The following is a 56,855-nucleotide window of genomic DNA, read 5'->3' as shown; positions in this document are numbered from 1 at the left end:
ATCAGTACCAGGTCGTAGCGAGTGCGTTGCATCGCCTGCAAGGCTTCGGCCCCATTGCTGGCGGTGTCAGGCTCCAGGTTGAGCTTGCCGAGCATGCCACGGATCACCTTGGTCGAGATGCTGTTGTCCTCGGCCACCAGGATACGGAAGTCCGCCGGCAGGTCCTGCACGGGAGGGAGGGCGCCAGCAGGCACTGGCAGCAGCGGATCCTTGCTGCGCCGGGCCAGCTCCTCGGCAAGGGTGGTCTTGAGCGTGTAGCCGGCTACCGGCTTGGCCAGGATCCGCTTGATCCCGGCATTGCGGGCGATGATCTTGCTCGGCGCGTTGCTGATGCCGGTGAGCATGATCACCAGGATGTCATGGTTCAGGCTCGGGTCTTCCTTGATCCGGGTGGCCAGTTGCATGCCGGTCATGCCCGGCATGTTCTGGTCGAGCAACACCACATCGAAGTAGTCGCGCAAGTGCGCCTTGGTGCGCAGCAAGGCCAGCGCCTCCTTGCCCGACGGCACGGCACTGACGCTCATGCCCCAGGCGCTGCACTGTTGGACCAGCACCTTGCGACAGGTGTCGTTGTCGTCGACGACCAGGGCGCGAGCCTCGCGCAGCGGCCCTTCCAGGTCGGCCGGCGGCTGCTCCAGCCGCTGTGGATCGAGCGGTAGGGTCAGCCACAAGGTATTGCCGGTGCCGACGCTGCTCTTGATACCGAACTCGCCCTGCATCAGGCCGATCAGCTGCTTGGCGATCACCAGGCCAAGGTGGCCGCCGAGCTTGTCGCTCGAGAGAAAGTGTCGGCTGTGCAGTTCGGTCTGCAACAGGGCGTCGCGCTCGGCATCGGCCAGCGACTCGCCGCTGTCCTGCACGGCGATGCGCAGCCGCGGCATGTCGCTGCGCTGGTCGAGGGCAACCACCAGCAGGATCTCGCCTTCGCTGGTATTCTTCATCGCGTTGTCCAGCAAGCTCGACAGCGCCTGGCGCAGTCGCGTCGGGTCGCCGCTGATGACTCTCGGCACCTGTGGCTGGGTGAAGCTGATCAGCTCGATGTTCTGCTGCTCGGCCTTGGCGCGGAAGATGCTCAGGCAATCCTCGATCAAGGCATTGAGGTCGAACTGCACATCGTCCAGTTCGATCTGGCGGGATTCGAGCTTGGCGATGTCGAGGATCTCGTTGATCAGGGTCAGCAGCTCGTTGCCCGCGCTATGGATGGTCTGCACGTAATCGCGCTGCTTGACCGACAGCGGGGTGCCCAGCAGCAGTTCGGTCATTCCCAGCACGCCATTCATCGGCGTGCGGATCTCATGGCTGATCTTGGCCAGGAACTCGGCCTTGGCGTTGATTTCCGCATCGCTGGCGGCCAGGGCCCGGTTGGCGCGGATGCGCTCTTCGCTGATCTTGCGCAGGCGTTCGCCGACCGCCAAGTTCAGCAGCAGGCCGCTGAGTACCGTCAGCCCCATCAGGATGCACAGCAGCCAGGGGGTGGACGTACGGGTGAACGCCAGCAGGGCGGGGAGCAGCACCAGGCCGCCGAGGTTGAACACCAGCAGCGCGGCGGTGAACATCCGGGCCGGTCTATAGCCGTTGTACTGCTGGTAGCCCGACACCAACAGCATGCTCAGGCTACCGGTGGCCAGCAAGGCGTAGGTCATCAGGTTCAGTGGCAAGGTGTCGACGAACAGCAGGATCAGCCCGCTGGTGCCTGCCATCAGGATCTCGGCCTGCAGCAGGCGATTGAGTCGGGTCGATCGACACGGGGCGAAGAAGTGTTGGGTGAAGTACAGCCCGGCCATTCCCGCCAGGACCAGTGTCAGGTAGGCGGCAGGCGTCTGCGCGGTATGCCACAGATGCCACCATGGGCCACTGAGATTGAGCAGGATCAGGGCGCTGAGCAGCATCAGCCCGTGGTACAGCGCCAGGGCCAGGCAGACACCGGCGCGCGAATAGAAAAAGCGGATCAGGTTGTGCGCGATCAGCATCAGCAACCCGCCGAACAGCAGGCCGAAGAGCAGCGGCTGGCGCTGGTCGGCTGCCGCCGCCGTGGCGGTTTCCAGGGAAATCGCCGGGCGCAGCTGATGTTCGGAAACCAGGCGCAGGTAGATATCCAGGACCCGGGTGCTGTTCGGCAAGGCCAGGACATGGTCGCTGCTGCGCAAGGCCGAGCTGTCGGCTTCGCTCGTGCGACCATGGTGCAGCTGCCGTACCACCCTGTCACCATCGAGCGCATACAGGTCCAGGTGGGACAGGTCGGGCGCGAAGATGCGTAACAGACGTTCCTGCTGCCCAGGTTGCATCCGATAATGCAGCCAGAGCGCCTGGTCGGGCAGCCCGGCATCGAGGTTTTCCAGGCGCAGCGGGCTGAACTGGTTGCGGTAGCGATCGGAGCGTATGTCGCTGAGCTGCAGGTTGGCCTGCTCGTCGAGCAGGACCGACCAGCCCGCGCCCTGGCTGGCTGCGGCAGGCTGCAGGCAGAGCAGGGTCAGTGCACTGAAGATCAGGACAATGGCAATCCGAAGCCGACGCACGACGAGTTCCTTTCCTTGCTCGATGCCAGGCCCATCACTATGCGCGGCGCGCCAAGGCCAAGGCAAGGCCGCCGAGGGCCTGGGCGACGAGGCGAAAGGTCGGCTGCCGGCGGCGCGCCGATCTTCCACCCGGCGGTTATCGCAGGCTCTCACCACGCTCGCGGGCAATGGCCCGATAGCCGATGTCGGTGCGATGGAAGCTGCCGTCCCAGCTGACCTGCTCGGCCAGGCGATAGGCCTGCTGCTGGGCCTGGGCCACGGTATCGCCCAAGGCCGTGGCGCACAGTACGCGACCGCCGCTGGTGACCACCTGGCCATCCTTGAGGCTAGTGCCTGCATGGAAGACCTTGCCCTCGAGCTTGGCGGCCGCTTCCAGGCCGCCGATCACGGCGCCTTTGGCGTAGTCGCCGGGATAGCCGCCAGCGGCCATTACCACGCCCAGGCTCGGGCGCGGGTTCCACTGCGCCTCGACCTTGTCCAGGGCCTGGGCGAACGCGGCTTCGACCAGCAGGACCAGGCTCGACTCGAGGCGCAGCATGACCGGCTGGGTTTCAGGGTCGCCGAAGCGGCAGTTGAACTCGATGACCTTGGGGTTGCCGGCCTTGTCGATCATCAGCCCGGCATACAGGAAGCCGGTGTAGACGTTGCCTTCCTCGGCCATGCCACGCACGGTGGGCCAGATCACCTGGTCCATGACGCGCTGGTGGACATCGGGAGTGACCACCGGTGCCGGTGAGTAGGCGCCCATGCCGCCGGTGTTCGGGCCGCTGTCGCCGTCGCCGACGCGCTTGTGGTCCTGGCTGGTGGCCATCGGCAGGACGTTGTGCCCGTCGACCATGACGATGAAGCTGGCTTCCTCGCCATCGAGGAACTCCTCGATCACCACCCGCGAGCCGGCATCGCCGAAAGCATTGCCGGCCAGCATGTCGCGCACGGCCGCCTCGGCTTCTTCCAGGCTCATGGCGACGATCACGCCCTTGCCTGCGGCCAGGCCGTCGGCCTTGATCACGATCGGTGCGCCTTTTTCCTTCAGGTAGGCCAGGGCCGGCTCGATCTCGGTGAAGTTCCGGTAGTCGGCGGTCGGGATCTGGTGACGGGCCAGGAAATCCTTGGTGAAGGCTTTCGAGCCTTCCAGCTGGGCCGCGCCCCTGGTTGGGCCGAAGCAGGCCAGGCCGCGACTGCGGAACAGGTCGACGACACCCGCGACCAGTGGCGCTTCAGGGCCGACGATGGTCATCTGGACGTTCTGCTCGGCGAAGTCGGCCAACTGCTCGAGGGCGGTCACGTCGATGGCGACGTTCTCGCACTTGGCTTCGGTGGCGGTGCCAGCGTTGCCCGGGGCGACGAAGACCTTCTCGACGCGCGGATCCTGGGCGACCTTCCAGGCCAAGGCGTGCTCGCGCCCACCACTGCCGATGATCAAGACTTTCATTGAAGACTCCTTGGCGTGGGGGCGGGGCCAAAGCTTCGAGTTGCAAGCTAAAGCCGCGTTGCCGCTCCCACTTCTTTATCGTTCAGAAATGTTGTTCGCTGCAAGCAAGCGTCATGCGCAATGCCTGCAGCTTGCAGCCGATCAGTGGCGGAAGTGACGCATGCCGGTGAACACCATCGCGATGCCGGCTTCGTCGGCCGCGGCGATCACTTCGGCGTCGCGCATCGAGCCGCCTGGCTGGATCACCGCGCTGATGCCGACCTTGGCGGCATTGTCGATGCCGTCGCGGAACGGGAAGAACGCATCCGAGGCCATGACCGCGCCCTGCACCTGCAAGCCGGCGTGCTCGGCCTTGATCGCGGCGATGCGCGCGGAGTTGACCCGGCTCATCTGGCCGGCGCCGACGCCGATGGTCTGGCGGTTCTTGGCGTACACGATGGCGTTGGACTTGACGAACTTGGCGACTTTCCAGGCGAACACCAGGTCATGGATCTCCTGCTCGGTCGGGGCGCGCCTGGTGACGATCTTCAGGTCATCGGCAGTGATCATGGCGATATCGCGGCTCTGTACCAGCAGGCCGCCGTTGACGCGCTTGAAGTCCCAGCCGGTGGCGCGCTCGGCTGGCCACTGGCCGCATTCGAGCAGACGCACGTTCTGCTTGGCGGCCACTACGTCGCGGGCAGCCTGGGAGATCTTCGGCGCGATGATCACTTCGACGAACTGGCGCTCGACGATGGCCTTGGCGGTTTCGCCATCGAGCTCGCGGTTGAAGGCGATGATGCCGCCGAAAGCCGACTCGGTATCGGTGGCGTAGGCCAGGTCATAGGCCTTGCGGATGCCACCTTCGTCTTCAGGCACGACCGCCACGCCGCAGGGGTTGGCATGCTTGACGATCACGCAGGCGGGCTTGACGAAGCTCTTGACGCATTCCAGCGCGGCGTCGGTATCGGCCACGTTGTTGAACGACAGCTCCTTGCCTTGCAGTTGCACGGCGGTGGAAATGCTGGCCTCGCCCTTGCCGGCCTCGACATAGAACGCCGCGCTCTGGTGCGGGTTCTCGCCGTAGCGCATTTCCTGGGCCTTGACGAACTGGGTGTTGAAGGTGCGCGGGAACTCACCGCGCGCTTCGGTACCCAGAGTGTCGCGGCTCTGGTCGATGGTGCCCATGTAGTTGGCGATCATGCCGTCGTAGGCGGCGGTGTGCTCGAATGCCTTGAGCATCAGGTCGAAGCGTTGGGCATAGGTCAGGCCGCCAGCCTTGAGGCCTTCGAGCACGCCGGCGTAGTCGCTGGCGTTGACCACGATGGCCACGTCCTTGTGGTTCTTGGCCGCCGAGCGGACCATGGTCGGGCCACCGATGTCGATGTTCTCGATCGCGGTAGGCAGGTCGCAGCCTGGCTTGGCGATGGTGGCTTCGAACGGGTACAGGTTGACCGCGACCAGGTCGATCGGCTTGATGCCGTGCTCGGCCATGATGGCGTCATCGAGGCCGCGACGGCCGAGAATGCCGCCGTGGATCTTCGGGTGCAGGGTCTTGACCCGGCCATCCATCATTTCGGCAAAGCCGGTGTAATCGGCCACTTCCACCGCGTCCACACCATTGTCCTTGAGCAGCTTGTAGGTACCGCCGGTGGACAGGATCTCGACGCCGAGCTGTTGCAGCTCACGGGCGAACTCGAGGATACCGGTCTTGTCGGAGACGCTGATCAGGGCGCGGCGGATCGGCAGGCGGGTAGTCTGGTCGGTCATTTCGGATTCCATAACGCGGTGGAGTCAGCAAAAAAGGCGAGCTCGTCGAGGAGTCGCCTTTTCTGGTTGGGATTGTGGCTTACAGCAGATCGTACTGTTTCAGCTTCTTGCGCAGAGTGCCTCGATTCAGCCCGAGCATCTCGCTGGCCTTGGTCTGGTTGCCCTTGACGTAGTTCATCACGCTTTCGAGCAAGGGCGCCTCCACTTCGGAAAGCACCAGGTTGTATACGTCCGTGACGGTCGCGCCTTCGAGATGGGCGAAGTAGTTGTGCAGCGCCTTCTCGACACTGCCACGAAGGGTCTGACCCTCTTCGCTCGGCGTGTTGAGGTGCTGTTTGAGGTTGACGTTGTCGCTCACGGGCGTTGTTCCACTCACTAAAGTCTCGGTCATCATCGTCATGCGGCCACCCCTTGTCCGTCCCCTGTCTCAAGGCTCTGTCGACGTTCGCGGAAGAACTGGCGAACGTTGGCGCACTGCGCTTGCGTATCTTCCAAAGCGTTGAATTGCTGGCGGAACTCCTTCCCGCCCGGTCGTGTTGCCAGGTACCAGCCCACATGCTTGCGGGCGATGCGCACGCCCATCACCTCGCCGTAGAAGGCGTGCAGCGCGGCAAGGTGTTCCAGCAGAATGCGCTCCACTTCGTCCAGGCCAGGCTCCGGCAGGCATTGACCGGTGCGCAGGTAGTGCTCGACCTCGCGAAAGATCCACGGTCGACCTTGCGCCGCGCGCCCGATCAACAGCCCGTCGGCGCCAGTCGCCTCGAGCACGGCGCGAGCCTTGTCTGGCGAAGTGATATCGCCATTGGCGAACACCGGGATCGACACGGCCTGCTTGATCGCGGCGATGGTGTCGTACTCGGCTTCGCCGGTATACAGGTCGGCGCGCGTCCGGCCATGCACCGCCAGTGCCTGTATGCCCGCCTGTTCGGCGATTTTCGCCACCGTCAGGCCATTCTTGTTCGCCCGGTCCCAGCCGGTGCGGATCTTCAGGGTCACCGGGACCTCGACCGCGTCGACCACCGCCCGCAGGATCTGCTCGACCAGTGCCTCATCTCTCAATAAAGCAGAGCCTGCCGCCTTGTTGCAGACTTTTTTCGCCGGACAGCCCATGTTGATATCGATGATCTGCGCACCGGCTTGCACGTTGGCCCGGGCGGCAGCGGCCAGCATCTGCGCGTCGCCTCCGGCGATCTGCACCGAGCGGGGCTCCGGATCATCCTCATGGATGCGTCGCAGGCGCGACTTGCGGCTGTCCCACAGGCTCAGGTCGCTGGTGACCATTTCCGACACCACCATGCCCGCGCCAAGGCGCTGGCAAAGCGTACGGAAAGGCTGGTCCGTGACCCCGGCCATGGGCGCGAGGATCAGGTTGTTGCGTAGTGTATAAGGGCCGATGCGTACCGCCGACATAGGTGTTCCCTGTTGTGGGGCCGAATCATTGGAGTTCGAAAAAGGGTTGGCATGATACCCGCTCTCGATGACTGGATAAAGATGGGGCTGGATAAAAACTGAACAGCGGTAGGTCGTGAACGGCAACCCGCAAGCGGCAAGCAGTTGCGTAGCGATATCGCTGGAGCGCAAGCGTTCCTGCTTGGCAGGAAAGTGACAGGCGTCAGGGCGCTCGCTTGTGGCTTGTGTTCCCTACTCCGGGGAGCGGAAGCTCAGGCTGTAGTTCACGGCCTTGGGGCCGGGGTCGAGGATGTCCAGGGCGATGTGGATCGGCGTCTGGCTCGGCATGTCCCCGCGTCCGGCCAGCTCGCCGCTGAGGTACTCGCTGGGCTTGAAGCGGCGACTGGCGATCAGCTGGCCGTTGAGATCGGCGAAGCGCAGCTCGAGCAGGGGGAACGGCTGGGGGAACGAGGCGCGGTTGTAGATGATCGCATCGACGATCAGCGCGCCTTTGAAGTCGGGGTGGCTACGAACCACCAGATTGCTGCTTCGGATGCGCGAGATATCGACCCGGGTCGGTACCTCGCAGCCCAGACTCGGGCAGAGGCTCTGGAACCAGGGGCGGTACTGGTCCTGGCGCGCCAGCTCGTCGAAGTGATACCAGACGTACTGCAGCAGCAACGTGGCGGTCGCCAGCAGGACCAGCAGGCCCCACAGCAGGCGCTTGCGCCAGTTGGGCGCGGGCTTTTGCCAATCGAGTTGCAGCGGGTCGTCGACCACGCCGATCAGCGGCTCCTTGCGCGGCCTGGCGGCGGGCGCGCCTAGCCCCGGCTCGATCCGGTCGTGCCCGATCTGCTCCGGTCGGTCGAGTGGCGCGTGCTGGTCCGGCATGGCCGTGGCCATGGAGTCACTGGACGAGGAACGGCTGGCATGTTCGTCGAGCGCCATGTCGAGGCTCAGGGTCGGCTCGGTCCGTTCGGCCGGCGGCAGGTGTGGCGCATCGGGGCTGGCCGGATCGGCGAACAACAGCGAAGGCGGTTGCACCTCGCTGTCTTCGATGGCCGTGCCGAACGGGCGTCCATCGTGATCATCCGTGGTATCGTCGCGCCGGGCATGCAGGCTGGCGTGGTTAGGGTGACTGTCTCCCGGCGCGGGGACGCCGCGTCGCTCGAGGCGCGCCAGCTCCTGGTCGAGATCCACTTCGTCCAGCGGGTTGCCCGCCATTGCCCAGTCCTCCGCACTCGCAGCAGGCGCATTGCCAGCTGACATCGGTGCCGCGGATACCATCGTCGCCGGCACGCCAGCCTGCTCCCCGAGCGATGGCCCGTCGACTCGCTCGGTCGGGCGGGTTGCAGGCGTCGTGTCCGGTTGCGCCCCGGCGGTTTCTTCCGCAGATGGCTGGCCGGTTTCGGCGCGGTGCCGCTCCAGCAGCTGCCGGGCGGCATTGAATACCTGCAGGCAGGAACCGCAGCGCACCACGCCCCGAGCCAGACTCAACTGGTGATGGGTGACGCGGAAGCGGGTCTGGCAATGTGGGCACTGGGTGACGAAACTGTCGCTCATGCGCTGGGTCCGTGGGGGCTGCTGGGGTTTATGCCTGGGCTGCCGGGCGGCGGCGACCGCTGATGCGCACCCAGCCGTCGCGCTCGGCGATCGGATCCAGTTCGAAGTCCGCGGCGTAGGCAGCTGCCACTTCGGCGCCCTGTTCGGCGAGGATGCCCGACAGGGCCAGCAAGCCGCCCGGGCGGACCAGGCCCGACAGTTGTGCCGCCAGGGACACCAATGGCCCGGCGAGAATGTTGGCGACCAGCACGTCGGCCTGCATCGGCGGCATCTGCTCGGGCAGGTACAGCGCCAGGCGCTCTGCGGCCAGACCATTGCGCCCGGCATTGTCGCGTGAGGCTTCGAGGGCCTGGACGTCGATGTCGGTACCTACCGCCTCACGTGCGCCAAGCAGCAGGGCGGCAATGGCGAGGATTCCCGAGCCGCAGCCGAAATCCAGCACTTGGGTACCTTCGAGCTGCTGGCCGTCGAGCCACTCCAGGCACAGGGCCGTGGTCGGATGGGTGCCGGTGCCGAACGCCAGTCCCGGGTCGAGCAGCAGGTTGACCGCCTGGGCATCCGGTGCCTGGTGCCAGCTCGGCACGATCCACAGACGCTGGCCGAAGCGCATGGGCTGGAAGTTGTCCATCCAGCTGCGCTCCCAGTCCTGGTCCTCGATCAATTCGGCCTGGTGCTCGGGCAGCTCGGCATCGGTAAGCAGACGCAGATGGGCGAAGATCGCCTCGGCCTGGGCATCGGCCTCGAACAGCGCGAGCAGGTGGGTATGGCTCCACAGCGGCGTGGTATTGAGGTCCGGTTCGAAAATCGGCTGGTCTTCGGCATCCATGAAGGTCACCGAGACAGCGCCCACTTCGAGCAGGGCATCTTCGTAGGTTTCGGCTTGTTCCGGGCTGATGGCCAGGCGTACTTGCAGCCAGGGCATGGCGGGTACCTATGATAAATCGACAGGGGCAGCCCGAGGCTGCCGGAGGGTGGCAGTTTACTTGAGTGCGCGAGGTTTGTGCAGGACGCTTGGCGGGACAGGCCGCTGCGCCGCGATCGGGCCCGCAGGGGCCGTAAACCAGGCCACGCCATGGAACTGCCAGGTCACGATACCGAACCTACGGTCTCCGCGGGTCCGGTCGCGGCACCAGGGCCGCACAACCTGCACCACCTGGAAACAGGCTCCATGAAAAACCCCGACACGAGGTCGGGGTTCTCTGTTTCACGCCAGGATCACTCCTGGTTGGCCAGCTTGTGCTCGAGGTAGTGAATGTTGACACCGCCCTTGCAGAAACCATCATCGCGCACCAGTTCGCGGTGCAGCGGGATGTTGGTCTTGATCCCGTCGACGACGATCTCGTCCAGGGCATTGCGCATGCGCGCCATGGCCTCGTCGCGATCCTTGCCATAGGTGATCAGCTTGCCGATCAGCGAGTCGTAGTTCGGCGGAACCGCATAACCGCTGTACAGGTGCGAGTCGACGCGCACGCCATTGCCGCCAGGGGCATGGAAATGCTTCACGGTACCTGGACTCGGGATGAACTTCTTCGGGTCTTCGGCGTTGATCCGGCATTCCAGGGAATGGCCGCGGATCACCACGTCCTCCTGGCGGAACGACAGCTTGTTGCCCGCGGCGATGCTCAGCATCTCCTTGACGATGTCGATGCCGGTGACCATTTCGGAAACCGGGTGCTCCACCTGCACGCGGGTGTTCATCTCGATGAAGTAGAAGCTGCCATTCTCGTACAGGAACTCGAAGGTGCCGGCACCGCGGTAGCCGATTTCGATACAGGCCTGAACGCAGCGAGCGAAGACTTCCTGGCGGGCCTTCTCGTCGATCCCCGGTGCCGGGGCTTCCTCCAGGACCTTCTGGTGACGACGCTGCAGCGAGCAGTCACGGTCGCCCAGATGCACGGCATTGCCCTGGCCATCGGACAGGACCTGGACCTCCACGTGGCGTGGGTTGGTCAGGAACTTCTCCAGATAGACCATCGGATTGCCGAAGGCAGCGCCAGCTTCGTTACGGGTCAGCTTGGCCGAGGCGATCAGGTCTTCTTCCTTGTGCACCACGCGCATGCCGCGACCACCGCCGCCGCCGGCGGCCTTGATGATCACCGGATAGCCGACTTCGCGGGCGATCGCCAGCGCGGTCGCTTCGTCTTCCGGCAGCGGGCCGTCCGAGCCTGGCACGGTCGGTACGCCGGCCTTGATCATCGCTTCCTTGGCCGAGACCTTGTCGCCCATCAGGCGAATGGTGTCGGCCTTGGGCCCGATGAAGGCGAAACCGGATTTCTCGACCTGCTCGGCGAAATCGGCGTTCTCGGCAAGGAAGCCATAACCTGGGTGGATGGCGGTGGCGCCGGTCACTTCGGCAGCGGCGATGATCGCTGGAATGTGCAGGTAGGAATCCTTGGAGGCCGCGGGTCCGATGCACACCGCCTCGTCAGCCAGGCCCAGGTGCATCAGTTCACGGTCAGCCGTGGAGTGTACGGCGACGGTCTTGATCCCCAGTTCCTTGCAGGCACGCAGGATACGCAGGGCAATTTCGCCACGGTTGGCAATCAGAACTTTTTCCAGCATCGCAGGCTCTCCGCAGTTCAAACGATGGTGAACAGCGGCTGGTCGAACTCAACCGGCTGACCGTCTTCCACCAGGATCGCGTCGATGACGCCACCGATATCGGCTTCGATGTGGTTCATCATCTTCATGGCTTCGACGATGCACAGCGTGTCGCCCTTCTTCACCGTCTGGCCGACTTCGGCGAAGTTGGACGAGGTCGGCGACGGCTTGCGGTAGAAGGTGCCGACCATCGGCGAGCGGATCACCGTGCCTTTGAGCACCGGGGCTGCGGCTTCGGCGGCTGGCGCGGCGGCTGCAGGGGCAGAGGCCGGGGCTGCGGTCGGAGCGGGCGCGGCCACCGGGGCGGCGAAGTACTGCTGGCCGACCGGGGACTTGCTGTGGCGGCTGATACGAACCGACTCTTCGCCTTCCTTGATCTCCAGCTCGTCGATGCCAGACTCTTCCAGCAGTTCGATCAGTTTCTTGACTTTACGGATATCCATTAAGCATCAACTCCCAAGGTTCGGTCAGGGATGTAATTTGAAAACGTGTCGAGGACGTTTCTGTAAAACCCGTGCCCATCGGGCCGGGCCTTGTCATCAGGGCTGTGCGTGTGCAGCCAGGTATTCCAGCGCGGACTCCAGGGCCAACCGGTAGCCAGTGGCGCCAAGGCCGCAGATCACTCCCACGGCGACGTCGGAGAAGTAGGAGTGATGACGGAAAGGTTCGCGTTTGTGCACGTTGGAAAGGTGCACTTCGATGAATGGGATGCTCACCGCCAGCAATGCGTCACGTAATGCGACGCTGGTATGGGTGAAGGCGGCCGGGTTGATCAGGATGAAGTCCACGCCTTCGTTGCGCGCCGCGTGGATGCGGTCGATCAGTTCATACTCGGCATTGCTTTGCAGGTACTGCAGGTGATGGCCGCCAGCGCGGGCACGCTGTTCCAGATCCTGGTTGATCTGCGACAGGGTCACGGCGCCATACAGGCCTGGCTCGCGAGTACCGAGCAGGTTGAGGTTCGGGCCGTGCAGCACCAGTAGGGTCGCCATCTGCGGTTTCCTTGTTGTTCGGCAAGTCGATATAGCGCGGCGACTATGCCGCAAGCGATGGCAAGTGTCCAGTTCCCTGCAATAGCCGGCACGATGCCCGAGATTCGCGCAAAGTATGTGACCAAAAGCGGTTCTTTGGTCACTCTTGCCGGAAACTTCCCGCCAGTTGGGAAGTTAAAGCCCCAGGTCCTGGCGCATGCGTGACAGATGGCGGGCGAATTCTTCGACAGTGGTTTCGCCGACTACCCGATCGGCGGTCATTTCGCTGCCGTTCGCGGCAAAGAACAGCAAGGCGGGTGGGCCGAACAGCTGGTAGCGGTCGAGCAGGGCACGCTGGGCGGCGTTGCTTTCGGTGATGTCGAAGCGCAGGCGCACGAAGCCATCGAGCTGCTTGTGTATCGAGGCGGCCCCGAGCACTTCGCGCTCGATCACCTTGCAACTGATGCACCAGTCGGCATACCAGTCGAGCACGACCGGTTGCCCGTCCGCCTTGGCCTGGGCCAGTGCCGCATCCAGTTCGGCTGGCGTGGTGAGGGTGCGCCAGGCATCGACCTGCGCCGGCTGCGCTGCAGTGCCGGAGCTACCGACCGGCGTGCCCAGCGGACGCAGCGGATCTCCTTGGCCGCTCAGGGCGCCGTGCCAGCAGGCAAAGGCATAGCACAGCAGCAGCAGGCCCAGCAGTTGCGCCAGACGCTGGCCCGGTGTCTTGTGCGTGAACTCGAGCGTGCCGAGGAACAGAGCCACGCCGGCGGCCAGCAGCCCGACCAGCAGGAGTGTCAGCGGCGCCGGCAGGACACGGGCGAGCAGACCGATCGCCAGGCCTAGCAGCAGCACGCCGATGGCGTTCTTCACCGTCACCAGCCATGCACCGCTCCTGGGCAGCCAGGCGGCGCCGCCGGTAGCCATCAGCAGCAAGGGCGCGCCCATGCCCAGGCCCAGGGCGAACAGCTTCAAGGCGCCGCCGAAGGCATCGCCGCTGGCGCTGATGTACAGCAACGCGCCAGCCAAAGGCGCCGATACGCAGGGCGACACCAGCAGGCTGGACAGCACTCCAAGCACGGCCGCCCCGAGCAGCGAGCCGCCCTTGGTCCGGCTGGCGGCCTTGTCCAGGCGGCTGCTCAGGGCCTGGGGCAGCTTGAGTTCGAACAGGCCGAACATGGCCAGGGCGAACAGCACGAAGAACAGCGCGAAGGGTATCAGGACCCAAGGCGATTGCAGGCGCGCCTGCAGATTGAGCCCCGCGCCGAACAGGCCCATCAGCGCCCCGAGCACGGCGAAGCAGGCCGCCATCGGCAACACGTAGGCCAGCGACAGGCTCAGGCCGCGCAGGCCACCTACCTGGCCACGCAATACCACGCCGGAAAGGATCGGCAGCATCGGCAGCACGCACGGGGTGAAGGTCAGCCCGACGCCCGCCAGGAAGAACAGCAGCAGTGAGCGCCAGCTCCAGCCTTCCGGGGCGACGGCAGGTATCGACGCGGCGGGGGCCCCGGCGGCGCCAGGGATTTCCAGGCGTTCGGTTTGCGGCGGATAGCACAAGCCCTTGTCGGCGCAGCCCTGGTAGGTGACCTGCAAGGTGACGGGCCGCTGCCCGGAGGCTTGGCGAGGCAGTTCGATGTCGACGATGCCGTGGTACACCTCGACGTCGCCGAAGAACTCGTCGTGCTTGGCCTCGCCAGGCGGGATGCGAGCCTGGCCCAGGCCTGCGTCGGTCGGCTCGGTACGGAACTGGAAGCGATGGCGATACAGGTAATAGCCTTCCGCCGCGACGAAGCGCAAGGTGACGGTTTGCCGGTCGACGTGCTCCAGACTGAGCTTGAAAGCCTGGCGCACCGGAAGGAAGTCCGCGCTGGCATCCAGCGAGGCGGCGCCTAGGGAAGCGCTGGGTCGGTTGTCGAGCAGGCTGCTGGCGAAGGACGGGCTGGCCAGCAGCATGAACAGCAGCAAAAACAGGCGGCGCATGGCGGTCTCGCTAGGTAAAACGTGCGCGCATGATAACGGACTCTGCTCGGCTTGGGGCGGTGACGCAGCGATCAGCGCCTGGCGGGACGTCAGACGCGGAACGCGCGCACCGCCGTGTTCAACGCGTCGCCGAGCCTTAGCAGCTGTTCGCCTTGCTCGCGGCCCTCGCCGACGCGTTGCAGATTGTCTTCGCCCAGCGCATGGATACGCTCGCTATGGCTGCGGATGTCGCCGACCGCGCCGGTCTGCTGCGCGGTCGCGTCGGCGATGCGGGTCGCGGTAACGGCGATGGTGCCGATGGCGCTGACGATGGTGGCCAGCGCGCCATCGGCGGCCTGCGCCTGGCCTACGGTGGTTTCGGCATGCTCGAGCTGATGGCGCATGCCTTCGAGCGAGTCGCGGGCCGCCAGCTGCAAACGGTCGATCAACGCCTGGATCTCGCCGGTGGCGCCGGTGGTGCGTTGCGCCAGGGAGCGTACCTCGTCGGCCACCACGGCGAAGCCGCGACCCATTTCGCCGGCGCGGGCCGCCTCGATGGCGGCATTGAGCGCCAGCAGGTTGGTCTGTTCGGCGATCGAGCGGATCACCGTCAGCACACCGCCAATGGTCGCCGATTCCTCGGCCAGTTGCTCGATGGCCTGGGCATTGCCCTGGACCTCCTCGACCAGCGTGCGCAGCCCGGACAGACTCTGGCCAATCACCGCCTGGCCATGCTCGACGGCGCGGTCGGCGTCATGGCTGGCCAGCGCGGCGGACCTGGCATCGCTGGCCACCTGCTGGATGGTGGTTTCCAGCGCGCCAAGGGCATCGCGGATCAGCGCGGTGTCGCCGGCCTGGCGTTCGGTGCCATCGTGCAGCGCACTGCTCATGCCAGCCAGCGCCTGGCTGCTGCCGACCACTTGCTCGGCGTTGTGGCGCAGGGCGTCGACCAGCTCGACCAGATATTGGCGCAGGCGATTGAGCGATTCCTGGATATCGTGCAGCTCCCGGTTGCTCCGGCCCAGCGCGATGGGCTGGGCGAAATCCCCCTCGGCCCAGCGCGAGAGCGCCGGCGCCAGGTTGGTGAGCACGCGCGCCAGACGCCGCTGAAGACCATCGATGAGTACTGCGATCAGCAGGATCAGGCCGATCATCAGGCCCTGCATGACCCGCACTTCACGCTGGATCAGGGCATGTCGGGCGCGCACCTCCGGCTCCAGCGCGGCGATCGCCTGGCGAACCGACGCCAGCCGCTGCGCCGTGCTGCTGGCCAGCATGGCGCGTCGTTCGATCTGTTCGCGGGTGCGACGCAATTCCCCCGGATAACGACTGAGCAGGCCCTGCAGCTCGCGCTTGAGCGCCACCGCGGCATCTTCGCGCTGCTCGCTGGCCTCGCTCTGCAAGCCCATCATCGCCGCGAAATCGTCGGCGCCCGATTCGCGGGCACGGGTCACGCCGAGCAGCGGCAACTGCTCGATGAGTTCGGCCTGGGTGCGGATCGACTGCAATTCGCGCAGGACCTCATCGGTCAGTTCCGCGCGGCCGCTGCCGACCAGCTTGGCACGCGCCAGCGACAAGCGACCCAGGTGCAGAGTGGCTTCGAGCAGTGGCGACAGGTAGGCGCTGGCGTGCTCGCTGGCACTGTCCCTGGCATACACGGTGAGCTGCTCGAGGCTGGCGCCCAGTTCACGCTCGGCCTGCAACAGCAGGGCCTGGGGATCGCCGGCCAGCTTGCCGGCGCCAAGCAGTTCGTCGCCGGTGAAGGCCTGCAAGCCTTCGAGGCTCGGCCGCAGCCTGGTCGCCAATGCCGACGGCCATTCGGCCAGCGCCGCCTGCAATTGCTCGATGGCCTGCAGCGCCTGGGCATGACGAACCGCGTCGCCACTGGCCAGGTAGGCTTCGATGTTACGGGCCGCCTGGTTCTGGAAGCGCTGGGAAAGGTCTAGGTAGCGCTCCACCAATTGGTAGGGGCGCTCCAGGGCGCGCTGCGACCACCACAAGGTGGCCCCCAGAGCGAGGCAGACGGTGAGCAGTAGCAAGGTGTTGAAATTGGTGAGCCACTTCAGGCGCATAGCCGCAGACTTCCAGCGGGATCAGGTTAGGCTGCCGACCGTATTGCGTTTTCGTGACGCGATGATGACGAAGCCAGCCCATCGGGGAAAAATGTGGCTTTTTGCCTTTATGCTCGAGGTGGCTGGCAAGCAGCGCTGCGGCGGTTCCAGAACGACCCTGGCAATGCTCGGGGCGACGGTTTGCAGCCTCTGCGCGCGCGCCGATCTGGCACGCCCGCACAGGCCTTCGCCGGCTCGGGCGGCCTGTCTAGCTGGGGCGCGACGGCGACTGGCCAGGCTGGTCGCTTATCTTCCTGGCCTCGCTTGTTTTATAGTGCAGCGACCCGTGCTTGCCGCGGCACCCTGACCCGTGCCTGCGGTCCAAGCCCTGAACCGTCGTGACTGATAAGGACAATCCCATGCTGGACTGGAAAAACCGTACAGGCGAAGCCGAGCCCCGCGAGCGGGTCGATTCGCGGGGCGCCGCTACCCGTAGCTACCTCGGCGGCTTGTGGAGCAAGGCGCTGGGCATCGTGATCGGCCTCTACCTGCTGGTGTGCATTGGCCTGAGCTGGTACTGGAGCCAGGAGCCGGACCTGTTCCCGGTGCAGCAGGGTGCCCAGGCGGCCGCCGAGCGCAACGGGCAGAAGATGGTGGTCGGCTATACCACCATCGAGACCTTGAAAAGCGTCGCCACCACCTTGCTGGACAAGCCCGGCGGCTATATCTCCAACGACCGTTTCCCGCCGGGACTGTGGATGGACAACATGCCGAGCTGGGAGTACGGGGTGCTGGTCCAGGTTCGCGACCTGGCGCGTGCGCTGCGCAAGGACTTCGCCCGTTCCCAGTCGCAGTCGACCGAGGACGCGGACCTGGCGCGCGCCGAGCCGCGCTTCAACTTCGACCAGAAGAGCTGGATCCTGCCGTCGAGCGAATCGGAATACCAGGAAGGTATCCGTTCCTTGAGCCGCTACCAGGCGCGCCTGGCCGCTGGCGACCAGGGGGCCATCTTCTATACCCGCGCCGACAACCTCAACAACTGGCTGGGCGATGTCGCCACGCGCCTGGGCTCGCTGTCTCAGCGCCTGTCGGCCAGCGTCGGCCGGGTCAAGCTCAACAGCAACCTGAAGACCGAGACCGTGGTCGCCGGCCAGGCGCCGCAGGTGGATGAGGAAGTGGTGGAGACACCTTGGCTGCAGATCGACAATGTCTTCTACGAAGCGCGTGGCCAGGCCTGGGCACTGTCGCACCTGCTGCGTGCCATCGAGGTCGATTTCGCCGACGTGCTGGCCAAGAAGAACGCGACGGTCAGCGTGCGCCAGATCATTCGTGAGCTGGAAGCCTCGCAGGAAGCCTTGTGGAGCCCGATGGTGCTCAATGGCAGCGGCTTCGGCATGTGGGCCAACCATTCGCTGGTCATGGCCAACTACATTTCGCGGGCCAACGCCGCCGTCATCGACCTGCGCCAGCTGCTGTCGCAAGGCTGATGAGACTCGACTCCCGGGAACTGGCCCACCGCGCAGCCTCGGACGCCGAGCGGGTGGCCTGGGTCGACGAGCATGACCAGCTGCTCGGTGCGCTGCCACGCGCCGAGCTGCGCGAACGGGGCCTGGTCGGCCGCTGCACCTTCATCCTGCTGTTCAACGCAGCAGGGGAGCTGTGCGTGCATCGGCGCACCTTGAGCAAGGCCCTGTATCCTGGCTACTGGGACGTGGCTGCCGGCGGCATGGTCGCGGCGACGGAAGACTACGACCAGTGCGCGACACGCGAGCTGTCCGAGGAACTGGGTGTCGAGGGCGTCGAGTTGCGCTTTCACGAGACCTTCTTCTTCGACCAGCCCGGCAACCGGCTCTGGGCGGCGGTGTACTCGGCGACCTGGGACGGTCCGCTGCGGCTGCAGCCCGAAGAGGTCAGCCAGGCGTGTTTCATCGGCCTGTCCCAGGTCATGGCTGTCAGCCAGCACCAGCCATACTGTCCTGATTCCCTGGTGGCCTTGCAGCGTTTCCTGGCCAGCCGGGCCTGAGGTCGCGATTGTTTCCGGAAATGGCGCATTTCGCTACTTAGCAATGCCGGGGAATCTCGTTAAACTGCCCGGCCTTTTCGGGCGATCGCAACACCTGCGGTCGTAGCGCCGCCCCTGCCAGAGTGGGGCCTCGCGGTCGGTCCTGGCTCAGGTGCCGACCAGTTTTTGTCCTCAGCCAGAGGAACAAAAGTGGCCAAGAAAGCCTCATCCTTCGCCGCCCTGGGCGGCCTCGTGTATTCCACCGACGCCGGTCGGCACTGTCCCGACTGCAGCAAGCCGGTCGATGCCTGCAACTGCGGGCAGGCGCTCATCCCCGAGGGCGATGGCATTGCCCGGGTCCGCCGCGAGACCAAGGGGCGTGGTGGCAAGACCGTCACCTCGATCAGTGGCGTACCGTTGCCCGCCGACCAGCTCAAGGAACTGGCCAGCGTGCTCAAGCGCCGTTGCGGTACCGGTGGCGCCTTGAAGGACGGCGTCATCGAGATTCAGGGCGACCATGTCGAGCTGCTGATCGCCGAACTCGTCAAGCAAGGTTTCAAGGCCAGGAAGTCCGGCGGCTGAACCTTGCCCGCGCCTTCTGGCCGACGCTTCTAAACTCGCTTCCGTGGTCGGGGTCTACCCCTGGCATGGGAACCGTCAATTCTTCAGTTCTTGCACCGTGCGCGCCTGCTGGCGTGGCGGTGTTTCCGACTTCATGAAAGGGGACTTGAATGTCCGTACGACGCACACGCAAAGACGATGGCAGCCAGTGGACGGTCGGTGACAGCCGCAGTGTCTACGGGATCCGTCACTGGGGCGCCGGTTATTTCGCGATCAACGAGGCCGGGCGTGTCGAAGTACGCCCCAATGGGCCTGACAGCGCCCCGATCGACCTCTACGAACAGGTCGACGAGCTACGCAAGAGTGGCCTGTCCCTGCCGTTGCTGGTGCGCTTCCCCGACATCCTGCAGGATCGGGTGCGCCAGCTGACCGGCGCGTTCGACGCCAACATCGCGCGCCTGGAGTACCAGAGTCGATACACCGCGCTGTATCCGATCAAGGTCAACCAGCAGGAAGCCGTGGTCGAGAACATCATCGCCACCCAGAATGTCTCGATCGGCCTGGAAGCCGGTTCCAAACCCGAACTGCTCGCCGTGTTGGCGCTGGCGCCCAAGGGCGGCACCATCGTCTGCAACGGCTACAAGGATCGTGAGTTCATCCGTCTGGCGCTGATGGGGCAGAAGCTCGGGCACAACGTGTTCATCGTCATCGAGAAGGAGTCCGAGGTCGCCCTGGTGATCGAGGAGGCGACCGAACTCAAGGTCAAGCCGCAGGTGGGCCTGCGCGTGCGCCTGTCCTCCCTGGCGTCGAGCAAGTGGGCCGACACGGGCGGGGAAAAGTCCAAGTTCGGCCTGTCGGCCGCGCAGCTGCTGTCGGTGGTGCAGCGGTTCCGCGAGGCCGGGCTGGACAACGGCGTGCGCCTGCTGCATTTCCACATGGGCTCGCAGATCGCCAACCTGGCTGACTACCAGCACGGTTTCAAGGAGGCCATCCGCTATTACGGCGAGCTGCGTGCGCTGGGCCTGCCGGTCGACCATATCGACGTCGGTGGCGGCCTGGGCGTGGACTATGACGGTACCCACTCGCGCAATGCCAGTTCGATCAACTACGACATCGACGAGTACGCTGCCGTAGTGGTGGGCATGCTCAAGGAATTCTGCGACGCCCAGGGGCTGCCGCATCCGCACATCTTCTCCGAAAGCGGCCGCGCCCTGACCGCGCACCATGCCATGCTGGTGGTGCAGGTCACCGACGTCGAGCGGCACAATGACCAGGTGCCGACCATCGAGAACAAGCAAAGTCTGCCGGAAACCGTGCAATGGCTGGTCGACCTGCTCGGGCCGACCGACATCGAGATGGTCACCGAGACCTACTGGCGCGCCACCCACTACATCAGCGACGTGGCCGCGCAATATGCCGACGGCAAGGTCAGCCTGGCGGAAAAGGCCCTGGCCGAACAGTGCTACTTCGCCGTCTGCCGGCGCCTGTACAATTCGCTCAAGGCGCGCCAGCGCTCGCATCGCCAGGTGCTCGACGAGCTCAACGACAAGCTGGCCGACAAGTACATCTGCAATTTCTCGGTGTTCCAGAGCCTGCCCGATACCTGGGCGATCGGCCAGGTGCTGCCGATCCTGCCGCTGCATCGCCTGGACGAGGAACCGATGCGTCGGGCGGTGCTGCAGGACCTGACCTGCGACTCCGACGGCAAGATCAACCAGTACGTCGACGAGCAGAGCATCGAGACCAGCCTGCCGGTGCATGCCGTGCGCGAAGGCGAGGACTACCTGCTGGGCATCTTCCTGGTGGGCGCCTACCAGGAAATTCTCGGTGACATGCATAACCTGTTTGGCGACACCGACTCGGTGAACATCTACCAGAACGCCGATGGCAGCGTGTATCACGCCGGTATCGAGACGCACGACACCATCGAGGACATGCTGCGCTACGTGCATCTGTCGCCGGAAGAGCTGATGACCCACTACCGCGACAAGGTCGCCAGCGCCAGCATCAGCGCACGGGAGCGGACCCAGTACCTGGACGCGCTGCGGCTGGGCCTGACCCGCTCCTCCTACCTCTCTTCCTGAGGCCGGGGCCTGCCTGGCCATGCCTTGTGGCGGCCGGGCAGGCCCTCGAGTCACTGTCCGGGGTGACGGACTGGCGCGCCTGCCATCCAGCCATCGGCTCGCTGCAGGCGCCAGCCTGTCCAGCCGAGCGTTACCGCGCGCAAGGCCATGAAGCCCAGGAAGGCCAGCCATAGGCCATGATTGCCCAGCCCCGACAGGCTCCACGCCAGCGGTAGCGCGAGGAGCACGCTGAACAGCATGGCGTTGCGCATCTCGCGCGCCCGGGTAGCACCGATGAACAGCCCGTCCAGCAGATAGCTCCATACCGCCACCAGTGGCAGCAAGGCCAGGTAGGGCAGGGCCGGATAGGCAGCGGCGCGAACTTCGGCGATGTCGGTCTGCAGGTCGATGAACAGGTGGCCGGCGACAAGGAACAGCAGGGCGAAGCCTGTGCTCACGATCAGTGACCAGCTACCGGAAATCACCAGCGAACGACGCAGTATCTGGCGATCGCCAGCGCCGATCGCGTGGCCGCATAGCGCCTCGACGGCGTGGGCCAGGCCGTCCAGGGCATAGGCCGTGAGCATCAGGCCATTGAGCAGCAGGGCATTGGCCGCCACCGTCGCTTCTCCTAGCCGCGCACCTTGCAGGGCCACCAGCAGGAACACCAGTTGCAAGGCCAGGCTGCGCAGGAAGATGTCGCGGTTCACGCCAAGCAAGGGACGCCAGGCCGACCAGCGCCCGAGGGCAGCCCAGGCCATGCGCCCGGGATAGGCTCGCAGTGCCGGGCGGGTCAATGCCAGGCCGAGCAGGGCGGCGCTCCATTCGGCGATCACCGAGGCCCGTGCCGAGCCGAGCACGCCCCAGTCCAGGCCGAGCACGAACCACAGGTTGAGCACGACGTTCGACAGGTTGGCGACCAGCAGGATGACCAGCGGTGCACGGGCGTTCTGCATGCCAAGGAACCAGCCGACCAGCGCGTAGCTGGCCAGCGCGGCCGGCAGGCCGAGCAGACGGGTCTGGAAAAACGTTTCGGTGGCCTGATGCAGCGCCAGGCTCGGCTGCATCAGGTGCAGGGCCAGCCGGCTGAAGGGCGCGGCCAGTATCGCGATCACACTCGCGAAGAACAAAGCCAGCAGCAAGCCCTGGACCAGCACCTGGCGAAGTGCGGCGCCATCGGCGCGCCCGGCGGCCTGGGCGGCGAAGCCTGTGGAACCCATGCGCAGGAAACCCATCAGGCCGACGATGAAGGTGAACAAGGTGGCGCCGACGGCCACCGCGCCCAGTTGGTGGGCATGCGGCAGATGCCCGATGACGGTGCTGTCCACCAGCGCGACCAGCGGCACGGAAACATTCGAGAGAATCATTGGCGCGGCCAGCCCCCAGACCTTGCGGTGGGTGGCGCGGTCACGCCAGTCGGCGCGAAGAAGTGACATGCGGGCTCCTGTGGCAAGGCGGTATTGTAGCGGACGTGCCACTGGCACCGGGCGCGTTTCGTCCCGCCTGCTGTCGATGCGCCATAACGCTTGCCGTTGCGCTATAGTTGGCGCCCTCACGAACACGCTGCCGAAGAGTTTCCCCCATGCTCGACAAAGGACTGTTGCTGGCCTGCGCTCTGGCGCTGCTCGCTGCCTGCGATTCCGCGACGCCGGACAAGACCGCCGCGTCCAAGCCTGCCACGCCGCAAGCCGCGGCTCCGGCGCCCAAGCGCGAGGATCCGGCACTGCTGGCCAAGCGCTATGCCGATCGCGAACTCACTGTGCTGGACGTCTCGGAAGTCCAGCTCGACGGTGCCAGCACCCTGTCGATCAGCTTCTCGGCGCCCTTGGATGCCGAGCAGGATTTTGCCGCCAAGGTACACCTGGTGGACACGCTCAAGGGCAAGCTCGACGGCGCCTGGGAACTCTCCGACAACCAGATGGAGCTACGCCTGCGCCATCTGGAACCTCGGCGCAAACTGGTCCTGACCGTCGAATCCGGGCTGCTGGCGGTCAATGGCAAGCGCCTGGCCGAGGAGTCGGTCACTCGCCTGGAGACGCGCGACATGCAGGCCACCGTTGGCTTCGCCAGCCGCGGCTCGCTGTTGCCCACGCGACTGGCGGAGGGCCTGCCGGTCATCGCGCTCAACGTCGACAAGGTCGATGTGGAGTTCTTCCGCATCAAGCCAGACACCCTGTCGACCTTCCTGGCCAACTGGGGACGCAACAGCAGCCTGGAATACTATCAGTCCAAGGAACTGCTCGACCTGACCGAGCTGGTCTACAGCGGTCGCTTCGAGCTGTCGCCAGCGCGCAATACCCGCGAAACCGTGCTGTTGCCAATCGCCGGGATCAAGCCGCTGCAGGCGCCGGGTGTGTACCTGGCGGTGATGCGCGCCTCGGGCACCTACGATTATTCGCAGCCGGCGACGCTCTTCACGCTCAGTGACATCGGGGTCTCGGCGCACCGCTACCGCGATCGCCTGGATGTGTTCGCTCAGGCGTTGGAAGGCGGCAAGGCGCTGAGCGAGGTCAAGCTGGAGCTGCGTGACGACAAGGGCAAGCTGCTGGCCCAGGCCAGCACCGACGGCGCCGGGCATGGCCAGCTGCCGATCACCCCCAAGGCAGATACCTTGATCGCCACCCAGGGTAGCAACACCACGCTGCTGCGCCTGGGGAGCGCCGCGCTCGACCTGGCCGAGTTCGACATCACCGGGGCTGCGGCCAACCCGCTGCAGTTCTTCGTGTTCGGCCCACGCGACCTGTACCGCCCTGGCGAGACCGTGCTGCTCAATGGTCTGTTGCGCGACCAGGATGGCAAGCCGGTCAATGCCCAGCCGGTCAACGTGGAAGTGCGTCGTCCCGATGGCCAGGTCAGTCGCAAGTTCCTCTGGGAGGCCGATGCCAACGGCTTGTACCAGTACCAGTTGCAGCTGGCTGGCGAGGCGCCGACCGGACGCTGGCAGCTGCTGATCGACCTGGGCGGCGGGCGCCAGCAGGTGCAGGAGTTCCTCGTCGAGGACTTCCTGCCCGAGCGCCTGGCGCTGGAACTCAAGGGCAGCGAAGTGCCGCTGGGGCCGGACGAAACTGCCCGCATCCAGGTCGCAGGGCGCTACCTGTATGGCGCCCCGGCGGCGGGCAACCGGCTGGGCGGGCAAGCCTACGTGCGGCCATTGCGCGAAGCGGTCGAGGCCTTGCCCGGGTACCAGTTCGGCTCGGTCACCGAGGCCGACCTGAGCCAGGACCTGGAACTGGACGAAGTCACCCTCGACAAGGCCGGCAAGGCCACCCTGGACATCGACAGCCGTTGGACCGAAGCCCGTTCGCCGCTGCTGCTCACCGTCCAGGCCAGTCTGCAGGAGTCCGGTGGCAGGCCGATCACCCGGCGCCTGGAGCAGCCAATCTGGCCGGCCGAGCGGTTGCCTGGCCTGCGCGGTCTGTTCGAGGGCGACGAAACCGACGGCGATGCGCCGGTCAGCTTCGAGTTCCTGGTGGCCGACCGCCAAGGACACAAGCTGGCTGCCGAGAACCTCAAGGTCCGCCTGATCCGCGAGCGTCGCGACTACTATTGGAACTACTCGCAGAGCGATGGCTGGAGCTACGACTACAACGAGAAGTTCCTGACCCAGAGCGAGCAGAGCCTGAGCATCCAGGCCGGTGGCACCGCCAAGCTCGACTTCCCGGTCGAGTGGGGCCCGTACCGGGTCGAGGTCGAGGACCCCGAGACCGGCCTGATCAGCAGCGAACGCTTCTGGGCCGGCTACCGCGCCCAGGACAACGCCGATGGCGGCGCTGTGCGTCCCGACCAGGTCAAGCTGGCGCTGGACAAGCCCGCCTATGCCGACGGTGCCAGCGCCCAGGTCACCGTCACCCCGCCTGCGGCCGGCAGCGGTTACCTGATGATCGAGTCCAGCGACGGCCCGCTGTGGTGGCAGGAAATCGAGGTGCCCGCCGAAGGCAAGACCTTCGAGGTGCAGCTGGACCGCAAGTGGGCACGCCACGACCTGTATGTCAGCGCCTTGGTGATCCGTCCCGGAGACCGCAAGGCCAATGCCACGCCCAAGCGCGCGGTGGGCATTCTGCACCTGCCCCTGGACCGCGCCGGGCGCAAGCTGGACCTGAGCATCCAGGCGCCGGACAAGATGCGCCCCAAACAGCCGTTGACCGTGAAGTTCAAGGCCAGCAATGCCGATGGCAGTACGCCACGGCAGGCGCATGTGCTGCTGGCGGCGGTGGATGCCGGGATTCTCAACATCACCGACTTCAAGACCCCGGATCCTTTCGCCAGCCTGTTCGGCCGCAAGGCTTATGGTGTCGACCAGCTGGATATCTACGGGCAGTTGATCGAAGCCGGCCAGGGCCGCCTGGCCAGCCTGGCATTCGGTGGCGACGCGGCCATGGCCAAGGGTGGCAAGCGACCCAATACCAGCGTGACCATCGTCGCCCGGCAAAGCCTGCCAGTGACCCTGGATGAAAAGGGCGAGGGCGAGGTCAGCGTGGACATACCCGACTTCAACGGCGAGCTGCGCCTGATGGCGCAAGCCTGGACCGACGAGCAGTTCGGCATGGCCGAAGCCAAGACCGTGGTCGCCGCGCCGCTGATCGCCGAGCTGTCGGCGCCACGTTTCTTGGCCGGTGGCGACCGCACCAACCTGGCCCTGGATTTGGCCAACCTGTCCGGTCAACCTCAGCAGCTGACCGTCCAGACCAGCGCCGAAGGCCAGCTGGAACTTGCCGAGGGCGGGCAGCGTCAGGTGACCCTGGCCAAGGGCCAGCGCATCACCCTCATGGTCCCGGTACAGGCGCGTGGCGGCCTGGGCCAGGGCAAGGTGCGCGTACGGGTCGATGGCCTGAACCTGCCGGGCGAGGCTGCTGGTGCGTTCGAGCGGGAGTGGACGCTTGGCGTGCGTCCGGCTTATCCGGCCATGCTCAAGCACTACCGCGTCGCCCTGACCGACCAGCCGTGGATGTTGCCCGAGGCGGACCTGGCCGCCTTCGAGCCTGCCGGCCTGCAAGCGAGCCTGGCCTTGTCGAGCCGCCCGCCGTTGAACCTGGCCGAACAGATCCGCGCGCTGGAAGCCTACCCATACGGCTGCCTGGAGCAGACCACCAGCGGCCTGTACCCCTCGCTCTACGCCGATGCCGAAAGCCTCGCGCGCCTTGGCATCAAGGGCGAACCGGAGCAGGCACGCAAGCGCAAGATCGAAATGGGCATCGAGCACATGCTCGGCATGCAACGCTACAACGGCAGCTTCGGCCTGTGGAGCGCCGACGGCGACGAGGAATACTGGCTGACCGCGTATGCCACCGACTTCCTGCTGCGAGCTCGTGAGCAAGGCTACGCAGTGCCGGCCGAGGCGTTGAAGAAAGCCAGCGAGCGGTTGTTGCGCTACGTGCAGGAACGCAACCTGATCGAGGCCGATGCCAGCCAGGACATCGAGCACACCCGGTTCGCCGTGCAGGCCTATGCCGGACTGGTCCTGGCGCGTAGCCAGCAGGCACCGCTCGGCGCCCTGCGCAGTCTGTTCGAGCGGCGCGCCGATGCCCGCTCCGGCCTGCCGCTGGTGCAGCTGGCCATCGCCCTGGACCAGATGGGCGACAAGCCCCGGGCGCAACAGGCCTTGCAGGCGGGCCTGAGCGTGCCGCGCAGCGACGGCTGGCTGGCCGACTACGGCAGTGCCCTGCGCGACCAGGCGCTGATCCTGGCCCTGCTGCAGGAAAATGACCTGGCCGGCAAGCAGCTCGACCAGCGCCTGTTCGCGCTGTCCGACGAACTGGCCGCCAATCGCTGGCTCTCCACCCAGGAGCGCAATGCCTTGTTCCTGGCCGGTCGCGGCCTGCTGGGCAAGCCGCAAGGCAAGTGGCAGGCGCAACTCGATAGCGGTAGCGAAACACGAGCGCTGAGCGACACCCAGTCGGGCCTCGAGCTCGAAGGGTCGGCCCTGGCTTCACCGCTGGTGGTGCGCAAGCAGAGCGGCGAAACGCTGTATCAGCAACTGACCCTTTCCGGCTATCCACGCCAGGCACCGCCGGCCAGCAGCAATGGCCTGGAGATCCGTCGCGACTACCTGACCCTGCAAGGACGGCCGCTGGATCTGGGCAACCTGCGCAGCGGCGACCTGGTACTGGTGCACCTGGCGCTGCGGGCCAGGACTCTGGTGCCTGACGCGCTGGTCGTGGACTTGCTGCCAGCGGGCCTGGAGCTGGAAAACCAGAACCTGGCGCAGAGCGCTGCCAGCCTGGATGCCGCCAGCAGCGCGGTGAAGGAGTGGCGAGAGGCGATGCAGAATGCCAACCTGGTGCACCAGGAGTTTCGCGACGACCGGTATGTGGCGGCGCTCAAGCTGGACAGCTATGGCACTACCCACTTGCTGTACCTGGCGCGGGCAGTGACTCCGGGTGTCTACCAGGTTCCACCGCCACAGGTGGAGTCGATGTACCGGCCCAACCTGCAGGCCATTGGCGAGACGCAAGGGCAGATGGTGGTCAAGGGCCGTTGAGCGAAGCCGGGGCCGGGCCCACGGGTCCGGCCCCAGCGCCTGCCTGCCGGTTGGCGCCGGGCCGGCATCTCAGTGGACGACCCAGCTCAATACCCACAATCCCAGCAGCAGCCAGATGATTCCCAGAATGACCGAGGCGCGCATGAAGGCGCGCACCGCCGAATACAGCAGCGCCAGGCCGACGATCAGCGCCAGGATGCTGATCAGCGAGGTGTCCATGCCCAAGGTCCGCGACAAGCCGTCGATGAAGTTGCCGCCGGCGTTGGCCAGCACATTGAACAGGCCGCTCAGGGCATCGACGATGATGCGGATCAACGAGCCCAGCGCCTGGCCCAGCCATTCGAAAAAGCCTTCTACATGCATAGTCGTATCCTGATCAGGGTACCGGCGTCGCTGCCGTTGCCAAGGCTTTGGCCATCTGCCGGTCGCTTCGGTTCCCCAGTCGAGGGCAGGCGATGCTAGGCCGCATCGCTGTTCGCTCGCGCTGGGCGTGGGTTTGTCTGGCAGGCCTGTCGCTGGCGTTGGCGCTGTTGTGGCTGGCCGACCGGATCTGGCCGCTGCCGCTTCCCAGCGATGGACTGGCCCGGGTGGTGCTGGCCGAAGACGGCACGCCGTTGTGGCGGTTCGCCGATGCCGAAGGCGTCTGGCGTTATCCCGTCAGCCCGGAACAGGTCTCGCCGCTGTACCTGGAGGCTCTGTTGAACTACGAGGATCGCTGGTTCTACCAGCATCCGGGTATCAACCCACTGGCACTGGCACGCGCGGCCTGGCTGAACCTGCGAGGCGGACGGGTGGTGTCGGGCGGCAGTACCTTGTCGATGCAGGTGGCGCGTCTGCTCGATCCGCATGCCCGGACCGTGCCAGGCAAGCTGCGCCAAATGTGGCGCACGCTGCAGCTGGAGTGGCATCTGTCCAAGCACCAGATCCTGCAACTGTACCTGAACCGGGCGCCGTTCGGCGGCACCTTGCAGGGCGTGGCCGCCGCCAGTTGGGCCTACCTGGGCAAGTCGCCCAAGGAACTGACGCCTGCCGAGGCGGCGCTGCTGGCCGTGCTGCCCCAGGCACCCAGCCGGCTGCGTCCGGACCGCCACGCCGAGCGTGCCCGCCGCGCCCGCGACAAGCTCCTGGAACGCCTTGACCAATACCAGGTGTGGCCAGCCAGGCGGATTGCCGAAGCACGCGAGGAGCCCTTGCTGCTGGCACCACGCCAGGAACCGGCACTGGCCCCGCTGCTGGCCCGCAGGCTGAACCGGGCCGATAGCCCACCGCTGATCCGCACCACCATCGACGCGGCCTTGCAGCGTCGCCTCGAAGACCTGCTGCTGAGCTGGCGCGCCCGCCTGCCTGAGCGCACGTCCGCCGCGCTGCTGGTAGTCGAGGCCAGGACCATGGCGGTGCGTGCCTATCTGGGCTCGCTCGACCTGGACGACGCACGGCGCTTCGGCCACGTCGACATGGTGCAGGCGCTGCGCTCGCCAGGCTCGACGCTCAAGCCTTTCCTGTACGGCCTGGCGCTGGACGACGGCCTGATCCATTCCGAGTCCCTGCTGCAGGACGTACCGCGGCGCTATGGCGACTATCGTCCCGGCAATTTCTCCATGGGTTTCAGTGGTCCGGTCTCGGCCAGCTCGGCACTGGCGCTTTCGCTCAACCTGCCGGCCGTGCAGCTGCTGGAGGCCTACGGTCCGAAGCGCTTCGCCGCACAGCTGCGAATGGCCGGCTTGCCACTGGCTCTGCCACCGCTGGCCGAGCCGAACCTGTCATTGATCCTCGGCGGCGCTGGCAGCCGCCTGGAAGACCTGGTCGGAGGCTACGCGGCGCTGGCGCGCGATGGCAATGCCGCCAGGATTCGCCTGCAGCCCGATGCGCCTTTGCAACAGCGACGCTTGCTGTCGCCGGGTTCGGCCTGGATCGTGCGGCGGATACTGGCCGGGCAGGCTCGCCCAGAGCTGGACCCGCATGCCGAGCTGGTACAGCGCCCGCCACTGGCCTGGAAGACCGGGACCAGCTACGGCTTCAGGGATGCCTGGTCGATCGGCGTGGGCCCGCGCTACTTGATCGGGGTATGGATTGGCCGCCCCGATGGCACGCCGGTGGCCGGTCAGTTCGGTTTGGCTTCGGCGGCACCGCTGATGTTGCAGGTGCACGATCTGCTCAGCAGTCGCGACAGCCAGCGCGGAATCGCCGCGCCGGTGCTGCGCAAGCCGGCAAGCGTGGGCGTGGCGGCGATCTGCTGGCCGCAGGGGCAACCCCTGGAACGCAGCGACCCGAACTGTCGCCGCCAGCGCTTCGCCTGGACCCTCGACGGCACCACGCCACCTACGCTGCAGGCGGCGGACCAGCCGCTCGGCCTGGGGTTGACGGAAAGCCTATGGGTCAACGCCAACGGGCTGCGGGTCGAACAAGGCTGTCCCGGCGCCCGGCGTCGCGTGGTCGCGCTGTGGCCGGCGCCCTTGGAACCCTGGCTGCCGGGTGCCGAACGGCGTGCTTCACGGCTGCCGGCGGTAGATCCGAGCTGTCCACCAGCCAGGCCGAACGTGGCGGCTCCGATGTCGATCGTCGGCGTGCGCAACGGGGACCGTCTCCAGCGGCCGAGCGCCAGCAGCGAGCCTTTGCAGCTGCAAGTGTCGGCGCTGGGTGGCAACGGCCAGCGCTGGTGGTTCCTCGATGGCCGGCCGCTGGGAGAGACACGCAACCAGCAAGCGCTGCCGGTACGCTTCGAGCATGAAGGGCGCTTCGAACTCAGCGTGCTGGACGATAGCGGCGAAACGGCCCGGGTGGAGTTCCGGGTCGTCGACTGAGGCGCCCGGCAGCCTCAGTGGCTGGCCAGGCGGCGATGGATGGGCGATGAGCCCGGAGCGAGTGCCAGGGCCAGTTGGGTCCTGTTATGCATGTGCGTCAGCCGAAGGACCTGGGAAACGTAGAGCTTGACGGTATTCTCGGTGATGCCCAGGTCGCAGGCGATCTGGTAGTTGGTCTTGCCCTGGCCGACCAGCCTGGCCACTTCGAGCTGGCGCGGCGAGAGCTTGTCGAAGATCGCGGAGCATTGCTCGGGGCCGGGTTCCAGGGGTAGGTCACCGGCGCGACGGTAGCCGCCCTGACCCCGCGCCCGTTCCAGGTCGTGGTAGAGGTCTTCGACGCAACTGGCCAGTTCCTGCAGGCGTCGATTCAGGCGACCGAGCTCCTGGAAGCCGCTGTGTCGCTCCAGGATGGCGCGTTCCTGTCGGCCCACGGCCGCCAGCAGTTCCTGGAAATCCGGCGGGCATTGATAGTAGTCGGCGAAGCCGGCACGCATGGCCTCGAGCACGCGCGCTTCGTTGGCGGCATCGGCCAGCATGATGGCCTCGAAGACCCGCTGGCCGCCCCCGACCCGCCTGAGCGCCTGGATCAGCGCGGCGGCGCCTTCATCGGCAGGCTGCAAGGCGCAGATCACCAGCCCGATATGCGGATCGGCCTGGTACGAGGCGATGCCTTGCGCACTGTCAGCGGCCTGCACGCAGGCGTAGCCGTTGCTTTCGAGAAAACCGGCCAACGCCTCGACCACCCGATGCCGATCATCGATGATCAGCACTTTCACTTCACTGACGGACTTGCCCACATTCGACTCCCTGTTGAACGGATACTGCTTCCATGCCAGCCGCGCTGTGCAGGACATAACCTCAATACAGGAAAAATTACAAGACTGTCGACCAGCGCGCGCTCATTGGAGCCACAGGGCCGCCAGCAAAAACCCTGTCAACACGTAGGGCGCAAAGGGCTGCCGGTCACCCAGCTCCTCGAGCAGGCGCTGCAGGCGCTTTTTCAGCCTGGGGCTGAGCAGGCTCCACAAGCGCCGGCGACCGAGGATCCACAGCAGCACGGTCAATCCCGCGCCAATGAAGGTGCCCAGCACGTATTCATGGCTGGTCGCCAAGGCCAGCGCACCGAGCAGCTTGACGTCGCCAGCCGCGAAGCGACCGAGCAGGTAGCCAGGCAGCGTGAGCAGCATGACGATGGCCAGGCCCCAACCGGCATCGCTGGACTCGGCCCCGAGCCAGGTGCGTCCGGTGCAGAACAGCCAGGCCAGTGCGCCCGCCGCCACGCCCATGGTCAAGGTATCCGCGATCCTGCGCTGGCGAATGTCCTGTTCGCTGCACAAGGCAAGCCACATCAAGAGAACAATGCTTTGCATCGACCGATCGCCATCCTGTTCATCGAGCTGATCCATACCGCCTTGAAGGCTCTCTTTTCAGGGTAGACGGAATCGGCCGAGCGGGCTCGCAAGGTACGGCAAAATGCACCGCCCGGCCCCGATGGACATGCCTCAGCGCGGCGGATAGTTGGCCATCAGCTGGGCAACGGTCTTCTGAATGGCGCTGTTGCGCTCCTGCGGACTAGGTGGATAACTGTTCATGATCTGCTCGGCACTGCCGCGCCAGACTAGCTTGCCATCGCGGCCGTCGAACAGGTCGACCTGGAGGGTGGCGACCTTGTAGTCCACGCTGCGCGTCTCGTTGTACATCGGCCCGCCCCAATAGCCGCCCCAGTAGCCACCCCAGGCGCCGCCGTAATTGGTGGTGATCTGCTGCTGGCGGTCCTCCACCACTAGGTAGGCCCGTACCGTCACGTCAGGCCTGGCACCGCCTTGCACCGGGCGCAGGCCGCGCTGGTCGAGCTGCCCGGCGACGGCCTGGCGAATACGTTGCTCGGTCAGGTCGCTCTTGATCCGCGGGTCATCCGGTCGGTACTGCAAGGCCGGCTCTCGCCAGGCCCAGCTGCGGTACGCCGCGAAATCGCGACTGGCATCGAAATCCTGGGTTACGTTGGTGCCTGCACAGGCGGCAAGCAGCAGGGCAAGCGACAGCAGGACGAGACGGGGCAACATGGTGATTCTCCGATAGTCATCAGCTAGGGGGATAGCCACTGAGGGCCTTGCGCAGCGCCTGGCGCAAGGCCTCTTCACGCTCGCGCGGCGAGCCGCCATCGCTGCCGCTTTCGGCGCTGGCGCTCCACACCGGCTGGCCACTGCGAGCATCGAACAGCTCGATACGCACCACCATGACGTCGACCGCATAGGTACGCACCACTGGCACGCTGCCGTAAGCACCGTAGCCGTGTCGGTAGCCGCCGTAGCCCAGCCCCGCCGAGGGGTAGCCAGCATAGGGATAGCCGCCGTAGTAGTCGTCATAGTCGCGGACCTGGCGCAAGCGTCGTTCCAGGCGCATGCTCGCGGCGACCAGCAGGTCGGGTTGGCCGTTTCGCGCAGGACGCAGGCCCTGCTGGTCGAGCGCGTTGCCAACGGCATCGGCCAGCTGGGCCGGATCGCTCGTGGCATTGCCCGTTGGCAACTGGCCGTTGCGCCAGCTCCAGCTGCGGTAACGGCCATAGTCACGGGGCGTTGCCGGATAGGCACTGGCATCGAAGGTGGCGCTGGCCTGGGGTGGGGCAGGCGGCAACGGCCTGGAGCTGGCGACATAGGGGTTGCTGCCCTGGCAAGCGGCCAGGGTCAGGCAGGACACGAACAGGGCGAAGCTTCGGTACACCATGTGTTCCTCCTGCCGGACAGCTCAGCGAGGCCTGCACATCCAATGCAGGTAGCGCCCCAGCCCGGCGAAGCTCGGATGGCGGCGGTGGGCCAGCTCCATTTCCAGCAGGTCGGCCAGCTCGGTCCTGGCCTGGAACTCTCGGGGCATGTAGTCGTGGAACACCCGTATGCCGCTTTCGCTTTGGACCTGCCAGAGCGGATCAAGTTGCGCCCTGAGCTCACGGGGATCGAGCGGGGTCTGGGGTGTCAGGCTCTGCTTCTCGCCGGCCAGGCTGTTGCTGCGCAACTTGCGCAGATGGCCCTTGAGCAGGTTGCGATAGACCAGGGCATCACGGTTGTAGAAGGCCAGCGACAACCAGCCGTCGGCGCGGGTCAGCTGGTGCAGGGCCGGCAGGATGGCCTGCGGCTCGGCCAGCCATTCCAGCACCGCGTGGCAGAGCACCAGGTCGTAGGGTGGGTCCAGGCGTTCGGCCAGCGCCTGCCAGGGCGCCTGGATGAAGGTCGCCGATTGCCCGGCCTGGTCGAAACGCGCACGGGCGCCCTCGAGCATCGGCCCGGCTGGCTCGGCCAAGGTCAGCTCATGGCCCTGGCTGGCCAGCCAGAGCGCCATGTGGCCGAGCCCGGCGCCGACGTCGAGCACTCGTAGCGGCCGCTGCGCAAGGATTTGCGCAAGGTCCGCCTGCAGCACCGCCAGGCGGATGGCGCCCTTGGCGCCACCGTAGATCTTCTCGGCGAAACGGCTGGCCAGTTCATCGAAATGCCGGTCGTTCATCGGGCGAAGCGCCTTTCGCTGTCGGCCAGCTTGTCGCGTACCACCTGGTTCATGTCCAGGCCCAGTTCGCTGCATAGCAACAGCAGGTAGAGCACGATGTCACCTACCTCCTGGCCAGCGTGAGCCAGCATCTGCGGTGGCAGCTGGCGCGACTGGTCCTCGCTCAGCCACTGGAAGATTTCCACCAGTTCGGCCATCTCGACGCTGGCGGCCATGGCCAGGTTCTTGGGGCTGTGAAAGCCCTGCCAATGGTTGTCGTCACGGATCTTGTGCAGGCGTTCGGTCAGTTCTTGCAGGTTCATTGAAAGTCGTTCTTCGAGGCAGGCTCAGACGCATAGCTTCGGCCCCGGACCGGAGCAAAGCAAGTGCCGCGGCCCGGACGAGCGGTTAGCCGGGCCCAGGTCGATCGGGCGCGGCGCCCAGAACCTGCCAGCTGCCCTGCATGTGCAGCGGGCCGTCATGACCGTCGAGGCGCAGCCGCCCCCCGTCGGCGGTACGCTGCACAGCGAGGATGACTTCGCAAGGCAGGCGGACCGGCTTGTGGAAGTCGACCTGGACGCTATAGCCATCGACCGGCAGGTGGCTCTGCACCGCGGCCATGGCCATCGCCTTGCTCCACATCCCGTGGGCGATCGCGGTGGGGAAGCCGAACAGGCGTGCGCTGGGCGTGCTCAGGTGGATGGGGTTGCAGTCACCGCAGACCTTGGCGTAGCGGCGGCCGATGTCAGTGTCGGCGTACCAGCGGGTCAGCTCCGGTAGCGCCTCGGGCTCGCTGTGTGTCTCGGGCTGGCCGCCGCCATGCAGGTCCAGGCCACGCACCAGCATGCGACTGGTCTCGCGCCAGACCACGCCCAGGCCGTCTTCGGCCTCGGTAACCAGGTCGAAGGTGCCGCCCTTGGCATGGGCCTGGAGGTTTTCGGCATGCACGGAAAAATGCAACGCCTCGATGCCGCCAAGTGGCCTGGACACCTCGATACGGTTGTGCAGGTGGACAAGGCCCAGCAAGGGGAAGGGAAAGTCCTTGGCGGTAAGCAGTTGCAGGTGCAGCGGGAAGGCCATGACGTGGGGGTAGGTGCCGGGCAGCCAGCGATCGTCGATGAAATGGCACAGGCGCCGGTAGGCGGCCAGGTTGTCCTGATCCACCCGCAGGTGGCAGCGCAGACCATGGGCAGGGAGCGCCGTGCCGGTGATTCTGCGCTTGCGCAATGCCCGCAGGTAGAGCAGGGCGCGGTTGTCAGGGCCGTGCAGTTCAAGCCATTGGCGAGTCATGCTCAGGCCCCCATCAAGGCTTGGCCGCAGACGCGCAGGACCTGGCCATTGACGGTGCCTGCACCAGGCTGGGCAAGCCAGGCCACCGCTTCGGCGACATCCTGCGCTCGTCCGCCCTGGCCTAGGGACGTCAGGCGCCGGCCAGCCTCACGCAGGCCCATGGGCATGGCAGCGGTCATCCGGGTCTCGATGAAGCCGGGCGCGACGGCGTTGATGGTGGCACCACGTTCCGCCAGGCGAGGGGCCCAGGCCTGCGCCAGGCCGATCAGGCCGGCCTTGCTGGCGGCATAGTTGGCCTGGCCACGGTTGCCGGCGATGCCGCTGACCGATGCCAGCACCACCACCCGAGCGTCGTCGCGCAACGTGCCCGAGTCGAACAGGGCCTGGGTGAGGGCTTGGGGCGCTTCGAGGTTGATCGCCATGACCGCGTCCCAGTACTCCGGTGTCATGTTCGCCAAGGTCTTGTCCCGGGTGATGCCAGCGTTGTGCACGAGGATGTCGAGCCCGTCGGGCAGGGCTTGCCGCAGGCGCGTCGAGGCGTCGCCGGCGGCGATGTCCAAGACCAGGGCGCGACCGCCCAGTCGCGCGGCCAGGGCGTCGAGATCGTCTTGGGCCGCCGGCACATCGAGCAATGTCACCACCGCACCATCGCGGGCCAGCGTTTCGGCGATCGCCGCGCCGATGCCGCGTGCAGCGCCGGTGACCAGCGCCTGGCGCCCGGACAGCGGACGGGTCCAGTCCTCGACGTGTCGCGCGCAAGGCTGCAGGCGCAGCACCTGGCCGGAAACGTAGGCGCTCTTGGGCGACAGGAAGAAGCGCAGGGCGCCTTCGAGCTGGTCTTCGGCCCCGGGGCTGACGTACAGCAGCTGCGCCGTGGCGCCATTGCGCAGTTCCTTGGCCAGCGAGCGGCTGAAGCCTTCGAGGGCGCGCTGGGCCACGCTGGCCCGCGGTTCGGCCAGGGTTTCCGGTGCGCGGCCAAGGATCGCCACATGGGCGCAGCGATCGAGACTGCGCAGCAAGGGCTGGAAGAATTCGCGCAACTGCGTGAGCTGGCTGCTGTCGGACAGGTGGCTGGCATCGAATACCACGGCCTTTATTCTGGGACCGAGCCCGGCTACCCAGGCAGGCGATTGCAGGGCCTGGCCGGCGAATGCGTAGAGCTGGCTGGTCAGGCGCGGGGCGAGGGCCTCGACCTGGTTCGCCAGTGGCCCGCCACCCAGCACCAGGGCGCCTTCCACCGGCCGCAGACGGCCTGTGCGCCAGCGCTCCAGCGGCACGGGACGCGGCAGGCCGAGCGCATCGACCAGGCGGCGGCCGAGGTTGGAGTTGGCAAAGCCGAGATAGCGATCACTCATGTGGGTCTCCCTCGAAACAGGCATGCAAGTGTGGACCATCCATTCGCCGAGGACGTTCGAATAGCAGAAAAACGCCTAGGCTGTACCGATCAAATTGTTTCAGGAGGACTATACGCATGCCTGCATCGCGCCGGGTCGCCATCATCGGCGGCAACCGAATCCCCTTCGCCCGGTCCAATGGCGCCTACGCCCAGGCCAGTGACCAGGCGATGCTCACCGCCGCCCTCGAAGGACTGATCGAACGCTTCGAGCTGCATGGCCTGCGTCTGGGCGAGGTGGTCGCCGGCGCGGTGCTCAAGCATTCGCGCGACATGAACCTGACCCGCGAGTGCGTGCTGGGCTCGCGGTTGTCGCCGCAGACACCGGCCTACGATATCCAGCAGGCATGCGGTACGGGCTTGGAAGCGGCCTTGCTGGTAGCCAACAAGATAGCCCTGGGGCAGATCGACTGTGGCATCGCCGGGGGCGTGGACAGCACTTCCGATGCGCCGGTGGCGATCAACGAAGGGCTGCGGCACATGCTGCTGGAGGCCAATCGTGGCAAGGCTGTCGGTAGCCGTCTCAAGCCGTTCCTGAAGCTGCGTCCAGCTCATCTGAAGCCTGAACTGCCACGCAACGGGGAGCCGCGCACCGGCTTGTCCATGGGCCAGCATTGCGAGCTGATGGCCCAGCATTGGCAGATCCCCCGCGCCGAACAGGACGAACTGGCCTTGCTCAGCCATCGACACCTGGCGGCAAGCTATGCCGAAGGCTGGCATGACGACCTTGTCACGCCCTACCTGGGCCTGAGCCGTGACGACAACCTGCGGGCGGAGCTGAGTCTGGAGCAACTGGCGAAATTGCAGCCGGTGTTCGAGCGCAGCGCCAAGGGCACCCTTACTCCCGGCAACTCCACACCGCTGACCGATGGCGCCTCGCTGGTGCTGCTAGGTAGCGAGGAGTGGGCGGCCGAGCGCGGCTTGCCAGTGCTGGCGTGGCTGGTCGATGGGCAGACCGCGGCGGTGGACTTCGTCAGCGGGCGGGACGGCCTGTTGATGGCGCCAGTGCATGCCGTGCCGCGCCTGCTGGCACGCAATGGCCTGAACCTGCAACAGTTCGACTACTACGAGATCCACGAAGCCTTCGCGGCGCAGGTGCTGTGCACGCTCAAGGCCTGGGAGGACGAAGACTACTGCCGGACCCAGCTGGGCCTGAGCGGCGCGCTCGGCTCGATCGATCGCAGCAGGCTCAACGTCAAGGGCAGCTCGCTGGCCGCCGGGCATCCGTTCGCGGCCACGGGAGGACGCATCCTGGCCAACCTGGCCAAGCTGCTGGCCCAGGCCGGCAAGGGTCGCGGACTGATTTCCGTGTGCGCTGCCGGCGGCCAGGGCGTGACCATGATCGTGCAACGGTGAAGGGGCGCGGGTGCATGCCCCAGGGCATCGTTGTCTAGCAATGATCCTGGCGCAGCGCCCTCAGGTCCTGAACCTGCGCACCAGCGCATCGAGTTCGTTGGACAAGCCCGCCAGGCTTTCGGAGTCACTGCGCGCCGCCTGGGCCAGTTCCGCCACCAGCTGTGCATCGCCATGGATCTGGCTGATGTGGCGGTTGATATCCTCGGCGACCTGATGCTGCTCTTCGGCCGCGGTGGCGATCTGGGTGTTCATGTCGCGGATGATGTCCACCGACTCGCGGATCTGCCCGAAACTGTCACGCGCCAGGCCGATGCGGCTGACCGACTGCTGGGAGACTTCCAGGCTGGCGTGCATCTGCGTGGCCACTTCGGCGGTGCGTGAGGCCAGGTTGCCCAGCAAACCGTCGATCTCCGCCGTCGAGTCGGCGGTGCGCTTGGCCAGGGCGCGGACTTCGTCGGCGACCACGGCGAACCCGCGCCCCTGCTCGCCGGCCCGGGCAGCTTCGATGGCCGCATTGAGGGCCAGCAGGTTGGTCTGTTCGGCGATCGAACGGATGGTGCCGAGGATCGACTGGATGGCGTTGCTGTCGCGTTCGAGCTGCTGGATCGACTGCGCCGACTGTTCGATTTCCTGGCTCAGGCGGTCCACGCTGTGTACCGCGGCATCGATCTGTTGCTGGCCCTCACGCGCCTGCTGCTGGCCGCTGTCGGCCGATTCGGCGGCCTGGCTGCAGGAGCGGGCGACTTCGTTGGCGGTGGCGACCATCTCATGGAAGGCGGTGGACACCATGTCCACGGCCTCGCGCTGGCGTCCGGCAGCTTCGGCCATGTCGCTGGACACGCGAGTGGAGCTGCTGGAGGTGCTGAGGATCTTTCCGGCCGCCGCGCCAATGTGCTGGATCAGGTTGCGGATCGCGCCGAGGAACTGGTTGAACCAGCTGGCCAGTTGCGCGGTTTCGTCGCGACCACGTACCTCGAGGCTGCGCGTCAGATCGCCTTCGCCTTGGGCGATGTCTTCCAGGCCGCTGGTCACGCTGTTGATCGGCCGCACGATCAGGCGGGCGAAGGCTGCGCCGACAGCGGCGAACAAGGCGGCCAGGAGCACGGCGATCACCCCGATGATCCAGGTCAGGCGAGTGGTCGACTGCATGACTTCCTGCTTCTGGATCAGGCCGATGAAGGTCCAGCCGAGCTTGTCGTCCGGAAAGACGTTGGCCATGTAGCGCTCGCCGTCGATGGTGACTTCGACCAGGCCCCGGTCGACGCGGGCGAGTTCGGCATAGCCCTCGCCGAAGCTGTCCAACTGCTTGAAGTTGTGGGTCGATTCACGCGGGTCGACCAGCACGTTGCCGTTCTTCTCCACCAGCATCAGGTAGCCGTTTTCCCCAAGCTTGATGTTGCGCACGATCTGGGTAAGGCCGTTGAGCGATACATCGATGTTCACTACCCCGCCTGGGTTGCCCAGCTGGTTGGCGACGCTGCGCACGGTGCTGACCAGCACGGTGTCGTCCGCCGCCCAGTAGTAGGCTTCGGTCCGGACCGTCTTGCCAGGATTGGCCATGGCCGCCTGGTACCAGGGACGCTGGCGCGGGTCGTAGTTGGAAAACTTCTGGCCGGCGGGCCAGGTTACATAGCCGCCATCGCTTACCCCATAGGAAAGGTAGGCATAGCCAGGATGGCTTTTGGCCAGGTGGGTGAAGAAGTCGAGGATCAGCCTATCCTGTTCGCCAAGCGATTCGGGCACCGTGGGGCTACCAAGGTACTTGTTCAGGTTGGCGCCGGTGGCGGCGACCAGCGGCTGCGCGGCGAGGAAGTCGACGTTCTCGTCGATGGCCTGGAAAAACAGCTGCATGCCGTTGGCGACCTGGCGGATTTCACGGCTGCTGTTGTCCAGAAAGCCTTCTCGCGCCTCGCCACGCAGGTTGAGTATCACCAGCGTGGCCACCAGGACGATGGGCAGGCCGGCAATGACGGCGAAGGCCAGGGTCAGTTTGTGCTTGATGTTCATCCACGCTCCCGTTTTGTTCTTGTGGAAACCTGTGGCAGGTCTACAAGCCATCGGCAGGCAGTGGTCGTTTCTTGAAATAAAAAATCTTGGCTCGCTCGATCAGGCCGCGTTCGATGTCGATCCGGTCATGCCGTGGCCGCAATGCCCGAACCGACGGCCTTCAATGACAGCGGCCCCCTTCGGCCAGGTCCTTGAGGATCGGGCAGTCGGGACGTTCGTCGCCCTGGCAGCAGGCCACCAGCTCCGAGAGCGTGTCGCGCAGCCCGGCCAGTTCCGCGATACGCCGGTTCAAGGCCTCGATGTGCTCGATGGCCAGCGCCTTCACGTCTGCGCTCGCGCGCTGGCGGTCCTGCCACAAGGTCAGCAGCCTGGCCACTTCGTCGAGGGAAAAGCCCAGGTCGCGGGCGCGCTTGATGAAGGCCAGGCTGTGCAGGTCCTGCTCCTGGTACAGGCGGTAGCCGCTGTCGCTGCGGCTGGCCGGTCGCAGCAGGCCGATCGATTCATAGTAGCGGATCATCTTGGCGCTGAGTCCACTGCGGCGGGCCGCCTGGCCTATGTTCATGTCGTCTCCGGAAAGTCTTGGGGTTTCCAGGTCTTGAGCAGCAGGGCGTTGCTCACCACGCTGACGCTCGAAAGCGCCATCGCCGCCCCCGCCACCACCGGATCGAGCAAGCCGAGCACGGCCAGGGGCAGGCCGACCAGGTTGTAGATGAATGCCCAGAACAGGTTCTGGCGGATCTTGGCATAGGTCCTGCGGCTGATCTCCAGCGCGGCCGGCACCAGGCGCGGGTCGCCCCGCATCAAGGTGATGCCGGCCGCGTGCATGGCCACGTCGGTGCCGCCACCCATGGCGATGCCGACATCGGCGGCGGCGAGGGCAGGGGCGTCATTGATGCCGTCGCCGACCATGGCCACCACGCCGTCGCGACGCAGCGCCTGCACGGTAGCGGCCTTGTCGGCCGGCAGCACCTCGGCATGCACGTCATCGATGCCAAGCGCTTCGGCCACGACCTTGGCGCTGCCCCGGTTGTCGCCAGTCAGCAGATGGCAACCGATCGACTGCGCGTGCAGGGCGCTGATCGCCGTCGCCGCCCCTGGCTTGAGGCTGTCGCCGAAGGCGAACACGCCAAGCACGCGCGCGACTGGCCCTTGTTCGACCAGCCAGGACACCGTCCGGCCCTCGGCTTCCCAGGCTTGCGCGGCGCTGGCCAGGTCGCCTGCCTGCAGGCCGCTGTCTTCCAGCAGGCGGTGGTTGCCGAGCGCGAGCGAACGGCCCTCGACCTGGCCTGCTATGCCTCGCCCGGCCAGCGAGCGGCTGTCGCTGACCGAGGCAAGGTCCAGGCCTTGTTCGCGGCAGGCATCGAGCACTGCCTTGGCCAGTGGGTGTTCGCTGCCACGTTGCAAGGCACCGGCCAGGGCCAGCACGGTGCTCGAGTCGCCTTGCGCGGCCCGGACATGCACGATGCGCGGATTGCCCGAAGTCAGTGTGCCGGTCTTGTCGAAGACCACGCGATCGACCGCATGGGCGCGCTCGAGCACCTCGGCATCCTTGATCAGGATGCCATGGCGTGCCGCGACACCGGTCCCGGCCATGATCGCCGCTGGCGTGGCCAGGCCCAGCGCGCAGGGGCAGGCGATCACCAGCACGGCGACGGCGTTGATGATGGCGCTTTCCAGCGCTGCGCCGGCCAGCCACCAGCCAACCAAGGTCAGCAGGGCCAGCGCCAGTACGCTGGGGACGAAGACCTGGCTGACCCGGTCGACCAGTTTCTGGATCGGCGCCTTGGCCGCCTGGGCATCCTCGACCAGGCGGATGATGCGCGCCAGGACGGTTTCGGTGCCTACTGCCAGGGTTCGTACCAGCAGCCGGCCTTCGCCGTTGATGGCGCCACCGGTGACCTGGTCCCCGGAGCGCTTGGCAACCGGCAGGCTTTCCCCGCTGATCAGCGCTTCGTCGGCATGACTGTTGCCGTCGAGCACCTGGCCGTCCACCGGGAAACGCTCGCCAGGCTTGACCACGACCACATCGTCCACGCGCAGTTGGCTGATCGCTACTTCCTGTTCGTGGCCATCGACCAGGCGCAGTGCGCGCTCCGGACGCAGGGCTTCCAGTGCACGGATGGCACTGGCGGTCTGGCGCTTGGCGCGGCTTTCCAGGTACTTGCCCAGCAATACCAGGGCGATCACCACGGCCGAAGCTTCGAAATACAGATGGGGCGCATGCTCGCCGGCCGTTGCCCACTGATGCAGGCTCAAGCCATAGCCGGCACTGGTGCCCAGCGCCACCAGTTGGTCCATGTTGCCGGCACCGGCGCGCAGGGCTTTCCAGGCGGCCTTGTAGAAGCGTGCGCCGAGCAGGAGTTGCACAGGCGTGGCCAGGGCGAATTGTGCCCAGGCGGGCAGCATCCAGTGAATGCCAAGCGGCTGCAGGAGCATCGGCAGCACCAGCGGCAAGGCCAGCAGCAGGGCGATCGCCACGGCCAGGCGCTCCTTGCCCAGCCGCAGCCGCGCAGCCGCCTGCTCGTCTCCGGTGAGGCGTGGCGCGGTGGCGCTGTAGCCGGCGTCCTCGATCGCGACGACCAGTTGGGCGTCGTCGATGCCGTCCAGCGCCTGGACATGCGCCCGTTCGCTGGCCAGGTTGACGCTGACTTGCAGTACCCCTGGTAGCTTGCGCAGGGCGCGCTCGACACGACCGGCGCAACTGGCGCAGGTCATCCCGCCCACTTGCAGTTCCGTGGAACGTGTCGGCACCTCGTAACCGGCCTGGAGCACGGCTTCGACCAGGGCCGACAGGCTGTCTGCCGGCGCCTGGATGCGGGCTTGTTCGCTGGCCAGGTTGACGCTGACCTGTTCGGCGCCAGCGACCTTGCGCAGGGCACGCTCGACTCGGCCGACGCAGCTGGCGCAAGTCATGCCGGCAATCGGCAGGTCGAAAGTGGTAGATGCGGACATTGGCTATCCTCCGTGAGTCACTGCGCCCAGCATCAACCTTGCCACGTGGTCAAGGTCAATAGCCCAGGCTTGCCCGTCTTAGGCCGAGCCCGTCCTGGTCCATGGCGATGCGGTACCTGCTGATCTGCCCGGCCTGCAAGGCCAGGCGTGTGCTGCGCTGGTTCTCGATGCCATTGCTGCAGCCGGGGGCTTGCCCAGGCAGCAGGCGCAGGCGCACGTCGACATGGCCTGGCGGCAAGTTGAAGGAGGTCGATTGTTCCTGGAACAGGCGTGCCGAGAGCTGGTCATTGAGGTAGATGCCGATCTCGCAGTGGGTAGCCACTTCCAGGCGTTCCCGGGAAATGATCAGCACGCTGTAGTCGGATGCCCCCTCGGCGCTGGCTGAAGGCGGCAGCGCCATCAGCAGTCCGGCAAGGACGATGGCTGTCCTGATCATGAAAATTCTCCTGGTTGCCAAGTCTTCGAATGCGCAGCTTGGCCGACCTGGACGGGTATTACCAGCCTGGTGCCTGTCGACCGCGCTTGACCTTGCCATGGGGGCAAGCTTGAAACTGAGGAAAACCCTGGAGGAGACGATGATGCAAGTATTCGACGTGCAAGGGATGAGCTGTGGCCATTGCGTGAAGGCAGTGACCCGCGCCGTGCAGGCACAGGATTCGGCGGCCGTGGTGGAGGTGGACCTGGCTGCCGGCCAGGTGCGGGTGCGCAGTGCGCTGCCGGCGGAGCGCATCCTGGCGGCGATCCGTGAGGAAGGCTACCAGGCCGAGGCTGCCTGAGCGACGGGCAGGTCGTTCAGGTCATGCGCCAGCCATTGGGCAGGCGCGTGTGAAAAAAAAGCAGGTCTTGGCAAGGATTTCATGCTGGCTGTCAGCTGTGCAGGTAAACTAGTCAATTGCTTAGCCTGCTACGGATTTTTCCATGAACCTGCGAATGCTCCTGATCCTGGGTGCCTTGAGTGCCTTCGGGCCGTTGGCGATCGATTTCTACCTGCCTGCGTTTCCGGCGATGGCGCAGGCATTCGCCACGGACGAACAACATGTCCAGACGACCCTGGCCGCCTATTTCTTCGGCTTGTCGATCGGCCAACTGGCCTACGGACCAGTGGCCGACCGTTTCGGTCGGCGCAAGCCACTGCTGTTCGGTGTCGGTCTGTTCACCCTGGCCTCGCTTGCCTGTGCTTATGCACCGACGCTGGAGGCGCTGATCGCCGCCCGGTTCGTGCAGGCCTTGGGCGGCTGCGCCGGCATGGTGCTGTCGCGGGCGATCGTCAGCGACCGCTGCGACCCGGTGACCTCGGCCAAGGTCTTCTCTCAGCTGATGCTGGTGATGGGCCTGGCGCCTATCCTCGCGCCCATGCTGGGCGGCCTGCTGGTGAGCCTGTCGGGCTGGCAGGCGATTTTCCTGAGCCTGAGCCTGTTCAGCGCCGGCTGCCTGCTGGCCGTTGCGCTGGGCCTGCGGGAAAGCATGCCGCCGAGCGCGCCGCGCCAGCCTTTGTCGGGCGCCTTGCGGCAGTATCTGCGCCTGCTGCGTGACCGTGCCTACCTGGGGCACGCCTTGACGGGCGGCATCGCCATCGCCGGGATGTTCGCCTATATCGCCGGTTCGCCTTTCGTCTTCATCAAGCTGTACGGTGTCCCGGCCGAGCATTACGGCTGGCTGTTCGGGACCAACGCCGCCGGCTTCATTCTGGTGGCGCAGATCAATGCACGCTTGCTGACCCGCCATGGCCCAGCGGTCCTGCTGGGGCGCGCGGTCTGGCTGTACCTGGCCGCGGCGCTGGTGCTGCTGGCGGTGGCGGCGACACGCCCGACGCAGCTCTGGCCGCTGCTGGTGCCCTTGTTCGTGTGCATCGCCAGCCTTGGCTGCATCATCCCCAACGCCACGGCATGCGCCATGAACGGACAGGGTGGGCGTGCCGGCAGTGCTTCGGCGTTGATGGGTTGCCTGCAGTTCAGCGTGGCCGCGGGCGCGGCAGCGCTGGTCGGCCTGCTGCATGATGGCAGCGCGGTACCGATGGCCTTGGTCATCAGCCTGTGCGGTGCATTGGTGGTCGGGGTCGCCACGCTTGCCCGCCGCCTGCGTCTCAGCCCGTCTGCCTGAGCGGATGAGGCGCCTGCAGCCGGTTCTGCAACGTGGCGGCGAAGGCGCGGGCTTCGGCTTCGCTGCGGAAGTACACCACTTGCTGGTCCAGCTGGACTTGCCAGGGGCACCTGGGGTTGTGGTTGGACGTACTGACGACGATCTTCATCGGGACATACCTCCAAGGTAGACGCCGATGAAGTCTAGCGCCTCCCCAGGTACCTGCGCGCCGCCTGGCCAGCGTCCCGACCGGTGGTCAGGACGTTCTGCTCAGAAACCCTCGAGCACGATCTTGCCCTTGGCCTTGCCGCTTTCCAGCATGGCATGCGCACGACGCAGATTGGCCGCGTCGATGGTGCCATAGTGTTCGCCGAGCGTTGTCCTGAGCGTACCTTGGTCGACCAGTTCGGCCACACGCTCCAGCAGCTTGTGCTGCTCGATCATGTCCTGAGTCTGGAACAGGGAACGGGTGTACATGAACTCCCAATGCAGGGAGAGGCTCTTGCGCTTGAGCTTGACCACGTCGAGCTGGGCCGGATCGTCGATCAGGGCCAGCCGGCCTTGTGGCGCCAAGGCTTCGATCAACTGCTCGAAATGCAGATCGGTCTGGGTCAGAGCGGCGACATGGGTGACGTTCTCGATGCCCTGTGCCTGCAAGGCGACCGCCAGCGGCTGGCGATGGTCGATGACCTGATGCGCGCCAAGCTCGCTGGCCCAGGCCTGAGTTTGTGGGCGCGAGGCGGTGCCGATCACGGTCAGCCCGGTCAGTTGCCGCGCCAGCTGGGTGAGGATCGAGCCGACCCCGCCCGCCGCGCCGACTATCAGCAGGCGTTGCCCGAGATCTTCCTGGCCTTCGGCAATCTGCAGACGCTCGAACAGCAATTCCCAGGCAGTGATGGCCGTCAGCGGCAGCGCAGCCGCTTCGGCAAAGCCCAGGGTCTGCGGCATGTGCCCGACGATGCGCTCGTCCACCACGTGCAGCTCGCTGTTGCCTCCCGCCCGATCGATGGCGCCGGCGTAGTAGACCTTGTCGCCGGGACGAAACAGGCTGACCTGGGAGCCGACGGCGCGCACCACGCCGGCGACGTCCCAGCCCAGAACCTTGGCCGCGCCGTCTTCGGGCGCCACGTTGCGGCGGATCTTGGTATCGACGGGATTGACCGAAATGGCGCGGACTTCGACCAGCAGGTCGCGTGGTCCCGGCTCCGGCTCGGGCAGGTCGACGTCCTGCAGGGCGCGCGGGTCGTCGATCGGCAAGCTCTGGTAATAAGCGACGGCTTTCATGGTGGACATCTCTCGGGTGTTTGCTGATGCCGACATCATTGAGTTTTTGACGCAAGTTTTGTAGCCAGGGAAACTAGAGGATCTTTCAATATTTTTTTGAAAATGGGAGGTCATGTGCGTCTGGGTGACTTGCAGCTGTTCGTCCGCGCGGCCGACCTGGGCAACTTGTCGGCCGCGTCTCGCCTGCTCGATGTATCGCCGGCGGTCGCCAGTGCCGCGCTCAAGCGCCTGGAGACCCATGTTGGGGTACGTTTGCTGGCGCGCTCGACCCGCAATCTGCGCCTGACCGCCGAAGGCGAGCGCTTCCTGGTGCATGCGCGTCAGGCCCTGGCCAGCCTGGAAGACGGACGGCGCGCGCTGGCGATCGGGCAGCAAGCGATCGATGCGACCTTGCAACTGTCGGCACCGTCCGACTTCGGACGCAACGTGCTGCTGCCCTGGCTGGACCAGTTGCAAGCGCAGCATCCGCGGTTGAACGTGCGCCTGCTGCTAGGCGATCGCAACGCCGACCTGTACCGCCAGGCGGCCGATGTGGCCTTGCGTTATGGCCAGCCGGCAGATGCCAGCCTGGTAGCGTTGCCAGTCTGCTCCGACAACCGCCGAGTGCTTTGCGCCTCGCCAGGCTACCTGGCTGCCCGTGGTGTGCCTGGCGAGCCGGGCCAGCTGGCGGGGCACAACTGCCTGCTGTACCAGCTTGGCAACCGCACGCATGACCACTGGCGCTTCGTCGAGGACGGCCAGGCGCGTGTGGTGGAGGTCGCTGGCGATCGCTTCAGCGACGATGCGGATGTCGTACGCCGCTGGGCCATCGCCGGTCACGGCATTGCCTGCAAGTCCTGGCTGGACGTGGCGGCAGATGTGGCCGCTGGCCGCCTGCAACTGGTCATGCCGCAAGTGCTGGGCGAACCGGCGCCACTGAACCTGCTATGTACCCACAGGGACCAGTTGGGCAGACCGGTGCAAGTTCTGCTGCAATTGCTCAGGGAGCGCTGCCAGGAACTGCTCACGCAGCTTCCGGGCTTGCTCCGGTGAGATCTTGATACGACTGGCCTGGCGCGGAAATTTCTTATCTTTTTGCCATACATCGCGAAGGGCGGCGTGGGCAGCATCGCGGTAGGCAGGCATGCCCAAAATGGCTCGCGGGCTTGTCCGGAATGGTCCTGCGGGTTGGGCCGCGCCGCGATCGACGATCGTTCGTGGCGCGGCCGCGCGCAATGCCTGGCCGACCCTGACGTAACCGCCGCCTGGTGACCGCCAGGGCCTGCGAAGCGCCTCGGTCGCTGACGCTTATACTGGCGCCGGCAGCCAGTGCCAGCGAGACATCCTTCCCTGTCAGGGAGGCAAGTGAAACCGTGATTCGAGCCCGGCGCCGCCCGGCGGCGTCCATGCGCGCTTGCACCATCCGGTCTTCCTGGCGCACTTGCCTTGCGTTTCTTGCGGCCCTGGCTGGTCGTTCCATATCAGACATGGTCTAGCAGGGAGTAAGAGGCATAATGAAAGCTGTCACCAGTATCAGCGAGATCGCCGGCCTGATGGCCGACCCCAAGCGCAGTGCAATGCTTTGGGCCTTGATCGATGGCGTACCCAGGCCGGCGGACGAGCTGGCGTCGATGACCGGTTTGACCTCGTCGTCGGCGTGTGCCCACTTGGCCCTGCTGTCGGCCGGGGGCTTGCTGCGGCTCGAGTCCCGTGGTCGCAAGCGCTATTTCCGGCTGGCCACCCCGGAAGTCGGGGCGGCGGTGGAAGCCATGGCCAGCGTGCAGCTCGGGCCGCGTCCTGGCAGGCCCGAGCGGGCGGCCATCCCGGACATCCCGCTTTCCCTGCGGCGGGCTCGCCGGTGTGGCGATCACCTGGGCGGCGAACTGGCCGCCGACCTGCACGATCGCCTGATCACGGCAGGATGGCTGGAAGGCTACGGGCCCCATCTGACGGTCAGCCTGGATGGTCGGACGCAACTGGCGGCGATCGGCCTGTACATCGATGCGCTGGCCCCCGGTCCGCAACGCAATTGCGTCCTCTGTCACTGCTGCGAGTGGAGCGATCAGCGTCCGCACCTGGGCGGCAGCCTGGGGCATGCCTTGCTCAAGTTGTTCCTGCAATCGGGCTGGGTGCGTGAACAGGAGAACTCACGGGCCTTGCAGATATCGACGTTCGGCCTGCAGCAGATCAATGCGATCGCTCGCCAGGAAAGCTGGAAGGTCGGTTAGCTGACTCGACCCTGGCGGCAGGTGGATGGGCGTGGCGCCCTGGCACGGCCACCTCCCTGCAGCCAGGCCAGGCGCGCGTTACTTGACCAGGCGAGCGTCGAGGCTGTTCTGCGCCAGTCTTCTGGCCTGGTCCTCGGTCATGCCCAGGTGCTCGTGCAGCGCCTGGAAGTTCTCGGTGACATAGCCGCCGAAGTAGGCCGGGTCATCGGAGTTGACCGTGACCTTCACGCCCCGCTCGAGCATGTCGAGGATGTTGTGCTGGCCCATGTGCTCGAATACGCACAGCTTGGTGTTGGAAAGCGGGCAGACGGTCAGCGGGATCTGCTCGTCGATGATGCGTTGCATCAGGCGCTCGTCCTCGATGGCACGCACGCCATGGTCGATCCGCTGGATCTTCAGCAGGTCGAGCGCTTCCCAGATGTATTCGGGTGGACCTTCCTCGCCAGCATGGGCGACGGTCAGGAAGCCTTCGCTGCGGGCCCTGTCGAAGACGCGCTTGAATTTGCTCGGCGGATGGCCCTTTTCCGAGCTGTCCAGACCGACCGCGACGAATGCATCACGATATGGCAGGGCCTGGTCAAGGGTCTGCTGGGCCTGCTCTTCGCTGAGGTGACGCAGGAAGCTGAGGATCAGGCCGCTGCTGATGCCCAGTTGCTTGCGACCGTCCTGGAGCGCCTGGCCGATGCCCTGAAGCACCACTTCGAAGGGAATCCCGCGGTCGGTATGGGTCTGCGGATCGAAGAACGGTTCTGTATGGATGACGTTCTGCGCCTTGCAGCGTTGCAGGTACGCCCAGGTCAGGTCATAGAAGTCCTGCTCGGTGCGCAGCACGTCGGCGCCCCGGTAGTACAGATCGAGGAACTCCTGCAGATTGTTAAAGGCATAGGCGCCGCGCAAGGTTTCCACGTCAGCCCACGGGAGCGCGATCTTGTTGCGCTCGGCGAGGGCGAACAACAGCTCGGGCTCCAGCGAACCTTCAAGATGCAGGTGCAGTTCGGCCTTGGGCAAGGCATTGAGCCAGTCATACATTTCTTTTGAATCTCGATGGGATAACAGTCGTGCGCATTGTACAGGTGGTGACCGGGCAGGGCACGACCATTGGCCGACCGGGTAATCCGCACAGGCCGCGCCAGGCACGGCCGCTGCGTATGGAACCGTGCCTACCAGGCCAGCGCCTGGCCTTTGTAGTCGATGAAGCGCAAGCCACCTTTGCCGGCGTTGGCCTTGATCTGCTCGAGCATGCCACGGGTGCTGGTGAGCACGTCGATCTCGGCATTTTCCCCACCCATGGCGGTCTTCACCCAGCCGGGATGCATGGCCAGCACGCACAGGTCGGGTCGCTGCAACTGGACGACGAAGCTGTTGATCATCGAGTTGAGTGCAGCCTTGCTTGCCTTGTACAGGCAGATCTCGCCAGCGTCGGGAATGGCCACGCTGCCCAATACCGAACTCATGAAGGCCAGCACGCCGGTATCCTGGCGAAGCTGGCCGGCCAGACGACGAGCCACCCGGATGGGCGATACGGCATTGGTCATGAACAGCTCGCCGATGTCTTCGCGCGTGACGCTCTCGGGAGCCTGAGGCTGGGGACCCATGATGCCTGCATTGACGAACAGCAGGTCGAGCGTCTCGCCACGCAGGCGCTCTTGCAACGCATCGAGCTGAGCGGTGTCGTTCATGTCCAGGGTTTCGATGCGTATGCCGGGCAAGGTGCCCAGTATCTGGGCGTTTTGCCTGTCACGCACGGTGGCGATGATGTTCCAGCCCTCTTTATGAAAGCGCTGCGCGAGGCCCAAGCCGAGCCCACGCGAGGCACCGATGATGAGGGCAGTTCGGGAAGTGCTCATGGACGCTCCTTATCGACAGTGGAAAAGCCCTCAAGATAATTCATAGCGGCCACCGTTGCCTGTCGGAAACGGGTGAGGGTGAACGTTGGGCAATCACCGAAAGTTATCCACAAGATTGCAAGACGGTAGGGCGCGGGCCTAGGGGCAAACAGGCTGGACAAGCGCTGGAGAGGTCGTTCGGAGCGCTTTGGTCAAAATTTGAGCTAAGTCTTCAAAGCCTTGCCTAACAAGGCTTGCAGCGGTATGCCCCAAGCTTGTCCACAGGCAGGCCCACAGTAGTTGTGGGCAATGTCAGCGAGGTTGCAGATGGATTCGGCCGCGGCTCAGGTCGGCCAGTTGCCGTTGCAGGGTCCCGACGAAGGCCTCGCCCACGGCGATGGCGAGATCGACTCCGTTGGCGGTGAAACGCTCCTCCAGTACCAGGCCGTCGATTTCCGCCAGGCGCAGCTTGACCAGCGCCAGTTCGCTGAAGCCGCAACTGCAGGTGAACTCGCTGCGTTGCACCAGAAGGCGCTTGGCCGCCTGTTGCAGGCACTTGTTGGCACCGCCCCCATAGGCTCGGGCCAGGCCGCCGGTCCCTAGCTGGATCCCGCCGTACCAGCGAATCACCAGCACGACCACCTGGTCGCAGTCCTGCGCCTCGATGGCGGCGAGTATCGGCCGGCCAGCGGTGCCGCCAGGCTCGCCATCGTCTGTGCTGCGGTATTGCGCACCCAGTTTCCAGGCCCAGCAGTTGTGGGTCGCGGCGGGGTCCGAGTAGCGCTCGATGAAGCTCGCCGCCTCGGCGGGATTGTCGATGGGCCCGGCGAAGGTGATGAAGCGGCTCTTGCGGATCTCTTCGCGGAATTCGCAGACGTCGAGAAGGGTAGAAGGCATAGTGGATTCAGTTCGGCGGAGTGATGCCGCAGCCTTTGAGGATGATGTGCACGAGCGAATCGCTGGCTTGCTCGATGTCCTGCCGGGTCAGCCGGCTGCGGCCAGTGACCAGGCGGATCTGGCTGGCGAAGTCGGCATAGTGCTGGGTGCTGCTCCAGAGCAGGAAGAGCAGGTGCGTCGGCTCTACCGGGTCCATCTTGCCAGCGTCGATCCAGGCCTGGAACACGCTGGCGCGCTCGCCGAACCAGCGCTGGTAGTCGGTCTGGAAGTATTCGTTCAGGCATTGCCCGCCACTGATCACTTCCATGGCGAAGATACGCGAAGCATGCGGGTTGCGCCGGGAGAACTCCATCTTCGTCCGGATGTAGCCGGCCAGTGCCTGCCCCGGGTCGTCCTCGACCGTCAGGGTGGTGAAGGCGGTTTCCCACAGTTCGAGGATGTTCTTCAGGACCGCCACGTACAGCCCCAGCTTGTGGCCAAAGTAGTAATGCAAGTTGGCTTTGGGCAGGCCGGCTTTGTGCGCGATGGTGCTCATGCTGGTGCCCTTGAAACCGTGGCGGGCGAATTCCCTTTCGGCGGCCTTGATGATGGCTTGCTCGTTTTTCTGGCGGATACGACCGACAGGCTTGCCTCGGGCCAGCTGGGCCGGCGCAGGTTGTTCAAGGGGCATTGGCGTGTCCATACGGGTTCGGAAAGCATCGATTGCCGGACAGATTACCTGCCTGTGCCGAAGTGACAAGCCTCAACGGGTCGCCGCGAGACTTTCCAGGAAGCTTTCCAGCACCAGGTTCGGACGTCGGCCTTTGCGTGTGACCCAACTCAGACCCAGGTCATGGAAGCGATCCTCGGCCCTGAGCACGCGCAGGCGCCCTTGGCGAACCCAGGTGTCGGCATAGTGATCCGGCAGGTAGCCGATGTAGCGTCCGGTGAGAATGAGAAAGGCCATGCCTTCACGGTCCGATGCGCTGGCAGTGCAGTTCAGCGCCTGGTAGTGCGCCTGGATCTCGGCAGGCAAGCGGAACGTCGGGGCCACGGCATCCTGAGCTTCCAGCCGTCGATCGTCGATGTCCCGATCATCGGCGTAGAACAGGGGATGTCCCACGGCACAGTAGAGCTGCGAACGCTCGCTGTACAAAGGTTGGTACTCGAGCCCGGACAGCGGGCTGGTCTGTGGCACCACACCGACGTGCAAACTGCCATCGAGTACGCCTTGTTCGACCTGGCTCGGGGCGATCATGCGGATCTGGATGCGCACGTCGGGCCCGCGGTCCTTGAGTTCGGCCAGCGCATGGGTGATGCGCATGTGCGGCAGGGTGACAAGGTTGTCGGTCAGGCCGATGTTCAGCTCGCCGCGCAGGTGCTGGTGCAGACCATTGACTTGTGTGCGGAAGGTTTCCAGGGCCCCGAGCAGTTGCAGTGAGGAGTGATAGACCTCGCGCCCCTCTTCGGTCAGGGAAAAGCCGGCCCTGCCTCGCTGGCACAGGCGCAGGCCGAGCCTTTGCTCAAGGTCGCTCATGTGTTGGCTGATGGCCGAGCGGCCGATGCCCAGGACGTTTTCCGCCGCCGAGAAGCCGCCGCATTCCACCACGCTGCGGTAGATCCGCAACAACCGGATATCGAAATCGCTGACTTGGGCGAGAAGGTCCGGGCGGCGGCTCATATGTTTAGATGGTGCCTGACTGAAGATTAGAAATGTTGTCTTTTTCGAACTTTATCCCCGTGCGACCTTAGCCGCAACAACCCCCATCGTTGTCTATCGTCTCTCGAGGAATCACCGATGAACATGCTCGAACAAGCGCCCGCCGGCCTGGCCAGCCAGCTCAAGCTGGACGCCCACTGGATGCCTTATACCGCCAATCGCGATTTCCAGCGCGACCCTCGCTTGATCGTCGCCGCCGAGGGTAGCTACCTGACCGACGACAAAGGACGCAAGATCTTCGATGCACTGTCGGGGTTGTGGACCTGTGGCGCGGGGCATACTCGCAAGGCAATCACCGAAGCCGTCGCTCGCCAGGTCGGTGTGCTCGACTATTCGCCCGCCTTCCAGTTCGGCCATCCGTTGTCCTTCCAACTGGCCGAGAAGATCGCCGAGCTGACTCCGGGCGACCTGAACCATGTGTTCTTCACCAACTCCGGCTCGGAGTGCGCCGACACCGCGTTGAAGATGGTGCGCGCCTACTGGCGACTCAAGGGCCAGGCGAGCAAGACCAAGATCATTGGTCGGGCCCGCGGTTATCACGGGGTGAACATCGCCGGTACCAGCCTGGGCGGGGTCAATGGCAACCGCAAGCTGTTCGGCCAGTTGCTCGATGTCGATCACCTGCCGCATACCGTGCTGCCGACCAATGCGTTCAGCAAGGGGCTGCCGGAGGAGGGTGGCGTCGCGCTGGCCGACGAGATGCTCAAGCTCATCGAGCTGCACGATGCCTCCAACATTGCCGCGGTGATCGTCGAGCCGCTGGCCGGCTCGGCTGGCGTGCTGCCTCCGCCAAAGGGCTATCTCAAGCGTCTGCGCGAGATCTGCAGCCAGCACAACATCCTGCTGATCTTCGATGAAGTGATCACAGGCTTCGGTCGCATGGGCGCCATGACCGGCGCGCAGGCCTTCGGCGTGACGCCCGACCTGATGTGCATCGCCAAGCAGGTCACCAACGGCGCCATCCCCATGGGCGCGGTCATCGCCAGCAGCGAGATCTACCAGACCTTCATGAACCAGCCGACGCCCGCGTATGCCGTGGAGTTTCCCCACGGCTATACCTATTCGGCCCATCCGGTGGCTTGCGCCGCCGGCCTGGCCGCGCTCGACTTGCTGCAGCGCGAGAACCTGGTGCAGTCGGCCGCCGAGCTGGCCCCGCACTTCGAGGCAGTGCTGCACGGCATCAAGGGCACCCGCAATGTCGTGGACATTCGCAACTACGGGCTGGCGGGCGCGATCCAGCTCGCCGCGCGCGATGGCGACCCGATCGTGCGTCCGTACGAGGTGGCGATGAAGTTGTGGAGCGCCGGGTTCTATGTTCGCTACGGTGGCGATACGTTGCAGTTCGGCCCGACCTTCAACACTCAACCGCAAGAGCTGGACCGCCTGTTCGATGCGGTAGGCGAGGCACTCAACCAGGTCGACTGACCGTGACGCTGACCGCGGACGCGCCGGTATGCGTCCGCTCCCATCTTCTTCCATTGGAGTTCTGCATGAGCACTGTTCAGCACCTGATCAACGGCGAGCTGGTTTCCCGAGGCGAGCGCACCGCCGACGTCTTCAATCCCTCTACCGGCCAGGCGGTCCGCAAGGTCGAACTGGCCAGCCGCGCCACCATCGGGCAGGCCATCGAGGCCGCCAAGGCTGCTTTCCCGGCCTGGCGCAACACGCCACCAGCCAAGCGCGCCCAGGTGATGTTCCGCTTCAAGCAGTTGCTGGAGCAGAACGAGGCGCACATTGCCCAGCTGATCAGCGAAGAACATGGCAAGACGCTGGAGGACGCAGCCGGCGAGCTCAAGCGTGGCATCGAGAACGTCGAGTTCGCCTGCGCGGCGCCGGAGCTGCTCAAAGGGGAATACAACCGCAACGTCGGCCCGAACATCGATGCCTGGTCGGATTTCCAGCCGCTGGGTATCGTGGCGGGCATCACCCCGTTCAATTTCCCGGCGATGGTTCCGCTGTGGATGTACCCACTTGCCATCGCCTGCGGCAATGCCTTCATCCTCAAGCCATCGGAGCGTGATCCGAGTTCTACCCTATACATCGCGCAACTGCTGGAGCAGGCGGGCTTGCCCAAGGGCATTCTCAATGTGGTTAACGGCGACAAGGAAGCCGTCGATGCATTGATCGAAGCACCGGAGGTAAAGGCGCTGAGCTTCGTTGGCTCGACGCCGATCGCCGAGTATATCTATGCCGAAGGCACGCGCCGTGGCAAGCGTGTCCAGGCACTGGGCGGCGCGAAGAACCATGCGGTGCTGATGCCCGATGCCGATCTGGATAACGCGGTGAGCGCGCTGATGGGCGCGGCATACGGATCCTGTGGCGAGCGCTGCATGGCAATTTCGGTGGCGGTGTGCGTGGGCGACCAGGTCGCCGACGCGCTGATCGCCAAGCTCGAACCGCAAATCAAGGCGCTGAAGATCGGTGCAGGGACCTCGTGCGGCCTGGACATGGGCCCGCTGGTCACGGCTGCGGCGCGTGACAAGGTGGTGGGCTATATCGATGATGGTGTTGCCGCCGGCGCCAGGCTGGTGGTGGACGGTCGAGGCTATCGGGTATCCGGCAACGAGGATGGCTATTTCCTTGGCGGTACGTTGTTCGACAAGGTCACGCCGCAGATGCGCATCTACAAGGAAGAAATCTTCGGGCCTGTGCTGTGCGTGGTCCGGGTGGACAGCCTCGAACAAGCCATGCAGCTGATCAACGACCATGAATACGGCAACGGCACTTGCATCTTCACCCGTGATGGCGAAGCCGCGCGTCTGTTCTGCGACGAGATCGAGGTGGGCATGGTGGGCGTCAACGTTCCGTTGCCAGTACCGGTGGCCTATCACAGCTTCGGTGGTTGGAAGCGCTCGCTATTCGGCGACCTGCATGCCTATGGTCCGGATGGCGTGCGCTTCTATACTCGACGCAAGGCGATCACCCAGCGCTGGCCGCAACGCAAGAGTCATGAAGCGTCGCAGTTCGCGTTCCCTAGCTTGTAATGATGTAGGCGCAAGCGCAGCGGCCGGGCGGTCGCTGCGCTTGGCTTGGCAAGTCATGAAACTTTCCTGAAATAAAAGCTTGACGGCCTTTCGAATCCCCTTATAATGCGCACCACTTACGACGCAGTCGAAACGGAAAACTCCTTGAGAATCAAAGAGTTGGACGAATCAGGCAGGCTCGGGAGGGCTTCGGTCGACTGATCGGCAGCGGTGAACAAGGTGGTTGACAGCAGGTTTCAACGCTGTATGATTCGCCTCCCGCTACGAGCAATCGCCAGCGAGTCAAGTGGTTGAAGTTGAACGAGATTCTCGGCAAATACTTCGAAATAAACGCTTGACAGACGATGAGGACAGCGTAGAATGCGCGGCCTCGGTTGAGACGAAACGCTCTTGGCCAAACGCTCTTTAACAAATCGAATCAAGCAATTCGTGTGGGTGCTTGTGAGTTTGGACTGATAGTCACCAAGATTATCAGCATCACAAGTGACACATGAGCAATCATAGTAGTCATTTGAGATTGCTGAGCCAAGTTTAGGGTTTCTTAAAAACCCAAGCAGTATTGAACTGAAGAGTTTGATCATGGCTCAGATTGAACGCTGGCGGCAGGCCTAACACATGCAAGTCGAGCGGATGACGGGAGCTTGCTCCCGGATTCAGCGGCGGACGGGTGAGTAATGCCTAGGAATCTGCCTGGTAGTGGGGGACAACGTTTCGAAAGGAACGCTAATACCGCATACGTCCTACGGGAGAAAGCAGGGGACCTTCGGGCCTTGCGCTATCAGATGAGCCTAGGTCGGATTAGCTGGTTGGTGAGGTAACGGCTCACCAAGGCGACGATCCGTAACTGGTCTGAGAGGATGATCAGTCACACTGGAACTGAGACACGGTCCAGACTCCTACGGGAGGCAGCAGTGGGGAATATTGGACAATGGGCGAAAGCCTGATCCAGCCATGCCGCGTGTGTGAAGAAGGTCTTCGGATTGTAAAGCACTTTAAGCCGGGAGGAAGGGCTGTAGGCTAATATCCTGCAGTTTTGACGTTACCGGCAGAATAAGCACCGGCTAACTCTGTGCCAGCAGCCGCGGTAATACAGAGGGTGCAAGCGTTAATCGGAATTACTGGGCGTAAAGCGCGCGTAGGTGGTTGATCAAGTTGGATGTGAAAGCCCCGGGCTCAACCTGGGAACTGCATCCAAAACTGGTCGGCTAGAGTACGGTAGAGGGTGGTGGAATTTCCTGTGTAGCGGTGAAATGCGTAGATATAGGAAG

General features: G+C 65.3%; 45 protein-coding genes, 1 rRNA gene and 2 pseudogenes (2 of these 48 only partly in view). 14 read left to right on the top strand and 34 right to left on the bottom strand.

Annotated elements, in window-relative coordinates:
* The 12 genes from ACY8GK_RS13295 to ACY8GK_RS13240 form a co-directional block, all read right to left on the bottom strand.
* Positions 1-2,516, bottom strand: partial view of a hybrid sensor histidine kinase/response regulator gene (locus tag ACY8GK_RS13295; protein WP_462401422.1) — the 5' portion only. It extends 256 nt beyond the left edge of the window; the window shows 2,516 of its 2,772 coding nt (coding positions 1-2,516); the start codon lies at positions 2,514-2,516; its stop codon lies off the left edge, out of view.
* 136 nt (positions 2,517-2,652) lie between these two features.
* Entirely contained in the window at positions 2,653-3,948 is a 1,296-nt protein-coding gene (gene purD / locus ACY8GK_RS13290; protein ID WP_196176109.1) for a phosphoribosylamine--glycine ligase, read from the bottom strand.
* A 141-nt stretch (positions 3,949-4,089) separates the two neighbouring features.
* The gene (gene purH / locus ACY8GK_RS13285) at positions 4,090-5,697 is read right to left on the bottom strand and encodes a bifunctional phosphoribosylaminoimidazolecarboxamide formyltransferase/IMP cyclohydrolase (RefSeq protein ID WP_196176111.1); all 1,608 of its coding nucleotides are present in this window, start codon (positions 5,695-5,697) and stop codon (positions 4,090-4,092) included.
* Between the two features lie 79 nt (positions 5,698-5,776).
* Positions 5,777-6,097: a DNA-binding transcriptional regulator Fis gene (fis, locus tag ACY8GK_RS13280; protein WP_134692528.1), complete on the bottom strand. Its 321-nt coding sequence runs from the start codon at positions 6,095-6,097 to the stop codon at positions 5,777-5,779.
* A complete protein-coding gene (gene dusB / locus ACY8GK_RS13275; RefSeq protein WP_196176113.1) occupies positions 6,094-7,107 on the bottom strand; it encodes a tRNA dihydrouridine synthase DusB in 1,014 nt (337 codons plus the stop codon). The genes fis and dusB overlap by 4 nt, the downstream gene beginning before the upstream one ends.
* Before the next feature lie 231 nt (positions 7,108-7,338).
* The gene (locus tag ACY8GK_RS13270) at positions 7,339-8,649 is read right to left on the bottom strand and encodes a DUF3426 domain-containing protein (protein ID WP_462401421.1); all 1,311 of its coding nucleotides are present in this window, start codon (positions 8,647-8,649) and stop codon (positions 7,339-7,341) included.
* Between the two features lie 28 nt (positions 8,650-8,677).
* Positions 8,678-9,571 carry a 50S ribosomal protein L11 methyltransferase gene (gene prmA / locus ACY8GK_RS13265; RefSeq protein ID WP_196176117.1) on the bottom strand — a complete coding sequence of 298 codons (894 nt, stop codon included), beginning with the start codon at positions 9,569-9,571 and terminating at the stop codon, positions 8,678-8,680.
* Positions 9,572-9,864: 293 nt separating this feature from the next.
* Positions 9,865-11,211, bottom strand: coding sequence for an acetyl-CoA carboxylase biotin carboxylase subunit (gene accC, locus ACY8GK_RS13260; protein WP_196176119.1), 1,347 nt, complete (start codon positions 11,209-11,211; stop codon positions 9,865-9,867).
* A 17-nt stretch (positions 11,212-11,228) separates the two neighbouring features.
* A complete protein-coding gene (gene accB, locus ACY8GK_RS13255) occupies positions 11,229-11,693 on the bottom strand; it encodes an acetyl-CoA carboxylase biotin carboxyl carrier protein (RefSeq protein WP_462401420.1) in 465 nt (154 codons plus the stop codon).
* A gap of 96 nt (positions 11,694-11,789) precedes the next feature.
* A complete protein-coding gene (gene aroQ, locus ACY8GK_RS13250) occupies positions 11,790-12,242 on the bottom strand; it encodes a type II 3-dehydroquinate dehydratase (RefSeq protein ID WP_196176123.1) in 453 nt (150 codons plus the stop codon).
* Between the two features lie 174 nt (positions 12,243-12,416).
* The gene (locus ACY8GK_RS13245) at positions 12,417-14,204 is read right to left on the bottom strand and encodes a protein-disulfide reductase DsbD (protein ID WP_462401419.1); all 1,788 of its coding nucleotides are present in this window, start codon (positions 14,202-14,204) and stop codon (positions 12,417-12,419) included.
* 89 nt (positions 14,205-14,293) lie between these two features.
* Positions 14,294-16,255, bottom strand: a complete 1,962-nt coding sequence (locus ACY8GK_RS13240) for a methyl-accepting chemotaxis protein (protein WP_462401418.1) — start codon at positions 16,253-16,255, stop codon at positions 14,294-14,296.
* Positions 16,256-16,653: 398 nt separating this feature from the next.
* On the opposite strand from ACY8GK_RS13240, the gene ACY8GK_RS13235 reads away from it, so the two are divergent.
* The 4 genes from ACY8GK_RS13235 to speA all read left to right on the top strand — a co-directional run bounded on the left by ACY8GK_RS13235 (position 16,654) and on the right by speA (position 20,881).
* Positions 16,654-17,721, top strand: coding sequence for a DUF2333 family protein (locus tag ACY8GK_RS13235; RefSeq protein ID WP_196176129.1), 1,068 nt, complete (start codon positions 16,654-16,656; stop codon positions 17,719-17,721).
* Positions 17,721-18,257, top strand: a complete 537-nt coding sequence (locus ACY8GK_RS13230) for an NUDIX hydrolase (protein WP_462401417.1) — start codon at positions 17,721-17,723, stop codon at positions 18,255-18,257. Before ACY8GK_RS13235 ends, ACY8GK_RS13230 begins: the two co-directional genes overlap by 1 nt.
* Before the next feature lie 189 nt (positions 18,258-18,446).
* Positions 18,447-18,818, top strand: a complete 372-nt coding sequence (locus tag ACY8GK_RS13225; RefSeq protein WP_462401416.1) for a translation initiation factor Sui1 — start codon at positions 18,447-18,449, stop codon at positions 18,816-18,818.
* Positions 18,819-18,967: 149 nt separating this feature from the next.
* A complete protein-coding gene (gene speA, locus ACY8GK_RS13220) occupies positions 18,968-20,881 on the top strand; it encodes an arginine decarboxylase (protein ID WP_196176135.1) in 1,914 nt (637 codons plus the stop codon).
* 50 nt (positions 20,882-20,931) lie between these two features.
* Here the strand turns inward: speA and ACY8GK_RS13215 are convergent, their stop codons facing one another.
* Positions 20,932-22,296 carry an MATE family efflux transporter gene (locus ACY8GK_RS13215; RefSeq protein WP_462401415.1) on the bottom strand — a complete coding sequence of 455 codons (1,365 nt, stop codon included), beginning with the start codon at positions 22,294-22,296 and terminating at the stop codon, positions 20,932-20,934.
* 146 nt (positions 22,297-22,442) lie between these two features.
* Here ACY8GK_RS13215 and ACY8GK_RS13210 point away from each other — a divergent pair, with 146 nt between their 5' ends.
* Positions 22,443-27,338: an alpha-2-macroglobulin family protein gene (locus tag ACY8GK_RS13210; protein WP_196176139.1), complete on the top strand. Its 4,896-nt coding sequence runs from the start codon at positions 22,443-22,445 to the stop codon at positions 27,336-27,338.
* Positions 27,339-27,407: 69 nt separating this feature from the next.
* Here ACY8GK_RS13210 and ACY8GK_RS13205 read toward each other — a convergent pair whose 3' ends face one another.
* A complete protein-coding gene (locus ACY8GK_RS13205) occupies positions 27,408-27,701 on the bottom strand; it encodes a hypothetical protein (protein WP_196176141.1) in 294 nt (97 codons plus the stop codon).
* Between the two features lie 92 nt (positions 27,702-27,793).
* Here ACY8GK_RS13205 and pbpC point away from each other — a divergent pair, with 92 nt between their 5' ends.
* Positions 27,794-30,139, top strand: a complete 2,346-nt coding sequence (gene pbpC / locus ACY8GK_RS13200; RefSeq protein WP_196176142.1) for a peptidoglycan glycosyltransferase PbpC — start codon at positions 27,794-27,796, stop codon at positions 30,137-30,139.
* A 14-nt stretch (positions 30,140-30,153) separates the two neighbouring features.
* Here the strand turns inward: pbpC and ACY8GK_RS13195 are convergent, their stop codons facing one another.
* From ACY8GK_RS13195 to ACY8GK_RS13160, 8 genes are all read right to left on the bottom strand, one after another.
* Positions 30,154-30,936, bottom strand: coding sequence for a LuxR C-terminal-related transcriptional regulator (locus ACY8GK_RS13195; protein ID WP_462401414.1), 783 nt, complete (start codon positions 30,934-30,936; stop codon positions 30,154-30,156).
* A 102-nt stretch (positions 30,937-31,038) separates the two neighbouring features.
* Positions 31,039-31,509, bottom strand: coding sequence for a prepilin peptidase (locus ACY8GK_RS13190; RefSeq protein WP_196176146.1), 471 nt, complete (start codon positions 31,507-31,509; stop codon positions 31,039-31,041).
* 132 nt (positions 31,510-31,641) lie between these two features.
* Complete coding sequence (locus ACY8GK_RS13185; protein WP_462401413.1) at positions 31,642-32,202, bottom strand: DUF4136 domain-containing protein; 561 nt, start codon at positions 32,200-32,202, stop codon at positions 31,642-31,644.
* A 19-nt stretch (positions 32,203-32,221) separates the two neighbouring features.
* Positions 32,222-32,863 (bottom strand): DUF4136 domain-containing protein, encoded by a 642-nt coding sequence (locus ACY8GK_RS13180; protein ID WP_196176150.1) that lies wholly within the window; start codon positions 32,861-32,863, stop codon positions 32,222-32,224.
* 21 nt (positions 32,864-32,884) lie between these two features.
* Positions 32,885-33,634 carry a methyltransferase gene (locus tag ACY8GK_RS13175; RefSeq protein ID WP_196176152.1) on the bottom strand — a complete coding sequence of 250 codons (750 nt, stop codon included), beginning with the start codon at positions 33,632-33,634 and terminating at the stop codon, positions 32,885-32,887.
* Positions 33,631-33,936 (bottom strand): MazG-like family protein, encoded by a 306-nt coding sequence (locus ACY8GK_RS13170; RefSeq protein WP_196176154.1) that lies wholly within the window; start codon positions 33,934-33,936, stop codon positions 33,631-33,633. Before ACY8GK_RS13170 ends, ACY8GK_RS13175 begins: the two co-directional genes overlap by 4 nt.
* Before the next feature lie 85 nt (positions 33,937-34,021).
* Positions 34,022-34,903 carry a MaoC/PaaZ C-terminal domain-containing protein gene (locus ACY8GK_RS13165; protein ID WP_196176156.1) on the bottom strand — a complete coding sequence of 294 codons (882 nt, stop codon included), beginning with the start codon at positions 34,901-34,903 and terminating at the stop codon, positions 34,022-34,024.
* 2 nt (positions 34,904-34,905) lie between these two features.
* The gene (locus ACY8GK_RS13160; protein ID WP_196176158.1) at positions 34,906-36,258 is read right to left on the bottom strand and encodes a 3-oxoacyl-ACP reductase; all 1,353 of its coding nucleotides are present in this window, start codon (positions 36,256-36,258) and stop codon (positions 34,906-34,908) included.
* A 116-nt stretch (positions 36,259-36,374) separates the two neighbouring features.
* On the opposite strand from ACY8GK_RS13160, the gene ACY8GK_RS13155 reads away from it, so the two are divergent.
* On the top strand, positions 36,375-37,652 hold the full coding sequence (locus ACY8GK_RS13155) for an acetyl-CoA C-acetyltransferase (RefSeq protein ID WP_196176160.1): 1,278 nt from the start codon (positions 36,375-36,377) through the stop codon (positions 37,650-37,652).
* A gap of 60 nt (positions 37,653-37,712) precedes the next feature.
* Here ACY8GK_RS13155 and ACY8GK_RS13150 read toward each other — a convergent pair.
* From ACY8GK_RS13150 to ACY8GK_RS13130, 5 genes and pseudogenes are all read right to left on the bottom strand, one after another.
* A pseudogene (locus ACY8GK_RS13150) lies at positions 37,713-38,309 on the bottom strand (methyl-accepting chemotaxis protein); the annotation flags it as partial.
* Between the two features lie 261 nt (positions 38,310-38,570).
* A pseudogene (locus ACY8GK_RS13145) lies at positions 38,571-39,503 on the bottom strand (HAMP domain-containing protein); the annotation flags it as partial.
* A gap of 316 nt (positions 39,504-39,819) precedes the next feature.
* Positions 39,820-40,221 carry a Cu(I)-responsive transcriptional regulator gene (gene cueR / locus ACY8GK_RS13140; RefSeq protein WP_196176162.1) on the bottom strand — a complete coding sequence of 134 codons (402 nt, stop codon included), beginning with the start codon at positions 40,219-40,221 and terminating at the stop codon, positions 39,820-39,822.
* Positions 40,218-42,611 (bottom strand): heavy metal translocating P-type ATPase, encoded by a 2,394-nt coding sequence (locus ACY8GK_RS13135; RefSeq protein ID WP_462401412.1) that lies wholly within the window; start codon positions 42,609-42,611, stop codon positions 40,218-40,220. The genes cueR and ACY8GK_RS13135 overlap by 4 nt, the downstream gene beginning before the upstream one ends.
* 55 nt (positions 42,612-42,666) lie before the next feature.
* Positions 42,667-43,047: a hypothetical protein gene (locus tag ACY8GK_RS13130; protein WP_196176166.1), complete on the bottom strand. Its 381-nt coding sequence runs from the start codon at positions 43,045-43,047 to the stop codon at positions 42,667-42,669.
* Positions 43,048-43,189: 142 nt separating this feature from the next.
* On the opposite strand from ACY8GK_RS13130, the gene ACY8GK_RS13125 reads away from it, so the two are divergent.
* Positions 43,190-43,387: a heavy-metal-associated domain-containing protein gene (locus tag ACY8GK_RS13125; RefSeq protein ID WP_196176196.1), complete on the top strand. Its 198-nt coding sequence runs from the start codon at positions 43,190-43,192 to the stop codon at positions 43,385-43,387.
* A gap of 142 nt (positions 43,388-43,529) precedes the next feature.
* Entirely contained in the window at positions 43,530-44,711 is a 1,182-nt protein-coding gene (locus ACY8GK_RS13120) for a multidrug effflux MFS transporter (RefSeq protein WP_196176168.1), read from the top strand.
* Here the strand turns inward: ACY8GK_RS13120 and ACY8GK_RS13115 are convergent.
* Positions 44,695-44,859 (bottom strand): hypothetical protein, encoded by a 165-nt coding sequence (locus ACY8GK_RS13115; protein WP_196176170.1) that lies wholly within the window; start codon positions 44,857-44,859, stop codon positions 44,695-44,697. The genes ACY8GK_RS13120 and ACY8GK_RS13115 overlap by 17 nt on opposite strands.
* Positions 44,860-44,960: 101 nt before the next feature.
* Entirely contained in the window at positions 44,961-45,974 is a 1,014-nt protein-coding gene (locus ACY8GK_RS13110) for a zinc-binding alcohol dehydrogenase family protein (protein WP_196176172.1), read from the bottom strand.
* 102 nt (positions 45,975-46,076) lie between these two features.
* Between ACY8GK_RS13110 and ACY8GK_RS13105 the strand changes: the two genes are divergently transcribed.
* On the top strand, positions 46,077-47,006 hold the full coding sequence (locus ACY8GK_RS13105) for a LysR family transcriptional regulator (protein ID WP_462403021.1): 930 nt from the start codon (positions 46,077-46,079) through the stop codon (positions 47,004-47,006).
* Positions 47,007-47,467: 461 nt separating this feature from the next.
* A complete protein-coding gene (locus tag ACY8GK_RS13100) occupies positions 47,468-48,181 on the top strand; it encodes an ArsR/SmtB family transcription factor (RefSeq protein WP_196176174.1) in 714 nt (237 codons plus the stop codon).
* A 78-nt stretch (positions 48,182-48,259) separates the two neighbouring features.
* On the opposite strand, the gene ACY8GK_RS13095 is transcribed toward ACY8GK_RS13100, so the two are convergent.
* The 5 genes from ACY8GK_RS13095 to ACY8GK_RS13075 all read right to left on the bottom strand — a co-directional run bounded on the left by ACY8GK_RS13095 (position 48,260) and on the right by ACY8GK_RS13075 (position 52,564).
* Positions 48,260-49,210 carry an adenosine deaminase gene (locus tag ACY8GK_RS13095; RefSeq protein ID WP_196176176.1) on the bottom strand — a complete coding sequence of 317 codons (951 nt, stop codon included), beginning with the start codon at positions 49,208-49,210 and terminating at the stop codon, positions 48,260-48,262.
* A 131-nt stretch (positions 49,211-49,341) separates the two neighbouring features.
* On the bottom strand, positions 49,342-50,028 hold the full coding sequence (locus tag ACY8GK_RS13090; RefSeq protein ID WP_462401411.1) for an SDR family oxidoreductase: 687 nt from the start codon (positions 50,026-50,028) through the stop codon (positions 49,342-49,344).
* Positions 50,029-50,319: 291 nt separating this feature from the next.
* Complete coding sequence (locus ACY8GK_RS13085; RefSeq protein ID WP_462401410.1) at positions 50,320-50,904, bottom strand: IMPACT family protein; 585 nt, start codon at positions 50,902-50,904, stop codon at positions 50,320-50,322.
* 7 nt (positions 50,905-50,911) lie between these two features.
* Positions 50,912-51,574: a TetR/AcrR family transcriptional regulator gene (locus ACY8GK_RS13080; protein WP_196176182.1), complete on the bottom strand. Its 663-nt coding sequence runs from the start codon at positions 51,572-51,574 to the stop codon at positions 50,912-50,914.
* Between the two features lie 72 nt (positions 51,575-51,646).
* The gene (locus ACY8GK_RS13075; protein WP_196176184.1) at positions 51,647-52,564 is read right to left on the bottom strand and encodes a LysR family transcriptional regulator; all 918 of its coding nucleotides are present in this window, start codon (positions 52,562-52,564) and stop codon (positions 51,647-51,649) included.
* Positions 52,565-52,681: 117 nt separating this feature from the next.
* On the opposite strand from ACY8GK_RS13075, the gene aptA reads away from it, so the two are divergent.
* From aptA to ACY8GK_RS13060, 3 genes are all read left to right on the top strand, one after another.
* On the top strand, positions 52,682-54,028 hold the full coding sequence (gene aptA, locus ACY8GK_RS13070) for an omega-aminotransferase AptA (protein WP_196176186.1): 1,347 nt from the start codon (positions 52,682-52,684) through the stop codon (positions 54,026-54,028).
* A 65-nt stretch (positions 54,029-54,093) separates the two neighbouring features.
* Positions 54,094-55,587 (top strand): CoA-acylating methylmalonate-semialdehyde dehydrogenase, encoded by a 1,494-nt coding sequence (locus ACY8GK_RS13065; RefSeq protein ID WP_196176188.1) that lies wholly within the window; start codon positions 54,094-54,096, stop codon positions 55,585-55,587.
* Positions 55,588-56,148: 561 nt separating this feature from the next.
* Positions 56,149-56,855: ribosomal RNA gene (locus ACY8GK_RS13060) — 16S ribosomal RNA — on the top strand; it runs 829 nt beyond the window's last position.

Source organism: Pseudomonas sp. Marseille-QA0332, from assembly GCF_054950175.1.
This window is presented reverse-complemented; position numbering and strand designations above follow the sequence as displayed.

What these genes read in the sequence shown, in the direction of transcription:
- purD (WP_196176109.1), bottom strand. Translation starts at nt 3,948, where the DNA reads ATGAAAGTCTTGATCATCGGCAGTGGTGGGCGCGAGCACGCCTTGGCC.
- purH (WP_196176111.1), bottom strand. Translation starts at nt 5,697, where the DNA reads ATGACCGACCAGACTACCCGCCTGCCGATCCGCCGCGCCCTGATCAGC.
- fis (WP_134692528.1), bottom strand. Translation starts at nt 6,097, where the DNA reads ATGACGATGATGACCGAGACTTTAGTGAGTGGAACAACGCCCGTGAGC.
- dusB (WP_196176113.1), bottom strand. Translation starts at nt 7,107, where the DNA reads ATGTCGGCGGTACGCATCGGCCCTTATACACTACGCAACAACCTGATC.
- ACY8GK_RS13270 (WP_462401421.1), bottom strand. Translation starts at nt 8,649, where the DNA reads ATGAGCGACAGTTTCGTCACCCAGTGCCCACATTGCCAGACCCGCTTC.
- prmA (WP_196176117.1), bottom strand. Translation starts at nt 9,571, where the DNA reads ATGCCCTGGCTGCAAGTACGCCTGGCCATCAGCCCGGAACAAGCCGAA.
- accC (WP_196176119.1), bottom strand. Translation starts at nt 11,211, where the DNA reads ATGCTGGAAAAAGTTCTGATTGCCAACCGTGGCGAAATTGCCCTGCGT.
- accB (WP_462401420.1), bottom strand. Translation starts at nt 11,693, where the DNA reads ATGGATATCCGTAAAGTCAAGAAACTGATCGAACTGCTGGAAGAGTCT.
- aroQ (WP_196176123.1), bottom strand. Translation starts at nt 12,242, where the DNA reads ATGGCGACCCTACTGGTGCTGCACGGCCCGAACCTCAACCTGCTCGGT.
- ACY8GK_RS13245 (WP_462401419.1), bottom strand. Translation starts at nt 14,204, where the DNA reads ATGCGCCGCCTGTTTTTGCTGCTGTTCATGCTGCTGGCCAGCCCGTCC.
- ACY8GK_RS13240 (WP_462401418.1), bottom strand. Translation starts at nt 16,255, where the DNA reads ATGCGCCTGAAGTGGCTCACCAATTTCAACACCTTGCTACTGCTCACC.
- ACY8GK_RS13235 (WP_196176129.1), top strand. Translation starts at nt 16,654, where the DNA reads ATGCTGGACTGGAAAAACCGTACAGGCGAAGCCGAGCCCCGCGAGCGG.
- ACY8GK_RS13230 (WP_462401417.1), top strand. Translation starts at nt 17,721, where the DNA reads ATGAGACTCGACTCCCGGGAACTGGCCCACCGCGCAGCCTCGGACGCC.
- speA (WP_196176135.1), top strand. Translation starts at nt 18,968, where the DNA reads ATGTCCGTACGACGCACACGCAAAGACGATGGCAGCCAGTGGACGGTC.
- ACY8GK_RS13215 (WP_462401415.1), bottom strand. Translation starts at nt 22,296, where the DNA reads ATGTCACTTCTTCGCGCCGACTGGCGTGACCGCGCCACCCACCGCAAG.
- ACY8GK_RS13210 (WP_196176139.1), top strand. Translation starts at nt 22,443, where the DNA reads ATGCTCGACAAAGGACTGTTGCTGGCCTGCGCTCTGGCGCTGCTCGCT.
- ACY8GK_RS13205 (WP_196176141.1), bottom strand. Translation starts at nt 27,701, where the DNA reads ATGCATGTAGAAGGCTTTTTCGAATGGCTGGGCCAGGCGCTGGGCTCG.
- pbpC (WP_196176142.1), top strand. Translation starts at nt 27,794, where the DNA reads ATGCTAGGCCGCATCGCTGTTCGCTCGCGCTGGGCGTGGGTTTGTCTG.
- ACY8GK_RS13190 (WP_196176146.1), bottom strand. Translation starts at nt 31,509, where the DNA reads ATGCAAAGCATTGTTCTCTTGATGTGGCTTGCCTTGTGCAGCGAACAG.
- ACY8GK_RS13185 (WP_462401413.1), bottom strand. Translation starts at nt 32,202, where the DNA reads ATGTTGCCCCGTCTCGTCCTGCTGTCGCTTGCCCTGCTGCTTGCCGCC.
- ACY8GK_RS13180 (WP_196176150.1), bottom strand. Translation starts at nt 32,863, where the DNA reads ATGGTGTACCGAAGCTTCGCCCTGTTCGTGTCCTGCCTGACCCTGGCC.
- ACY8GK_RS13175 (WP_196176152.1), bottom strand. Translation starts at nt 33,634, where the DNA reads ATGAACGACCGGCATTTCGATGAACTGGCCAGCCGTTTCGCCGAGAAG.
- ACY8GK_RS13170 (WP_196176154.1), bottom strand. Translation starts at nt 33,936, where the DNA reads ATGAACCTGCAAGAACTGACCGAACGCCTGCACAAGATCCGTGACGAC.
- ACY8GK_RS13165 (WP_196176156.1), bottom strand. Translation starts at nt 34,903, where the DNA reads ATGACTCGCCAATGGCTTGAACTGCACGGCCCTGACAACCGCGCCCTG.
- ACY8GK_RS13160 (WP_196176158.1), bottom strand. Translation starts at nt 36,258, where the DNA reads ATGAGTGATCGCTATCTCGGCTTTGCCAACTCCAACCTCGGCCGCCGC.
- ACY8GK_RS13155 (WP_196176160.1), top strand. Translation starts at nt 36,375, where the DNA reads ATGCCTGCATCGCGCCGGGTCGCCATCATCGGCGGCAACCGAATCCCC.
- cueR (WP_196176162.1), bottom strand. Translation starts at nt 40,221, where the DNA reads ATGAACATAGGCCAGGCGGCCCGCCGCAGTGGACTCAGCGCCAAGATG.
- ACY8GK_RS13135 (WP_462401412.1), bottom strand. Translation starts at nt 42,611, where the DNA reads ATGTCCGCATCTACCACTTTCGACCTGCCGATTGCCGGCATGACTTGC.
- ACY8GK_RS13130 (WP_196176166.1), bottom strand. Translation starts at nt 43,047, where the DNA reads ATGATCAGGACAGCCATCGTCCTTGCCGGACTGCTGATGGCGCTGCCG.
- ACY8GK_RS13125 (WP_196176196.1), top strand. Translation starts at nt 43,190, where the DNA reads ATGCAAGTATTCGACGTGCAAGGGATGAGCTGTGGCCATTGCGTGAAG.
- ACY8GK_RS13120 (WP_196176168.1), top strand. Translation starts at nt 43,530, where the DNA reads ATGAACCTGCGAATGCTCCTGATCCTGGGTGCCTTGAGTGCCTTCGGG.
- ACY8GK_RS13115 (WP_196176170.1), bottom strand. Translation starts at nt 44,859, where the DNA reads ATGAAGATCGTCGTCAGTACGTCCAACCACAACCCCAGGTGCCCCTGG.
- ACY8GK_RS13110 (WP_196176172.1), bottom strand. Translation starts at nt 45,974, where the DNA reads ATGAAAGCCGTCGCTTATTACCAGAGCTTGCCGATCGACGACCCGCGC.
- ACY8GK_RS13105 (WP_462403021.1), top strand. Translation starts at nt 46,077, where the DNA reads ATGGGAGGTCATGTGCGTCTGGGTGACTTGCAGCTGTTCGTCCGCGCG.
- ACY8GK_RS13100 (WP_196176174.1), top strand. Translation starts at nt 47,468, where the DNA reads ATGAAAGCTGTCACCAGTATCAGCGAGATCGCCGGCCTGATGGCCGAC.
- ACY8GK_RS13095 (WP_196176176.1), bottom strand. Translation starts at nt 49,210, where the DNA reads ATGTATGACTGGCTCAATGCCTTGCCCAAGGCCGAACTGCACCTGCAT.
- ACY8GK_RS13090 (WP_462401411.1), bottom strand. Translation starts at nt 50,028, where the DNA reads ATGAGCACTTCCCGAACTGCCCTCATCATCGGTGCCTCGCGTGGGCTC.
- ACY8GK_RS13085 (WP_462401410.1), bottom strand. Translation starts at nt 50,904, where the DNA reads ATGCCTTCTACCCTTCTCGACGTCTGCGAATTCCGCGAAGAGATCCGC.
- ACY8GK_RS13080 (WP_196176182.1), bottom strand. Translation starts at nt 51,574, where the DNA reads ATGCCCCTTGAACAACCTGCGCCGGCCCAGCTGGCCCGAGGCAAGCCT.
- ACY8GK_RS13075 (WP_196176184.1), bottom strand. Translation starts at nt 52,564, where the DNA reads ATGAGCCGCCGCCCGGACCTTCTCGCCCAAGTCAGCGATTTCGATATC.
- aptA (WP_196176186.1), top strand. Translation starts at nt 52,682, where the DNA reads ATGAACATGCTCGAACAAGCGCCCGCCGGCCTGGCCAGCCAGCTCAAG.
- ACY8GK_RS13065 (WP_196176188.1), top strand. Translation starts at nt 54,094, where the DNA reads ATGAGCACTGTTCAGCACCTGATCAACGGCGAGCTGGTTTCCCGAGGC.